Genomic DNA, 57,671 nt, shown 5'->3' on the forward strand with positions numbered 1-57,671 from the left:
CGGCGAGTGACCGGAACGGCGTGGCCAAGGTGCAGCTGCTGGTCAACGGCAAGGTGGTGGCCACCGACGTGAAGGCCGGCTACAGCTTCACGCTGAACCCGAAGAAGTACGGCAAGAAATTCACGATCCAGCTGCGCGCCTACGACAAGGCGGGCAACGTCAGGTACTCGGGCAAGCTGAGCTACCGCCGCTGATTCACCAACGAGCGGTGCCCGCCCGGCGTACTCCCGGGCGGGCACCGCTGTCTCAACTGACGACGTTCTCGCAGTTGTAGGCGTAATCCTGGTCGCCGGGGAGACACTCGTCGTTGTCGTCTCCGCCGTTGAGGCTGTCGTACGCCTTGTCGTCGTCGCTTGCGTTCAGGTAGTCGTTGCCGTCGTCGCCGTGGAGGCTGTCCGAGCCGCCCCGCCCGTACAGGCGGTCGTTGCCCGGTCCGCCGCTCAGATAGTCGTCAGCCGGCCGGCCGCCGATCACGTCGTCGCCGAAGCCGCCGGTGATCGACTCGATGTCGGTGGCCAGGGTGTCCCGCTCGCCCCGGGCGCCGTCGTCACCTGTGACACCGTCCGCGTCGACGGTGACCGCCTTCGTGAAGTACGAGCCGTAGGTGACCCAGTCGTGGCCGGAGCCGCCGGAGTAGTAGTCGGCGCCGACCCCCTCACCGTTCGTCGCGTAGGTGTAGATGAAGTCGCCGCCCGGTCCGCCGTACACCCGGTCGTTTCCGTCGTCGCCGTGCATCTCGTCCTGGCCGTTGCCGCCGGAGAGCACGTCGTTGCCGGCCCGGCCGTCGACGTAGTCGTCGCCGTCCTCGCCCCAGATGTAGTCGTTGCCGTCCTCGCCGAGGAGCCAGTCCCGCTCGGCGCCACCGTGGATGCGGTCGGCGCCGCCGTCACCGAAGATCTCGTCCTTGCCGCCCTCGCCGTAGATGTAGTCCACCGACGGTCCACCCCAGATGGTGTCCTTCGCGGCGCCGCCGTAGATGGTGTTGGAGCCGGTCCAGCCCCAGATGTGGTCCTCGCCGCCGCGGCCGTAGATCTTGTCGGCGCCGGTCCAGCCGTGCAGCGTGTCGTTGCCGGAGCCGCCGACCACCACGTCGTTGCCGGTGCCGCCGTCGGCGTAGACCGGCACGTTCGTGTCGTTACGGATCGAATCGACACCGTCGTACGTGTAGATCTGCACCTGGGTGGGCGCTTTGGTGGTCGTACACCGAACCTTGGTCTTATCGTTCTTGACCGGTTTGCAGCCCTTGCCCGCCTTGATGGCGACCCGGTCGTCGATGGTGAAAGTGTTCCCCGTCCGGGTCACGACGACCCGGTTCTGTTTGCCGGCCGCCGCCTTGAAACGCACCTTCGTCGAGCTCACGACCGAGGCGACCCCGGTGGTGGCGGCCTGCGCGGGCGCAGCGAGCGTCCCGGCAGTGACGACGACTGTGAGAAGAGGCACCGCGACACGAGGTAGCCAGATCGAACCAGCCAATTTGGATCCTCCAGTGGATCCGGCGGCGAGAATGCCGCACGGATCCAAGAGCGTAAGTGTGCTGGGCAACCGACGTCAGGACGGTTACCGCTTGTAGGCCCGGACCGTGGTGGACCTGACGTTGCCGGCCCGGTCGTACGCGCGGAACCGCATGGTGAACTTCTTGCCGTACTTCTTCGGGTTGATCGAGAAGGTGTAACCCGCCGTGGTGTCGGCCTTCACCACCTTGCCGTTGATCAGCAGCTCGACCTTGGCGATCCCGTACGTGTCGCTCGCGGTGGCGGTGACCGTGAACGTCTTCTTGACCTTCGCCGCGTTCTTCGGCGCCTTCGCGATCCATACCGAAGGCGCCCGGTTGTCGATGATGAGGGACCGCTTCAGGACCGCCTCGTTGCCGGCCGCGTCGAAGGCACGCCAGCCGAACGTGTACCGCCCGTCCGGCACGTCACGGCTGTCGATGGTCACCGTGCGGGAGTTCTCCTGGGCGTACGACCGCTGGATCTTCACGGTGTCCAGGATCGCTTCGAAGCCGGAGTACGGGCTCGCGTCCCGGTAGCCGGTGAGGGAGACCTTGAAGTCGCCCCGGACCACGCTGCCGGCCGTGGTGCTGCCGGTGATCACGGGCCGGTCGTTGTCGACGACGACCGGCCTGGTCACCGTCGTCACGTTGCCCACCCGGTCGCGTACCCGAACGGTCATGGTGGTCTTGCCGTTGGGGATCCCGGCGGTCCAGCCCAGGTCGAGGCGCCCGCCGCCGGAGGTGAGGTCCTGCGACGAGATCACCCGGCCGCCGACGATCAGTTCGGAAGTGAAGACGAAGTCGTTGTCCTCCGCGTCGACGGCGAGCACCCCGCCCTGACCGATGTAACCGTCCCGACGCGGGAAGCCGATGGTCACCCCGGTCGGCGCGGTGTTGTCGACCACGACCTGGAAACCGTCGGTCGTCAGTGATCCGTTCGCAGTGGTGGCCCGGGTGCTCAGACGCACCAGCCCGTCGAAGCCGCTGGTGTCCCAGTCGACGCTCCAGGGTGCGGCGGTGTCGGTGCCGACCTCCTTACCGTCGGCGAAGACGGTCAGGCTGGTGACGGCGGACAGATCCTCGGTGGGCTGGGTCTCGAAGGTCACCGGCACGACGCCGCCGACCCAGTGACCGGCGGTGCGTGCGTAGACCTTGGGCGCCGTCGCGGCGGCGAAGGCGGGTGTGGCGATCAGCGAGGCGGTCATGGCGGTCACCATGACGATTCCGGTGTTCTTCACGACGTCCCCCATGATTCAGCGCCGGTAGGTGCGCTTAGTGCTGTACACGACGTTTCCGGCGCGGTCGTATGCCCGTACCTGCATGGTGAATTTCTTGCCGAATTTCGCCGGGTCGAGGGTGAGCCGGTAGGCGGCCTTCTTGTCGGTGGCCACGATTTTGCCGTTGACCAGCAGCTCGACCCGGGTGATGACGTTCTTGTCGGTGGCGGTCACCGCGATGGTGGTCTTCTTGCGCAGCTTGCTGTTGTTCGCCGGCGCGCTGGTGATCCGCAGCGTCGGTTTGCGGCTGTCGACGATCACCTTGCGGGAGATCTGGGTGAGGTTGTTCAGCGAGTCGTAGACCCGGACGGTCATCGTCGCCGTGCCGTCCTTGGCGGCGGTGTCCCAGCGCAGCGAGGACTGCCGCTTGCCGTTGATCCACAGCTCGGTGCCGGTGACCCGGCTGGGGTCGGCGGCGTCGACGCGGAGGCTCGCGCCGGCCCGGATGTAGCCGTCGGTGACCGGGAACCGCACCTTCGCGGCCGGGCCGGAGAAGTCGGCGGCGGTGCGGTCCTTCTCGTAGACGGTCACCGAGCCGGCGCCGGAGCGCTTGATCGTGATCATCTGCGCCGGGGTCGGCACGCCGTTCGTGTCCACGCCGGACAGCAGGTACGAGCCGGGCGGCAACAGGTTCGCGTTGGCCGGCATGGTGGCGGTGACCGTCGCGCCGCTCTGCCGGAACGTCAGCGGCACCCGGCGCTGGTCGGTGTTGTACGAGTGGGTGACGCTGGTGGCCCGGGTCAGCGACAGCGACGCCAGCGTGCGGGTGTCGGAGAGCCCGAGCGACACCGTGCCGCCGTAGCTCAGCGAGCCGCTGATGCCGGTGATCTGCGGCCGGTTCGCCCAGCGCACCCGCCCGTCGGAGCCCTTGGCGAACAGGTACGGCGGGTAGTAGATCTCGGCGTTGAAGTTGTCCTCCGGACCGGGCACCCCGCCGGCCGCGGTCAGCACCGAGCCGCTCGGCATCAGCACCGCGGTGGAGTGGTAACTGCGGATCCGCTGCGCCTTGGCCGCGTCCCGCCACTTGCCGGTGGCCGGGTTCCAGATCTCCGAGTCGTACGCCGAGTTGGCCGCGCCCGCCTGGGTGCCGACCCGGGTGCCGCCGTTGGCCAGCACCTCGCCGTTGGGCAGGACGGTCAGGTTGAGCCAGTTCCGGGCCAGCCGCATCGCGCTGGTCTCGGCGGTCCTCGGGGTGGCGCCGTTGATGTCGACGGCGGTGGCCCGGTTGGTGGCGACCTGGCTGCTGCCGTTGTTGTACTGGCCGCCGCCGGCGAACAGCAGCTTGCCCGGCGCGTACATCACCGACGAGCCGGAGACCCCGATCGGCACCGGCAGGGTGCCCAGCGAGGTGACCTTGCCGGCGCCGGCCGGGTCGAGCTTCCACATCTGGTCGTAGGAGACACCGAAGACCTTGCCGTCGGGTGCGACATACGCCCGCGGGTACCACCAGCGGTTGTCCTTGGCGCCGAACGCCACCGTGCTGTCCGCGCCGGTCAGCCTGGTCCACGCCCCGGTGCCGGTGCTGATCTCCGGGGTGGTGGCGACTCCCGAGTTGTCGTTCGGCTTCTGCCACGCGTCGACGTTGTACGAGTTGCCGCCGCCGAGGGCCAGCATCCGGTCGTCGGGGAGGCGGAGCACGGAGGCGTACCAGCGCTGGCGGTTGAGTTGCGCGCCCATGGTCTGCCGGCCGGTCGCCGGGTCGTAGATCATGGTCGCCGTGGTGGAGTTGCCGCCGACCATCAGCAGCCGGCCGTCGGGCAGCCGTTCGAGCGTGTTGCAGAACGCGTCGTACGAGTGCATGGACGCGGTCTGCCGGTGCGCGCCGGTGCCGACGCCCGCGGCCGGATCCCAGTCGTCGTAGGAGAAGCCGCCCTGTTTCGCCTCACCGGGCGGGGTGCCGTAGCTGACCACGTGCCCGTTGGGCAGCAGCGCCATGTGGATGCCGACCAGCGGCCATGCCACCTGCGCCGAGTACATGCCGGTGAGGTGCGCGTTCGAGGCCGGGACGACCTTGCCGAGGAAGGGGTCGGCGGGCTGGTTGAGGGCGACCCGGGCGGATCCGACGGTCACCTGGGTGGCGCCGGCGGCCGCGGCGGCGAGCGCCTGGTGTGCCGCGTGGTCCTGCTCGGCGGACTGGGCGGTGCCCGCTGACAGCGCCATTCCGCCCGCGACGGCGGCGGTGACCGTGGCTCCCGCCATCAACCGGCGCCCCGCACGCGACATTCGACCCATTCCTGCTCCCATCCCCCACAGCATCGGCGATCGCCGATCCTACGGCAGGCCGATGCCGATTCGTCGTTACGGTCCAGTCACGTCGGCGGATATGATCAGCGCCGGCCCCGAACGATCGCGGCCGATATCTCCTCAGAGAAGCGCGGAAACCACATGAACATGCGGTTCGCGGGGGCTGCGACCACCGCGTTCTCAGTCCTGCTCGGCGCCGTCGCCATGGCACCCGCCGCGGCGCTGGCCGACTCGGGCAAGAACCTCTCCATCAAGTCGGTCGGCGACGTGGTCGTCGACGGCGTCCACCAGCGGGTCTTCGTCAGTGACCCGGAGACCGGCAAGGTCGTCGCGACCACCTACGACGGCACGATCCTCGCCACCGCCACCGGCCTGAAGCAGGTCAACGGCCTGGCGCTGTCCGCCGACGGCAACCGGCTCTACGGCGCCCTGGACTCGGAGGGCGAGATCGTCTCGCTCTCGGCCGCCGACCTCACCGACCCGGTCCACTACCCGCTGGGCGCGGGCGTCTTCCCCCGGTCCCTGGAGCAGGTGGGCGGCAAGCTCTGGTTCGGTTACGACGACGACGGCCGTGACCCGTTCTTCGGCGGCGAAGGCAACATCGGCTCCCTCGACCTGAGCGGCGAACCGGTGGTGACCGCGCCACTCGACACCACGGGCGCCTACCGGCTCTGGAGCTTCGCGCCTGAGCTGTCCGCCGCATCTGGTGACAGCGGGCAGCTCGCCGCCTTCGACTCGCGTCTGTCCGGTGGAACGATCGGCATCTACAACGTGTCCGGCGGTACCTTCACCCGGACCGCGGTCGGGACCGTCGGCCGTGGTTACACCCGGTCCGTCGCCTTCACCCCGGATGCCACCCAGATCCTCGTCGCAGACGGCGCCGGGCTCACCGTCGCGGGCACCGCTGACCTGACGACCGTCGGTTCCTACCTGAGCGATGACTGGTGCCTGGCGGTCGCTGTCGCGTCGGACGGCACCGTGGCGGCCTTCACGTCGAACCTCCGGACCTACACGCCCGGAGGCACGACGCCGGTCCGCGAATACACGCTCCCGGACACCGACCCGAACATCACCGGCAACGACTGGGTGGTCGACCGCGGGCTCGCCTGGGAACCCGGCGGCAACCGGCTGTTCGCCGTCACCGAGAGCTCCGCCGACGTCCACTACCTGCGGACCTACACCGAGCCGAAGAAGTCGCAGCCGGCTCTGAGCCTGTCCGGCCCGTCGTCGGCGACCCGGGCGAAGCCGATCACCATCACCGGCTCGCTCACCGCCTCGATCCCGCTGCCGGCCGGCACGCCGGTGACGGTCACCCGCACCGACCTGGAGTACCCGGCCGGGAAGTCGCTGGGCACCCGGACGACCGCCGCGAACGGCTCGTTCTCCTTCACCGACACCACGTCGGCCGGCGGCACGGTCACCTACCGGGTCTCCTACGCCGGCGACGCGACCCATTCGGCGGTCTCGGCGGCCAAGGCGGTCGCGGTCTCCCGCACGGCGACGTCGCTGACGATCAACAACAACGGCAAGGTGTACGGCTACGGCGCCACGACCACATTCACGGCGCACCTCGGTACCACGTACAAGAACCGCACCGTGGAGATCTGGGCCGACCCGTACGGCGGTGACCTGGGCCGTCGCCTGCTCAAACGCACGGTGGTGAACAGCAAGGGCAACGTCTCGGCGAGCCTGAAGCTGTACCGCAACACCGCGGTGACGGCGACCTTCACCGGTGACGCCCGGACCGCCGCGAAGACGGTCGGCGCGACCGTCTACGTCAAGGTTCCGGTGTCGCTGAAGCTGTCGAAGCACTACAAGACCTCGGGCGGCTACAAGCTCTACCGCCAGCGGACCGGCGCCCAGTTCACCGCGAAGATGCCCGCCTACACCGGGCGCAAGGCGTTCTTCCAGGTGCAGGTCTACTACCAGGGGCGCTGGCAGACCCTGGCCTACAAGTACTTCCCGATGAAGGGGAACACCGCGGTGGCCGACCGGTTCGGTGGTAGCGGCCTGGTCGGCTACAAGCTGCGGGTGCGGGCGGCCTACCGCAAGGGCGGCTCGGGGGACAGCGTGAACTACACGACCTACGGGCCGTACTCGTACTTCCGTTTCACCAAGTAACCCGAACCACTACAGAGGGTCGGCATCCAGAATGGATGCCGACCCTCTCCATAATTGCGACATTCATTAATTTTCTCACTTCCATGCACCGATCCGGCCACTCAGACGTCTCGCATTCGGACGTGTCCGGTCATGGAGGGGAGAGACGCATGGCGCGGATCGGGGCGGCACTACGGAAGGTGCGGGATCGGGCGAAGGCCCTGCCCCGTTGGTTCCGCCGGACGGTGGCCGCGCTCCTCGTGGTCCAGACCGTGCTGGTGGTGGCCGCCACCGGCTACGTGCTGAGCGTGGATCTGCCACCTGACGCGGCGCCACCGCAGGCCTCGGTCCTCTACTACCGCGACGGCCGGACGGTGCTGGCCCGGATCGGGCTGACCGACCGCACCGACGTCACCCTGGACCGGGTTCCGCTCGGCGTCCGGCAGGCGTTCCTCGCCGCCGAGGACCGGGGGTTCTACGACCACTACGGCGTCTCGGTCCGCGGCCTGGCCCGGGCGCTCTGGTCGAACGTGGTGGACGACAGCGGCGAGGGCGCGTCGACGATCACCCAGCAGTACGTCCGCAACGCGTACCTGACCCAGGAGCGGACGGTCAGCCGTAAGGCCCGGGAGGCGGCGCTCGCGCTGAAGGTCGAGGACCGGTACGGCAAGGACGAGATCCTCCAGCGCTACCTCAACACCATCTACTTCGGGCGCGGCGCCTACGGCATCGAGGCCGCCGCGCATGCGTTCTTCGGGGTGTCCGTCGACCGGCTGAGCACGGCACAGGGCGCGGTGCTGGCCGCGATGGTCAAGGACCCGACCCGGGGCGACCCGGTACGCGACCCGGAGTGGACCCTGGACCGCTGGAAGTGGATCCTCCAGGCGATGAGCGACGCCGGCTGGCTGCCGGCGGACGCGGCCGCCCGGACCCCGTATCCGCAGGTCGCCGAGGAGTCGGTGACCGCGGCCGCGATCGACGGGCCGATCGGGCTGATCACCGACCGGGTCGAGGACGAGCTGGTCGCCGCCGGCATCACCCGTCAGCAGGTCCGGGCCGGGGGTCTGAGCATCGTCACCACGCTCGACGCGACCGCGCAGCACGCCGCCACCACGAGCATCGGCAGGGCGCTCGCCGGCCAGCCCGAGGTGCTGCGGACCGCGCTGGTGGCGATCGATCCGGAGGACGGTGGGGTGCGCGCCTACTACGGCGGTGACCGCGGCCGTGGCTTCTACGACGACGCGCTCGCCGCCCGGCCGCCCGCCTCGACGTTCAAACCGCTGGTCCTGGCAGCCGCCGAGGAGCGTGGCATCGGCTTCCGGTCCTACTACAACGGCGCCTCGCCACGGTTCTTCGCCGACCGGGGCGGCGCGCCGCTCTACAACCAGGACAACCTCCAGTGCCCGGTGTGCCCGCTCGATCTGGCGATGGTGCACTCGCTGAACACGCCGTTCTACGCCCTGGCCGAGAAGATCGGCCCGAACCGGATCCGTGACCTGGCGCGGCGGCTGGGCGTGCCGGAGAAGTACGGCGACCAGGTCACCATGGTCGACCTCAAGGGCGAGCCGGCGCCCGGCCGGACCCGGGCCGACATCGCCATCGGCCGGTACGCGGTCGCCCCGGCCGACATGGCGAGCGTCTACGCCACCCTGGCCGGTGGTGGCGCCCGCGCCGACCGGCACTTCGTCGAGTCGGTGACCGTCGCCGGGGGCGCTGTGCTGCACCGGCACGAGGCGAAGCGGGAGCGGGTGCTCGACGAGGGCGTGGCGGCTGATGTCGGCGCCGTGTTGTCGCAGGTGGTCGAGGAGGACGGCCGGGTTCCGGGTGTCGACGCGGCCGCGAAGACCGGCTCCCAGCAGTACGGCGACTCGGTCGACTCGTCCGACGCCTGGACGGCCGGGTGGGCCTCGGGTCTGGCCGCGGTGGTCTGGGTGGGCCGGGACAAGCCGGGTCCGATCCGTACCAGCAGTGGTGCGGCCATCAACGGCGACGGGATGCCGTACGAGATCTTCCGGAATTTCCTGTCCGGATCCCTCGCGGGTCGTCAGGTGGCCGATCTGCCCCGGGCCGCGCATGTGGGCCGGGAGGACACCGGCGATCTGGAGACGATCGAGGGTGACGCCAAGATGGTGCCCGGCCTGATCTACCAGGGTCCGCGCAAGGGCGACCAGGTCGACCTGTCCCTGGCAGCCGGCACCTGGCGGGAGCGCACGGCCCGGCTCGACGAGGCCCTGGACAAGCACGCGGCCGGCGGCCTGGACTTCTCGGTCTCCTTGGTCGACCGCCGGACCGGGCAGCGGTACGACTACCGGGGCAACCGTGATTTCGAGACCGCCAGTGTGGTGAAGGTCCAGCTGCTCGCCGCCCTGTTGCTGCGGGCCCAGGACGCGAACCGGGACCTGACCGCCGCCGAGCAGCGCCGGGCCCGCAAGATGATCGTGGCCAGCGACAACGACGCGGCCGTGCAGGTCTACGCCGCGATCGGTGGCGCCGACGGCCTGCGGACGGCCCTGCACCGGCTCGGCCTCGACGACACCGACCCGGATCCGAAGTTCGGCCTGACCACCACCACGGCGAAGGACCAGACCCGGATGGTGTCCGCGCTGACCGGCGCCGACGGCCCGCTGACCGGCGACTCCAAGGAGCTGATCCTGGACCTCATGGGCTCGGTCAACGCCGACCAGACGTGGGGGGTCAGCGCGGCCTCGTTCGAGGGCGAGTCGACGGCGCAGAAGAACGGCTGGATGTCGCGGTCCACCGAGGACAACAGGTGGATCGTGAACAGCACCGGCCGGATCCACGGCGAGAAGACCGACGTCGCCCTGTCGGTGCTGTCGCACGGGCACCGCACCCGCGAGGAGGGCATCGAGTCGGTCGAACGGATCGCCGCCACGACCAGGAGCTATCTGGGCTGGTAACCGGGCGGATAGATGGGCTTAACAGTTAAGTTGACCAACAGTGTGTTAACGCTCACACTGCTGCCAGCCACGTCAGCGCCCGGGGTCGTCCTCCCCGGCTGCCGTGCCCTCTCCCTTCTGCCCGCTCGAAGGAACTCCCCAGATGCGCATATCTCTCGGGGGTCTGGCGTCCGCCGCCGTGACTCTCCTGTTGTTCCCCCTGGCCGCACCCTCGCCGGCTCGGGCCGAAGAGGCCGCGGCGATCACCGACGGCCTGGTCCTCTGGTACAAACTGGACGAGACGTCGGGCGCCTCGGCGGTCGACTCGTCCGGCCACGGCCGCAACGGCACGGTGGCCGGCACTGCGTCCTGGACCGGTGGCGACGGCCTGACCTTCGACGGGTCCAGCACCTACGTGAAGGCGCCGGACAACGTCCTGGCCGGGCTCGACTCGATCTCGGTCTCGTTCGACGTGCTGATGGACTCGCAGCAGGTCACGCCGTACTTCCTCTATGGATTCGGCAACACCAGCAGCTCCACCGGCTACGGCGACGGCTACCTCTTCAGCACCGGTAACAACCTCCGGACCGCGATCGCCACCGGCAACTGGTCGACCGAGCAGAGCACCGGGCCGTCGCCGGCGAAGACGCTCGACCGCGGCACCTGGAAACACATCGCGTACACGCAGACCGGCAGCACCGGGATCCTCTACGAGGACGGGACGCCGATCGCCACGAACACCGCGATCACCATCAAACCGAGCGCGATCGGCGCCGGCAAGACGACCGCCAACTACATCGGCAAGTCCAACTACGCCGGCGACAGGCTCTTCAAGGGCAAGATCAAAGACTTCCGGCTGTACGACCGGGCGCTCGACGGATCCGAGCTGAGGACCCTGGCCGAACCGGTGGTGACGACCGAGCTCGCCGCCGACCGGGCCGCGCTCGACCTCGGCGACACCTCCGCCGTCACCTCCGACGTGATCTTGCCGGGCTCCGCCCCGTACGGCTCGAAGATCACCTGGACCACCAGCGATCCGGGCGTGATCACCTCGGCCGGTGTGGTGACCAGGCCGGAGGCCGGTCAGCCGGACGCGACCGCGACGCTGACCGCCACCCTGACCCGCGGCGCGCTGACCGCCGTGAAGACCTTCGTGATCACCGTGCGGCCGCAGCTCGCCGCCGGCGAGGCGGTCCAGGTGGCGGCGGCCGGGCTGGTCGTGCACGACGTCGACGACGTCCGCGGCAACCTGACGCTGCCCGCGACCGGCGCCTACGGCACGACCGTCACCTGGTCCTCGGACCGGCCGGAGATCATCGACGGCACCGGTGTCGTGCACCGCCCCGCGGTCGGCCAGGGCGCCGCCACGGTCGCGCTGACCGCGACCGTGCGAGCCGGCGCCGCCGCAGCCACCCGGACGATCACCGCCACCGTGCCCGAGCTGCCCCCGGCGCAGGCCAAGGCCGGCTACCTGTTCAGCTACTTCACCGGGGAGGGCACCGCCGACGGCGAGCAGATCTACCTCGCGGTCAGCAAGGCCAACGACCCGCTCTCCTACCGTGAGGTCAACAACGCCAAGCCGGTGCTGACCTCGTCGCTCGGCACGAAGGGTCTGCGCGACCCGTTCATCATCCGCTCGCCGGAGGGCGACAAGTTCTACCAGATCGCCACCGACCTGAAGATCTACGGCAACGGCGACTGGGACGCCTCACAGCGCACCGGCAGCAAGTCGATCATGGTGTGGGAGTCCACCGACCTGGTCAACTGGACCGACCAGCGCCTGGTCAAGGTCTCCCCGGACACCGCCGGCAACACCTGGGCGCCGGAGGCCTACTACGACCAGGGCCTCGGCGCCTACGTGGTGTTCTGGGCGTCGAAGCTGTATGCCGAGAACGACCCGAACCACACCGGCGGCACCTACAACAAGATGATGTACGCGACGACCCGCGACTTCCACACGTTCAGCGAGGCGAAGGTGTGGGTCGACCGGGGGTACTCGGTGATCGACTCGACGATGATCGACCACAACGGGACCTACTACCGGTTCACCAAGGACGAGCGGAACAACTCGTCCACCTCGCCGTGCAGCAAGTTCATCATCGAGGAGAAGTCGACCGAGCTGCGCAGCACCGCCTACGACTTCGTCAAGGACTGCATCGGCTCCGGCGGGGTCAGCGCCGGCGAGGGCCCGCTGGTGTTCAAGTCGAACACTGAGGATCGTTGGTACCTGTTCGTCGACGAGTACGGCGGCCAGGGCTACGTGCCGTTCACCTCGACCGACCTCGACTCGGGTGTGTGGACCAAGGCCACCTCGTACTCGCTGCCCAAGCGGCCCCGGCACGGCACCGTCCTGCCGGTGACCCAGGCCGAGTACGACCGGCTGCTCACCACCTACCAGCCGAACCTGCTGGTCAAGGGCGTCGACGAGGTGCCGCTGACCACCAGGGCCGGTGTCGCGCCGACCCTGCCGGCCCAGGTCACCGCCAGGTACGCGGACGGTTCCTCGTCGAGTGTCACGGTCACCTGGGACTCCGTTCCAGCGTCCGCGTATGCCAAGCCCGGCCGTTTCTCGGTCTCCGGCATCATCACCGAGAGCCAGAACGTCAAGGCCACCGCGGTCGTGACCGTGCCCGACGAGGGCGCGCCCACGGTGACCGCCACCGTCGCGCCCGGCTGGTTCACCGGCCCGGCCACCGTGACCGTGACCGCCTCGGACGAGGTGGACGGCCTGCTCGTCCCGAAGGTCCGGGTCACCCGCTCCGGCGAGCCGGCCGGCGAATGGACCGACCAGACCGGGCCGCTCACCATCGATCGGGACGGCATCCACCTGGTCGAATACCTGGCGGTCGACGCCGCCGGCAACAGCTCCGGGATCGGCTCGGTCACCGTGCGGATCGACCGGACCGCCCCGGTCTCGCAGGCGACCGTCGACGTCAAGGGCCGGACCGTGACCCTGCGGGCGGCCGACGACACCTCGGGCGTCAGCCGGGTGGAGTACTCGGCGAACGGCGGCGCGACGTGGTTGCCGTACACCGTGCCGCTCAACTCGACGGTCCTCTACCGGGCCGTCGACGTGGCCGGCAACGTCGAGACGACAAACCGGGCGATCCTCCCGCCGGCCGGTGTGGTCCTCGCCCCGAGCACCACGAAGGCGGCGCTGACCTCGGCAAAGGTCACCTATGGCACGGCTCCGTCGGTCCAGGTGACGGTCAGCGGCGGCCTTACGACCAAACCTTCGGGCACGGTACGGGTGCTGCTCGGCTCGACGGCGGTCGGCTCCGGCACGCTGTCCGCCGGTAAGGCCACCCTCAAGCTGGCCCGCAACATCGGTGTCGGCACCCGCAAGCTGCGGGTGGTCTACCTGGGCGACGGCCGGTACGCCGGCTCCGCCACCGACGTCACGCTGAAGGTCGTCCCGGCGCCGTCCAAGACCACGCTGTCCGTCAAGAAACGGCAGCTCACCGTGAAGGTCACCGCCACCTCCGGCACGGTCCGGATCGTCGCGACCCGAGGCGGCACCAAACTGGTCCGCACGGTCCGCCTGAACAGCAAGGGTGTGGCCGTGCTCAACCTCGGTTCGCTGCCGAAGGGCACCTACCGGATCACCGCCACCTACAGCGGCTCCACCACGGCGGCGAAGTCGGCCGGTTCGATCACGGTCAAGCTCGGTTAGCGGAACACCCGGAAACGCCGAAGCGCGGTCACCCGTCGTGGGTGGCCGCGCTTCGGTCGTCGTAGGTCAGAAGCCGGCGCTCACCTTGGTGAACGCCCAGTCGGCCTGCGCGATGCCGGAGCAGTTGCTGACCACGCCGCCGCCGGCGCAGCCACGGTCGCGGTTGACCGCCCAGAACGCGAACCGGGCCAGGTTCTTGCTCTTGGCGTAGTCACGGATCCGGGTCCAGGTGTCGACCGAGGTGACCTCCTGCTGGTCGGAGAGACCGTTCATGCCGGAGATGCCGATCCGGGAGTACGCCTGGGCGTCGGTGTACCCGAACGTCGACTTGAGCACGTTCTTCAGGCCCTCGGTGGCGCCGACGGTGGAGGCGTACATGTCGGCGCCCCCGCTGAAGTCGAACGGCATCTGGGTGAAGATGTCGATGTTCGCGCCCTTGGCCTTGGCCTGCTGGATCAGCCGGACACCGTGCGCGTTCGGGCCGGTCGTGGTGGTGCCGAAGGTGAGGATGGTCTTCACGTTCGGGTTGCGCTGCTTGATGATCTTCAGCGCGTCCACGATCCGGTCGGCCACGACGTAGTTCTCGAACTCGTCGGTGTTCTCGATGTCGATGTCGATCGCCTTGAGCTGGAAGGTGTCGATCACCTTCTGGTACGCCCCGGCCAGCGCCTCAGCGGTCGAGCAGTTCGGGCCGAGCTTGTTGCCGCTCCAGCCGCCGATCGACGGGACCACGTCGGCCCCGGCCGCCCGGATCGCCGCGATGGTGCTGGCGTGCGCGCCGCCGGTCAGCCCGGACGAGCCGTCCCAGGCCGGGTTGCAGCCGTTGCTGGCCAGCACGAACGCCATGGTGAACGCCTTGATGCCGGTGGCCTGCACGACGGTCGCCGGGGCGGGCGGGTTGCCCCATCCCGGGTAGATGTACGGAGCCGCGGCCATCTTGGTGCCGGTGGCTGGCGGCGTGGTCGGGCCGGTGGTCGGCGGGGTGGTGGGCGGAGTCGTCGGCGTGGTGCCACCGCCGCAGGCGCCGTTGTTGATCCAGACGTCCCACTGGCCGCTCTTCAGGACCGGGTCCTCGCCCTGGGTCCACCACTTGGCGGTGTAGTTGTTGCCGCCCTTGGAGGCGACGTTGTCCTTGACGTAGACGGCGGAGGCGCTCCAGGCCGGGGCGCACGCGACCGCGGCGTTCGAGGTGGCCATCGGCAGGACCGCGGCGGCCGTGGCGACCGCGCCGACCGACGCCACGAGGGCGAGTTTTCTGCTCAGCTTCATGAGGACCCCAGTCAGGGAAGAGTCGCGAGGTGCGGATCGATGGTGTTGGCCCAGGCGTTGCCGTTGGTCACATCCCAGTTGATGGACCAGGTCATCGCGCCCCGAATGCCGGGATAGGTGGCCGGCGGCTTGAACGTGCCGCAGTTGGTGCCCTTGGCCAGGCAGTCGAGGGCGGCGTTGACCACGGACGGGGCGACGTAACCACCACCGGCGGCGCGGGTGCTGGCCGGCAGGCCGAGCGCGATCTGGTCGGGGCGGAGCCCGTTCTGCAGCGGGATGCAGGAGAGCGCGGTCAGGAAGTTGATGTTGCCCTGGCCGTACGCCGCGTTGTTGTCACAGCCGAGCATCGCGCCGGAGTTGTAGTACTGCGTGAAGACGACGGTCAGGATGTCCTTGATGTCGAGCGCGAGCTTGAAGTACGAGGACTGCGGGTTCTGCATGTCGATGGTCTGCGGGGCCATCGTGATGATCAGGCTGCTGCCGACCTTGGCCCGCAGGCTGCGCAGCGCGCTCGCCATGTAGGTGGGGTTGAGCCCGTTCTCCAGGTCGATGTCGACGCCGTCGAAGCCGTAGGTCTGGATCAGCCGGTGGACCGAGTCGGCGAAGGCGGTGGCGGCGGCCGTGCTGTTGACGGCGACCGTGCCCTTCTCGCCGCCGACCGAGATGACGACCTTCTTGCCGCGTGAGTGCAGCGTCGCGATGTCGGCCTTGAACTGGGCGTCGGTGTAGCCGCCGACCGCGGTGGCCAGGCCCGGGTCGAGGTTGAAGGTGACCGCGCCGGCGGTGCTGGTGGCGTCGGCGAACGCGACCGCGATCAGGTCGTAGGTGGCCGGTACGGCGGCCAGCTTCAGCGCGGCAGCGCCGTTGTCGAAGTTCTGCCAGTACCCGGTGAGGAAGTGCTTCGGCAGCGAACCGTCCGACGGCGGCGTCGTGGTCGGCGGGGTGGTGGTCGGGGGAGTCGTGGTGGGCGGCGTCGTGGTGGGCGGGGTGGTGGTCGGCGGTGTCGTGGTCGGGGGCGTGGTGCCGCCGCCACAGACGCCGTTGTCGGCCCACACATCCCACTGGCCACTGCGGACAGCCGGCGACTCGTTCTGCGTCCACCACTTGGCGGTGTAGTTGTGGCCGTTCTGTGAGGCCGTGTTGCCGCCGACGTAGACCGCGGTGGCGCTCCAGGCGGGCGCGCAGGCCGCGGCGGCCGAGGCGTTGCCCGCGAAGTAGGTCGCCCCACCGCCCGCAGCCAGCGCCGTGACCGTGGCGAGTATTACCGATCTGGCACGCCTCATCGGAGTCCTTCCATGGATGACCTGGGGATGCATCAATGTTTAGGACTGTTAACAGTGAATGTAAAGAGGTCGAACCTTAAACTTCCTAAAATCGAGACTCATCCCTGGCGAAGGGTGTCCCGCCGCTGGCACCGGCTCATCGTCAGGGGATGGACGAAACCTATGCGTACCGCCCGGCCGCGGTCGCCGCCCGCGACCGTGGACACATCCTGTTCGCCCGGACCATGGGCTACGTCGCCGGCACCACGGGCATGTTCGCCCTCGGCGCCTACCTCGGCCGCGACCTGCCGGCCGGGTTCGCGTTCCTCGCGTACCTCGCCTCGTTCGCCGCCCTGATCGCCATGTACTTCACGGTTCGGCGGTCGCAGTCCACCACGGTCCTGCTGCTCGGGCTGTTCGGGCTGCTCACCGGGGTGGCGCTGGCTCCGACGCTGGTCTACTACGCGAGCACCGACCCGCAGGCGCTGTGGCAGGCGGGCGCGGCGACGGCCCTGTTCGTGGCCGGTTTCGGCGCCGCCGGATACGCCACCCGCCGTGATCTGTCGGCCTTGGCCCGGATCTGTTTCTGGGCGCTGGTGGCGCTGCTGCTCTTCGGCATCGTGCTGATCTTCGTGAACATCCCGAACGGCGCGCTGATCTACTCGGTGCTCGGCCTGGTGATCTTCGCGGGCTTCATCATGTTCGACTTCCAGCGGTTGCGGCGCTCCCGCGACATCGACTCGGCGCCGCTGCTGGCCGCCTCGATCTTCCTGGACATCCTCAACGTGTTCCTGTTCTTCCTCCGGATCTTCCGAAGCCGCTGATCGTGTATGCGGTCAGTGCGCCCTCGTGGGAGTGGTAGAGCACCCCGCCGGTCACCACGAGATCACCGCCCAGCGGCGGCACCCCGGGCAGCACCGTGCCGCGGACGGCGTCCAGCGCGATCCCGCCGGCGTAGACGACACCGCCGGCGACCACCGGCTGCCCGCCGTACCGGGACAGCGCACGCCGCCACACCTGCTTGCCGGTGCGGGCGTCCAGAGCGGCGACCGCCTCGCCGTCGGAACGATAGACCCGCGTCCCGTCGGCGGCGATCAACGCGGTCGGACCGGGCGCCGTCCATCGCACCGAGCCGTCCTTGACGCTGACCGCCACCAGGCGTTCCTTGTCATTGGCGGTGTAGAAGACGTCACCCGCGGGCGAGGCCGCCTCGGTGGCGACATGCCGTTTCACGGTCCACCGCATTGCGCCGGTGACGATGTCGAACGCCTTCGAGCCACCCGCCGCGAAACCCGCCACCACGCCGTTCGCGGACGAGCCGCCGACCCGCCGGCCGGGCGCCTTCCACAACTCCCGGCCGTCGCCGATCCGGTAGACGACGGTGTCCGAGTCGCCGTTGACGTCGGTGCCGGAGACCAGCACCGCGCCCTTGTCCACGATCATGCTCCCGACCAGGGGCGAGTTCGCGGACCAGCGCTTCTTGCCGTTGCGGACGTCCAGCGCGATCAGTACCGGGTTCGGGTCGCTGACCGACATGCAGTCGTTGTAGCCGACGACGAGCAGCCCGTCGGCGACCGCCATCCGTGGGATGCCGCCGTCGTTGGAGTGGACCCAGTCGTAGCTCCACTGCTTCGCGCCGGTCGCCGCGTCGTAGGCGCTGATCCCGGCCAGGTCCCCGACGAAGACCCGCCCGCCGGCCACGACCGGGCCGCTGAACGACGAGCATGTCTCCGCCGACCGCAGCGGGACCGACCATCTCCTGGTCAGCCGTCCCGCCGTGGCCACGGTGATCACGGTTTCCCGCGGGTTGAACCAGCTGTCCTCGGCGTCGTAACCGACGTGGTCCCAGAGGGGCGGCGCCGGCGCGGCGCCGGTCGGTGTGGCTGCCGCGCCGGCAGCGAGGACGAGAGCCACAACCACAGCAGGGGTACGGGCCAAAGCGTGCACAAACGCCAGTAAAGCGGCATGACCTGCCCCCAGCCGGTTATTGGCTGAAGACTGGCCGGTCAGGCGTAGGTGTAGGCGCTTCGGTGATCGAGAACTGTCGCCGGGGTGATGCCCGCCCACGGTTGCATCGTCTCGTTCAGGTCGATGACGCCCGACGTGTTCGCCGCCGGGACGTAGTGCCCGTTGTCGAAACCCCACCGGTTCTGCCAGCGCGACCACAGTCTGTCGATGTTGCAGTGGTGCAGCCAGAACACCGGGTCGTTGGGGGAGTCCTGCTGACCCATGTGCCCGCCGACCCAGACGTGGACGGTGTTGTGCAGGTTGGGTGTCTGCCAGCCCTCCAGCCGGTTGCGCATGCCGCCGCCGGCCGAGCTGTTCCACGGCGCGGCGTCGTAGGCCGCGACGTTGAGCACCGAGTCGACCTGGGCCGACGTGGGCAGCGTGGTGTTGCCCATGGCCCGGCGCAGTGATGTCGACGACGACGAGCTGACGGTGATGCGCCAGTTGGCGGCACCGGCGAACGGGCCGGTGGTGACCGGGCCGTTGCCCCCGGAGCCGTTGCCGCCCATGAAGTCCGCGGTGAACGGGACTTCGCTCGTGGTCCGGTCGGTGGTCCAGTCCCAGTACGGCACGTTCACCGCCGGGTCGATCGCCTGGAGCGCCTTCTCGAACTCGATCAGGTACTGCCGGTGCCAGGGCAGGAACGACGGGGACTGGTGGGCGTACCGGATCCCGCCGACCGCGGCGAAGTAGTTGATGTGCGTGGTGACGAACCAGTCGTAGTTGCGGCCGGTGGTCTGCGCCTTCAGCCGTTTCACGGCGGCGACGAACGCGGCCCGTTCGGCGGTGGTCAGGTCACGCGCGTTCTTACGTACGCCCATGGTCAGCTCCCGTGCTCGTGGCCGACGCCGGCCAGGGCGGTCAGTTCGGTGTCGCCGAGCACGTCAACGGCGCGTTTGGTGAGTTCGAGCAGCCCACCCCGGTTGCGGTCGGTGTCGATCAGAACCGGCTGGTAGTGGTTGATCGCGCTGATGAAGCCGACCTTCGCGCCCGGCAGGTCGACCGCCATGACGGCCAGCTTCCGGTCGTTGATCCAGACCTCGTGTGCCCGGGACCGGCCACGGGCGAGCGACCGGATCTCCCCGGCGCCGACGTGCACGCCCCGGATCTGCTTGCCGCGGTATTCGAAGTCGAAGTCGCGCGGGTCCTTGCCGGCGGCCGGCGTGGCCAGTATTTGTGCGCCTGCGACTCCACTGACGACGGCCGCGGTGGCGGCGCCATAACGAAGCATGTCGCGTCTATTGACGGACGTTGATGGCGTCATTGTATGACTCCCCGGTGAATTGTTATTAACGCCTTTTGGGCAGCTCGGAGCGGGTCCCCGCCGCTCCGGCGCAACCGAACATACATGGGTGTCGCAACGTTTCCGGGAATGGTGGCGCAGCCCACAGATCGGCGTTCTTAATGCCTTAACGATTGTTTAATCGGCGGCATATTTCGGCGCTGAAATGGTGCGATTCCGGAGAGTGAGCGCCGGGTCTGCCGGGATCGCGCAGGAAGAAGGTGTTATCGACGGTTCCGGAACCCGTCCCCATTGACTCATGACCATCGAACTCTTAACAATGTTTTCAATATCGGCACCTCTCCCCCAGGAGGATCCCCATGCGCGGGATACGCACTCTGCTGGGCGCCGCCGTCGTCGCGATAACGCTGGCCGGCAGCCTGACCCTCGCCTCCCAGGGCGACACGGCGGACGCCGCGGTCGGCCCGGTGACCTGGTCCGACGAGTTCAACGGCGCGGCCGGCGCGGCGATCGACGGTTCGAAGTGGAACTTCGACGTCGGCGGTGGCGGCTACGGCAACAGCGAATTGCAGTACTACACCAACTCCACGAACAACGTCCGCCAGGACGGCCAGGGCCACCTCGCGATCACCGCCCGCAAGGAGAACCCGTCAAACCTCCAGTGCTGGTACGGCACGTGCCAGTACACCTCCGGCCGGATCCTCACCTCCGGCAAGTTCACCCAGCGCTACGGCCGGTTCGAGGCCAGCATCAAGGTGCCGAAGGGACAGGGCATCTGGCCGGCGTTCTGGATGCTCGGCGACAACCTGGGCAGCGTCGGCTGGCCGCAGTCGGGCGAGATCGACATCATGGAGAACGTCGGCAAGGAGCCGAACAAGCTGTACGGCACCGTGCACGGCCCCGGCTACTCGGGCGGCAGTGCGATCGGCGGCAACCGGACCTTCTCCGCGCCTCTCGGGGACGCCTTCCACTCGTACGCGGTGGAATGGTCTCCGAACTTGATCGTCTGGTATGTCGACGGCAGTGAGTACTTCCGGGTCACGCCGGCCTCGCTCGGTGGCCGCCAGTGGGTCTTCGACCACCCGTTCTTCCTGATCCTGAACGTCGCCGTCGGCGGCAACTGGCCGGGCAGCCCGGACGCCTCCACCTCGTTCCCGCAGACCATGCTGGTCGACTGGGTGCGCGTCTCGGCCTGGAACGACTCGACCACCCCGCCCCCGTCCGGCGGCAACGCCCTGAAGAGCAACTTCAACGGCAAGTGCATCGACATCCCCGGTGGTACGCCCAACGACGGCGCCCGCCTCCAGATGTACGACTGCAACGGCACCGGCGCACAGCAGTGGGCCTTCAACGGTGACGGGACGCTGCGGGCGCTCGGCAAGTGCATGGACCCGGCCGGTGGCGCTCTCACCAACGGCACCCCGATCCAGCTGGTGACCTGCAACGGCAACCCGGTGCAGCGCTTCACCCTCTCCGGCGCCGGCGACCTGGTGAACATCTCCGCCAACAAGTGCGTCGACATCGGCGCCTGGAACCCCAACAACGGCGCCCAGCTCGTCCTCTGGGACTGCACCGGTGGCGCCAACCAGAAGTGGACCCGCGCCTGACCACAGGCACCGGAACGACGATGGGGCGCCGCGACATCCGCGGCGCCCCATCGCTTTGTCCGAGGTTCTAGCTGTCCATGTTCACGATGCCGGGGTTGTCGATGAGGAACTGGGCGACCCGGTCCTCCTTGACCGCCTTGAAGAAGTCGTCGGCCGTGGACGCCGGGCGGAACTCCTCACCGAGGTAACCCGAGTTGGTCGCCGGGTTCTCGAACTTGCCGCCACCGGGCAGCTTGATGGTGACCATGTCGTCGACGTTGACGTCCTTGAGCGCCAGCGCCCAGTCGATCGGGCTGTTGCCGCCACCGGCGAAGGTCAGCGACTTGCCGGCCGCGTTCAGGATCTTCGTCATCTTGCCGACGTCGGTGATGACGCCACTGGTCATCACCTCCTTGGCCATCGCCTTGATGAACTGCTGCTGGTGCCGCTGCCGGTCGTAGTCGCTCATCGGGACGCCGGCGTTCGGGTACCGCTGGCGGACGTAGTCGAGCGCCTGCCACGGCTCGAGCCGGACCGGCTTGGTGCTCTTCTTGTAGTACGCCTGCGGCCCGGTGTACGGGTGGTCGCAGCTGGAGGTGACCGGGCAGCTCGACTTACGCGGTCGCTGCTTGCCCTCCGGCGTCAGGTGCTCCGACTTCACATCCATGTCGATGACCATGGACACGCCGCCGAGTGCCTCGACCATGTCCTTGAAGCCGCCGAAGTTGATGATCGCCGCGGCGTCGAACTGCTCGATCCCGGTGTAGTTGCGGACCGTCTTGGAGAGCAGCTTGAAGCCGTTCGTGACGTCGATCTTGCCGTTCACCTGGCTGCCCAGCGCCATGGCCGAGTTGATCTTCCCGCTGTGTGCCCGGACGCCCGATTTCGAGTCGGCCGGAATGTCCACATAGAGGTCGCGGGGCATGGAGAAGAGGTACGCCGTGCTCATGTCGGCCGGAATGTGCGCGATGAGGATCGAGTCGGACAGCGGCGGCGTCTCCGCCTTGCGCGGGTCGATGCCGACGAGCAGGAGCGTCAGCGGCCCCTTGATCTCGGTCTTCTTCGTCGCGGCCTGGGCGGCGTCGCCCTCGAGCAGGCCCTCGTCGGTGATGCCGCTGGTGTATTTCGCGATCAGGGTCTGGCCGGTGACCAGTGTCCCGCCGCTCACGATGAGTAGCACGGCGCCGAAGGCAGCGCAGAGCCGAGCCCACAGCGGTGTGCGGCGTTTCGTTGACTTGCGCAACCGGTCTCCCTAGCCCCACTCCGACATCGAACACGCATGATCCCACGGTCGGGCAACACCGAGGCAACCGTCTCTGGGGCCGACGTGACCGGTGCCACCTTAGTTGCAGTACGGCTCGAAGCCCCACCGGGTTCGATCGGCGCTATTTACTTATACAGTTAACAGTCCTAATAATTAGCCATGCGTCGATCAGTGCTCCTAGCGACGGCGGCGTCCCTGGCCGCCGCATGCTCCCTCGTTTATGTCGCGTCCACCGCGAACGCCGCCGTGGCCTGTGCCCCGGCCTGGAGTTCCTCCGCCGTCTACGTCAAGGACAACGTCGCCTCCAAGGGCGGCAACAACTACACCGCCAAGTGGTGGACCCAGGGCGAGGACCCGGTCCTGAAGAGCGGCCAGTGGGACGTCTGGATCAACAACGGCGCCTGCGGCGGCACCACCAACCCGTCGCCGTCCACCTCCCCCTCGACCTCCCCGTCGACCAGCCCGTCACCGTCGACGTCGCCCAGCACCTCCCCGAGCCCGTCGACGTCGCCGAGCACCCCGATCCCGGTCGGTGGCCTGCCGAAGCACGCGCTCATCGGCTACCTGCACGCCAGCTTCGCCAACGGCGCCGGCTACCTGAAGATGGCCGACGTGCCCGCCGAGTGGGACATCATCAACCTCTCCTTCGGCGAGCCGACCAGCGTCACCTCGGGTGACATCCGGTTCACCCTCTGCCCGGCCACCGAGTGCCCGGGTGTGGAGACCGAGGCCCAGTTCATCGCCGCGATCAAGGCGAAGCGTCAGGCCGGCAAGAAGGTGCTGCTCTCGATCGGCGGCCAGAACGGCCAGGTGCAGCTCACCACCACCGCGGCCCGGGACAAGTTCGTCAGCTCGGTCAGCGCGATCATCGACAAGTACGGGCTGGACGGCGTCGACGTCGACTTCGAGGGCCACTCACTGTCGCTGAACACCGGTGACACCGACTTCAAGAACCCGACCACCCCGGTCATCGTCAACCTGATCAGCGCGCTGAAGTCGCTGAAGACCCGGTACGGCGCCGGATTCGTGCTGACCATGGCCCCGGAGACGTTCTTCGTCCAGCTCGGCTACCAGTACTACGGTTCCGGCCCGTGGGGCGGACAGGACCCGCGCGCCGGCTCGTACCTGCCGGTCATCTACGCGCTGCGCAACGACATCACCGTGCTGCACGTCCAGGACTACAACTCCGGCTCGATCATGGGCCTGGACAACCAGTACCACTCGATGGGTGGCGCGGACTTCCACATCGCGATGACCGACATGCTGCTGGCCGGCTTCCCGGTCGCGGGCAACACCGCCAACGTGTTCCCGGGGCTGCGTGAGGACCAGATCGCGTTCGGTGCGCCCAGCTCGGTCAGCGCGGGTAACGGCTACGTCGCGCCGGCGGCCATCCAGCAGGCGGTGAACTGCCTGGTCAAGGGTCAGACCTGTGGCGGTTACACGCCGCGCAGCGGGCTCAACCCGGACTTCCGTGGCCTGATGACCTGGTCGATCAACTGGGACCGGTTCTACAGCTGGGAGTTCAAGAACAGCCACGAGCCGTTCCTCAACGCGCTGCCCTGACCCGCCCGACCCGCGTGGTGACCTGCGGTCCGATCCGCACCACACGTCACCACGCGAAAACCTCCCGGAACCGATGAGTTCGTGTCGGTGGCCCGGTCTACTTGACCGAGACCACCGACACGAAGGGGCCGCCACCATGGCAAAGGTCATCTCCACCCTGTTCATCTCCGCCGACGGCGTCGCCGAGATCGACCCGGCCTGGCACTTCCCGTACTTCGACGAGAACATGGGCCGCGCGGTCACCGAGGACTACGAGACCTCCGACGTGCTGCTGATCGGCCGGAATACGTACGACAGCTTCGCCGGCGCCTGGCCCGAGCGGGAGGCCGCCGGTGGCGACGACGCGCCGTTCGCCAAGCAGCTCGGCGACACCCGCAAGGTGGTCGCGTCCCGGCAGGACCTGAAGTTCACCTGGCGCAACTCGGAGCTCATCGACGGCGAGCTGACCGACGCCGTCCGCGCGCTGAAGGCCGACGGGAGCATCAAGGGCATCCTGATCCCGGGTTCGCTCGACGTGGTGCACCAGCTGCTCGCCGCCGGGCTGATCGACGAGCTGCGCCTGCTCATCCACCCGGTCGCAGCCGGCAAGGGCGACAAACTGTTCGTCGACGGCGCCCCGGTCCAGCACCTGAAGGTGCTCGCCACCGAGGCCTTCCCGACCGGGGTGATCCGGGTGATCTACGCGCCCGTCGAGCCGCCCGCGCCGGTCGGCTACGAGGACGTCAAGGACTTCCCCGAGGGCAGGTAGACCCAGGCCGGACGGGGTCGTGCGGCGGCCCGGGGGGTTCGGGCCGCCGCACGGTTCCGGGAGTCAGCTGAGGGCGAGCTGCTGTACCCCGGTGTATTCGTTGATCCAGCTGGCGCTCAGGCCACCGTCCTTGACCAGCGCCACGCCGGCCCCGGTGAGCACGCCGATCCGGTCGCCGGCCAGTGCGATCTGCTGCACGTTGCCGTACTCGGTGACCCAGGCGGCACTCAGTCCACCCTGCTTGACCAGGGCCACGCCGGCCGCGGTCAGGACGCCGATCCGGTCGCCGGCCAGTGCGATCTGCTGCACGTTGCCGTACTCGGTGACCCAGGCGGCGCTGAGCCCGCCGTCCTTGACGAGGGCCGCGCCCGCGGTGGTGAGCACGCCGATCCGGTCGCCGGCCAGCGCGAGCTCCTGCACTCCGCTGTACTCGGTGACCCAGGCGGCACTCAGACCACCCTGCTTCACCAGGGCGACCCCGGCCGTGGTGAGCACGCCGATCCGGTTGCCGGCGAGGACCAGCTGCCTGACGTTGCTGTACTCGGTGACCCAGCCGGCGCTGAGCCCACCCTCCTTGACCAGGGCGACCCCAGCAGTGGTGAGCACGCCGATCCGGTCGCCGGCCAGCGCGAGCTGCTTGACGCCGGTGTACTGGGTGGTCCAGCCGGCGCTCAGGCCGCCCTCCTTGACCAGGGCCCGGCCGTCGGTGGTGAGCACACCGAGCCGGTCGCCGTCGACCACCACCTGCTGCACGTTGCTGTACTCGTTGACCCAGGCGGCGCTGAGACTGCCCTCCTTGACCAGCGCGGTGCCGTCGGTGATCAGGACACCGATCCGGGGCAGCGGCTCCGACGACGGCGGCTGCGACGGCGGCCACAGCTTGTCGACGATCAGCCGGGCGTCGTGGACCTCCTTGGCGTACGCGTCCGGAACCGCCGACACCTGCACCTTCTGACAGATGGCGCCGATGTCACCGCTCTTCCACGCGTCGTTCGGGTACTTGCGGATCATCGCGTTCAGGAACTGCTTGGTGGCGTAGGCCGGCTTGATCAGGTCGTCCGGGTCGCCCCAGCCCTGCGACGGCCGCTGCTGGAAGAGGCCGACACTGTCCCGGTCGCCGCCGTCCCAGTTGTTCAGGGTGGTCTCGGTGATGGCCGTCGTCACCGCGATCACCGCGGCCCGCTCGGTCAGCCCGGCCGAGTACACCGCCTTGGTGATGGCCCGGGCACAGGAGATCCGGTACGCGTTGACCGCGCCGCCCATTCGCGGCCCGTTCATGTCGGGGCGGACGGCCGAGGCGATGTCCGCGTCGGCGTCGGTCGCGCCGCCGGTGGCGCAGGGCTTGGCGGTCAGGGCGAGCGCCTCGACCTGTGCCGCGGACACCTGCCCGCCGGTCGAACCCGGTTCGTCCCAGGTGTCCGCCTGGGCGGGAGATCCGAACAGGACGGTCGCCGCGGCGCACAGCCCGGCCGCCCATCGAAGGGTGCGCTGGTGCATGGAGGAGTCCCTTTCCGGGAACGGGGCGGCGGCCCGGAGCTCGGGAGGCTCCGGGCCGCCGCCGGATCAGGGGAGGTGGTCAGCTGAGGGCGAGCTGCTTGACGCCGCTGTACTCGTTGACCCAGCCGGCGCTCAGGCCGCCCTCCTTGACCAGGGCGGTGCCGCCGGTGGTGAGGACACCGATCCGGTCGCCGGCCAGCGCGATCTGCTGCACTCCGCTGTATTCGTTGACCCAGCCGGCGCTCAGGCCGCCGTCCTTGACCAGAGCCACCCCGGTGGCCACCAGCACGCCGATCCGGTTCTCGGAGAGGGCGAGCTCACTGACGTTGCTGTATTCGTTGACCCAGCCCGCGTGCAGGCTGCCCTCCTTGACCAGGGCGGTGCCGCCGGTGGTGAGGACACCGACGCGGTCGTACTCCAGGGCGATCTGCTGGACGCCGGTGTACTGGGTGGTCCAGGCGGCGCTCAGCCCGCCCTCCTTGACCAGGGCGGTGCCGCCGGTGGTGAGCACGCCGATCCGGTCGTCGGCGAGGACCAGCTGCTTGACGCCGGTGTACTCGGTGGTCCAGGCGGCGCTCAGGCCACCGTCCTTGACCAGCGCGGTGCCGCTGGTGGTGAGGACACCGATCCGGTTGCCGGCCAGCGCGATCTGCTTGACGCCGGTGTACTCGGTGGTCCACGCGGCGCTCAGCCCGCCGTCCTTGACCAGGGCCCGGCCGTCGGTGGTGAGCACGCCGATCCGGTCGCCCTCGACCTCGACCTGCTGCACACCGCTGTACTCGTTGACCCAGGCGGCGCTGAGGCCACCCTCCTTGACCAGCGCGACGCCCGCGTTGGTCACCACGCCGATCCGGGACAGCGGCGTGGTCGGGGCGGGCGCCGCCTCCTGGATGTTGTCGTAGCGGACCGGGGTGTAAAGGGCCGCGTTGCTCTGCGACCAGGTGCGCTGGATGGTGTCCCGGCTGCCGGTCTGCTCGATCACGACCGGCTGGGTCTTGTCGTCGTCGGCCCAGCGCAGGAAGAGCGCCACGTGGTTCTGCGAGGTGTTGCCGGTGTAGCGCAGCAGGGCGTCACCAGGCTTCAGAGCGCTGCGGGCGATCACGAACGAGTCGTCGAGCAGGTTGCCGGTCCAGTGGCTGCTGCCCGAACCGCCCAGGCCCCAGGCCATCGACACGAAACCGGAGCAGTCCGTACGGTAGTCGCCGTACTGGTTCTCGTAGCAGCGGTTCTGGCTGTACTGGACGCCCACGGACAGCCACGACTTGGCCCGCTTGATCACCTCGGAGCGGGTGGGTGAGTCATCGCTGCCGTTGCCGGCGCACGGGATCGCGGTGGTGGTGACCTGGAACGCCGAGTACGACGGGTCCGGCTCCTCGGCGAGTCCCGGGTACGTCGACAGGGCCGGATCGCCGTAGACCGGGTCGTCGGCCAGCGCCGGTGCGCCACCCGCCAGCACGGACATGAACGTGAACAGCACGGCCGCCAAGCCGAGCCCACTTCTGCGCTTCATCTCGCTTCTCCCTCTTTTCGAGCCCCGTGCGGAGATCGATCGAGAGAAATTCTTGGCGGATGCGCTCTTGGTCAACTGTAGGACTGAAACCCGTACCGGTCCCGTACTACGCTGCGACGACGCCGACCGCCGGAATGACGGGGATTCACTGTGGACGGAGCTGTCAAGCTGGGCCGACTCATCCGTGACTCGCGGGTGGAGAGTGGTCTGAGTCAGAAGGAACTAGCCGAGGGCGCCGGGCTGAGCCTGGGCGCGGTACGGGATCTGGAACAGGGCCGGAGCAGTCATCCGCGGGCCCGGTCGCTGGACGCGATCGCCGAGGTGCTGCAACTGGGCCCGGACGATCGCGCGAGATTACGGCAACACGCGGCCCGGCCGGCCCGGGAACAGCCGGAGCCGGCCGGGCCGGTACGCATCGGAGTGCTGGGCCCACTCGGAGTGCGACGCGACGAGGGGCCGGCGGTCGGTTTCGGCCGGCACCGGGTGGTCCTGGCGCGCCTGGCTCTCACCCCCAACCACCCGGTCAGCCGGGACGAGCTGATCGACGTGGTGTGGGGTGGCGACGCGCCGGCGTCGGCGGCGAACGTGTTGCAGACCCACGTGAGCCGGCTGCGCCGCATCCTCGATCCGGAGATGCTGGGCCGCACGCCCGGCGGCTACCGCCTGAACGCCACCGAGGACCAGCTCGACCTGGTGGCGTACCGGGCCCGGCTCGCCGACTGGCGGCGGGTCTCCGGCACCGACCCGCAACGCGCGTTCGACCTGCTCAGCCAGGCTCTCGACATGTGGCGGGGCGCGCAGGCGGCCGAGGACGTGACCGAGTTGCACGGGCATCCGCTGGTGGCCGGGCTCGCCGACGAGCTGATCGACGCGACCATCGAGCTGGCCCGGCTCGGCCAGTCGTTGCGCCGCCTGCCGGAGGTCCTGCCCCGGCTGCGTCGCCTGACCGCACGCCACCACTGGCACGAGGCGCTGCACGCCCGGCTCGTGATCGCGCTCGCGGCGGCCGGGCAGCAGGCCGCGGCTCTGGAAGCCTACGAACAGGTCAAGAGCCGCCTCGCCGACGAACTGGGCATCGATCCGGGCGCCGAGTTGATCGCGGCACGTCAGGCCGTACTCGAAGGAAAGTGGGAAACCTCGACGGCGCCGCCGCCCCGTGCCCCGACGCCCTGGCAGGCGCCGGCGCCACCACCGGATTTCACCGGCCGCGCCGAACAGCTGGCCCGGTTGGAACGCCTGCTGCGCGGCGCGCGCCGCCGCCCGGCGGACGCGCCGCAGGTGACGTGCGTGGTCTCCGGGATGCCTGGGGTCGGCAAGACCAGCCTCGCGCTGCGGGCCGCCCAGGCGGTCCGCGACGACTTCCCGGACGGGCAGCTCTACATCGATCTGCGCGGCGCCGACCGGCGGCCGGTCGGCGAGGCCGAGGCGCTGGCCCGCCTGCTGCGCGGGCTCGGTGTGCCGGGCCGGGGCATCCCGGCCGAGGCCGGTGAGGCGTCCGCGCTGTACCGCAGCGTGCTCGCGGAACGCCGGATCCTGGTGATCCTCGACAACGCCCGCAACGCCGCCCAGGTACGGCCACTGCTGCCCGGCCCCGGCGCCGGCGCGGTGCTGGTGACCAGCCGTCACCACTGCGCCGACCTGGCCGGGGCCGCCCTCGTCGACCTGCCGGTGCTCAGCACCGGCGAGGCGGTCGCGATGCTGAGCGCACGAGGGGCGCCGGACGACCCGGACGCCGTGTCGGCGCTGGCCGAGGCGTGCGGCCGGCTGCCGGTGGCGCTGCGGGTGATCGCGAGCCGGCTCGGCGGCCGGCAGCGGCGCAGCGCCCGGGAGGTGCTGGCCCGCCTGACCGAGACCCGGGCCGGCGCCGACGGCGACGACGCGGCGGTGACCGCCACGTTCGACCTGAGCTACCGGGAACTGCCACCCGGCCCGGCCTGGGCGTTCCGGTGGGCGGCGCTGGTGCCCGGACCGACCTTCTCGGCGGACGCGGTGGCGGCGCTGCTCGCCGACGAGACCGGCACTACCGAGCGCTCCCTCGACGCGCTCGTCGACGAGAACATGCTGGAAGCGGTCGAGCCGGGCCGCTACCGGTTCCACGATCTGCTGCGCCGGTACGCGGGCGAGCGGCTGGCCACGCACACCACCGACGACCGGAGCGTGGCGCTGGGCCGCCTCGCCGACTGGTACACGGCCCGCACCGCGGCGGCGATCCGGCTCGTCTACCCGAAGTTCGTGCGCCTGCCCACCGAGCTGGACACCGCGCCGATGTGTTTCGACGATCTGACCGCGGCCTGGTCGTGGCTCGACGACGAGATCGGCGCCCTGGTCGCGCTGGTCGAGCAGTTGTCCGCGGGTGACCACCGGACCAGGTCCTGGCAGCTCGCCGACCAGTTGCGCGGCTACTTCTTCGTCCGTCGCGAGGCGGTGGCCTGGCTCACCACCGGTCACGCCGGCATGCGGGCCGCCGAGGCCGCCGGTGATCGCAACGCGCAGGCGGCCATGCACCAGACCATCGGGCAGGCGTACTGGTCGATCGGCCGGCATCAGGCCGCCCTGGAGGCGTATCGCAAGGGTGTCGCCGCGGCCCGGGACGGCGGCTGGCCGATCGGCGCCGCCTACCTGCTGCACAACCTCGGGCTGGTGCACGCCGAGTTGGGCCTGGTCGACGAGGCACGGCAGCTCTACCTGACCGCGCTCGACGCCGGGACCGGCCCGGAGTTCACCCACGTCCGGGCGGTCACCCTGAACGATCTCGGGGTGCTCTGCTCCGAGCAGGGCCGGCTCAGCGAGGCCGTACAGCATCTGCGGGCCGCGATGGAGGCCAACCGGGGCGCCGCCCGGCTGCCGTCGGCCATTGCGAACTGCTCGAATCTCGGCATGGCCCTGCGCCAGCTCGGCGACTACGACGGCGCCTACGAGTGCTACGACCGGGCGCTCACCCACTACCGGGAGGCGGGCGAGGTGAGCGGGCAGATGGCCGTGCTCGACGAGTTGAGCCAGCTCTACCAGCAGCGGGGGGAGTGGCATGTGGCGGTCGGGGCGGCCACCGAGGCGATGCGGATCGCCGAGGAGCTGGCCAACCAGCGGGCGCAGGCCGGTGTGCTGAACACCCTCGGGTCGGCGCTGCTCGGGGCACGGGCGGTGACCGCAGCGCTGGAACGGTTCCGGTCGGCGCTGGAGATCAGCCGGGCCTGCGGTTACCGGTATTTCGAGGCACAGGCCGGGATCGGGGTGGCCGAGGCGTTGCTGACCGGCGGGGCGGCCGATGAGGCACAGGCCGCCGCGAAGGACGCGCTGGTGATCGCCGAGCAGGCCGACTACCGCATCCTGGCCGGGAACGCCCAGGCCCTGATTCAGCGCACGCAGCGGGCGTACCCGGCATCGATCTCGCGGTAGTTGGTGTAGCCGTCGTCGTAGTTGAGCGCCCAACGCCGGTCCGGTTCCGGGTCCGACCTGTCGGAGGTCCAGTACCAGCCCTTCTTCACGGTGTCCGGGAAGGCCCCGGTGTCGATCGCCGGGGCCACCCGCGAATCGTCGACGGTGGTCGACAGTTCCCGCAGCGTCGGCAGCCGCCACTTCTGCCCGCCCAGCGTCAGGGCCGAGCAGTACGCCGTGGCCTGCGCCGCGGACATTTCCTTCGAGGTGGCGCGCTGCCAGGTCAGGCCGGTCTCCGGGTCGGTGACCTGGCCGGCCGCGACCTGGTAGTCCGGCCGCCCGGTGCCGCCCGCGGACCGTACGCACCGGGCGTTGAACTCCCCGGTCTGGAAGGCGCCGTTGCTGGCCAGGCCCTCGTAGAAGTTGATGATCCAGGCGCGCAGCGGGGTCTTCGTGACGGCCCACGGCGTCGACGTCCAGAAGAACCGCGCGGGCGTGCCCGGGAAGGCCTTCGTGTCGATCGCCGGCCCGGACCGCGAGACATCGACGATCGACATCAGCTCGACGCGGGTCGGCAGATGCCAGCCGCCGCCGTCCAGTTTCGCGCAGTAGGCCTTGGCCTCGGTGAACGTGTAGACGTCGGGAGCGGGCGTGCCCTGCCATTCCAGGCAGGTGATCTCGTCACGGACCGTGCCGTTCGCCAGCTTGCGGTAACTCGCCGTCTTCACGCTCGGCATCGGCCAGCTCGCCCAGCGGCTCGCCCGGCCCTTGCCGCCGCATCCGGTCGCGGTGCTGCTCGGCGTCGCCGTCACCACCGCTTTCGGCTTCGCCTTCGACGGCGAGGGCGCGACGGAGGCACTGGTCACGGCAGGCGAGGCGGTCACGCTGGGTGCGACACTCGCGGTCACTTCAAGTTCCGACCTCGAGTTGTACGCGAAAACGCCGCCGACAACCACAACGACCGCCACCGCCGAGGCCGCCAGGACCGTCACGCCGCTCCGGCCCACTGTCCCGGAACGAGGTACCGCCGTGCTGCTTGTGCCTTTTGTACCGCTCGTGCCGGTTAGTGCTCCGCCGTTCGTGCTGGACAGCGCTGTGGTCGCCATGGCGGTCGGGACCGGCACCAGCGTGCAGCCGACCAGCAGTTGCTCCACCGCGATTCCGCCGAGGGCCTTCGTCGGACATTTCTGACATTCACGAATGTGCCGGTCGATCCGTTTGCGCCACAGTGGACTCGGCCGCCCGTCCCATCCGGTGATCGTGGCGTCGAGTTGCGGGCACCGCGGCCGGGCTTCGAGCGCGGCGACCAGCACCCGGCACCTGTCGAGTTGGGCCCGCATCCGCTGGATCCGGACCGCCGCGTACGCCGTGGTGATGTCGAGAGCCGCCGCCACCTCACCGCGGTCGAGTTCGCCGGCCGCCTCCTGCCACCAGAGGGCGAGCACCACACGGTCCTCGTCGTCGAGCCAGCGGGCCGCCTCGGCGACCTGCCGCCGCTCGCCGGTGAGCCGCAGCCGCAGGATGGCCAGTTCCTCGAAGTCGGCGGCCGGCCCGGGCACCGCCGGCACCACCGACACCTGTGCGGCGGCCGCGGCCCGCTCCCGGTGGGCGTGGATCTGCCGCATCGTGATCGTCAGCAGCCAGGCCCGGATGTTCTGCGGCTGTCGCAGGCCGGGCAGGTCACGCAGCACCTGGAGCATGATCTCCTGCACGACGTCCTCGACGTCGGGGTGCCCGTTCAGTGCCCGGCCCACCACGTTGTAGACCAGCGGCCGGAAGTCCCGGGCGAGTTGCTCCCGGGCCTGCCGGTCACCGCGCTGGGCGGCCGCCACGACGCGGTTACTGAAGCTCATGACGGGGCAGCGTATTTATCCCGCAATGTCATGGTCAACGTTTCTGCAGCTCCGAGAAGTGCGGGAACTTTTCACCCGTACACATATCAGTTTTGCTTGGTCTCCCAGAAGATCTTCGAGATCTCCTCGATCTTGCCGAGCAGCTGGTCGGCGATCGCCGGGTCGATCGAACCCTTCGCGCCACCGGCCCCGGCCAGCTTGGTCGCCTCGTTGAAGAGCTGGTGCAGGTGCGGGTACTTCTCGAAGTGCGGGGCCTTGAAGTAGTCGGTCCACAGCACCCACAGGTGGTGCTTGACCAGCTCGGCTCGCTGCTCCTTGATGATCAGCGCCCGGGTGCGGAACTCAGGATCCTCGTTCGCCTGGTACTTCTCGGCGATCGCCTTGATCGACTCGGCCTCGATCCGGGCCTGGGCCGGGTCGTAGACGCCACACGGCAGGTCGCAGTGGGCGCTCACGACGGTACGCGGGGTGAACAGGCGGGGCAGTCGCATCAGATTCCGTCTCCGTGGTGGATGTGAAACTCGCGGTCGTGGTGCACGAGCCGTCCGCGGGCCGGGCCGAGCAGCACGTCGAGAACCGTGGCGATGACCACGGTCGAGTCGCCGACCGGGACCAGTCGCAGCGGCGCCGCCCGCAGGCTGGCCTGGGCGCCGGGCAGGACCGGCTCACCCGTCGGCAGCACGTCCCAACCCTGCTCCGGGGTGAATCGTGGCCCGTCCGGCCGGGCGAAGTCTCGAGCCAGGCCGGCATGCTCCGGCCCGAGCAGGTTGACGGTGAAGCTCGGCGCGGCCAAAATCGCCCGCGCCGAGCGGGTCCCCATCACCGAGAACGAGAGTGCCGGCGGATCCACCGAAACCGAGGCCACGCTGGACGCGGTGAGCCCGGCCGGCCCCCGTGGCCCGCCCGCGGCGATCACCGCGACCCCGGTCGGGTGCCGGCGGAAGGCATCCTTCAGCCGTTCACCCATCGTGGTTTCGATGCTGCTCAACACTCAGTTCCCTCGCACTGGCCGGCCAACGCCATCGACGCTAGAACCTCAACCTGAATTGAGGTCAACAGTCTCCATGCCTCGGAGGCGGCAGTGTCTTGAGCGTCACTTGCAAATCCGGCCGGCCCAGCGCGCCATCGCAGTTTCTTGCACGAATGTGCACTCTCGAGTTTCGCCATTTGGGCAGCGACATTGCAGGTCAGGGCTGCAGTCGAAGTGGACCTTGCATTCGCGCTGGTCAGCGTCATCCCTAACGGGCCTTACCCCCGGAACTTGGACGCGGGGTTTATGCGGCTTGGGTGATGGTAGCTGATCTTTCTTGGGCGCGTTCGTAGGTGATCGGGGACTGTTGTCCGAGCCGGGAGTGGCGGCGGACGGTGTTGTAGCGGTGTAGCCAGCGGAAGCTGGTGAGCCGGGCGTCGTGTTCGTCGGTGAACGCGCGGCGGCCTTGCAGGGTCTCGCGTTTGAAGGTCGCGTTGAATGATTCGGCCAGGGCGTTGTCGGCCGAGCTGCCGATCTTGCTCATCGATTGCCGGACCCCGGCGTCGGTGCAGGCGGCGGCGAAGGCCTTGGAGGTGTACTGGGCTCCGTGATCGCTGTGGAAGATCGCCCCGGTCAGGGCGCCCCGGGTCCGCCGGGCTGCGGTGAGCGCGTCGATGACCAGTTCGGTGCGCATGTGGTCGGCGATCGCCCAGCCCACGAGACGGCGTGAGTACAGGTCGATGACGGTGGCCAGGTAGAGGAACCCGCGCTCACCGACCGGCAGGTAGGTGATGTCACCGGCGTAACGCTGATTCGGGGCCGGGGCGGCGAAGTCGCGGCGGATCAGGTCGGGGGCCCTGGCCGCCGTCTGGTCCGGGATCGTGGTGCGGTGGCGGCGGCGTAGCCGCAGCCCTTGCAGGCCGATGCCACGCATCACCCGTTCGACACGCTTGTGGTTGACCGGCGTGCCGTGGTTGCGGAGCTCGGCGGTGATCCGCGGCACCCCGTAGGTGCTGTCGGCCGCGTGAACCTTACGGATACGCCGGGCCAGCACGAGGTCAGCGGCCTGCCGGGCCGCCCGCGCGGGCGCGGTGGACCTCCAGTAGTAGTAACTCGACCGGGCCACCCCGAGGACCTGGCACAACCGCTTCACGCCGTAACGTGGCTGGTGATCGGCGACGAACTGGAAGCGGTTCACCAGCGCGTCTCCCCGGCGAAATACCGGGCCGCCTTGCGGAGGATGTCGCGTTCTTCTTCCAGTTCCCGGACCCGCCGGCGCAACTCGGCGTTCTCCGCCTCGACCGAGCCCGGCTCCGGCTTGGCCGCCGCCGCGCCAGGCCGCCCGGCACCGCCACGACGCCGGTCATCGGCACGGACCCAGGTCCGCAGCGTCTCCCGGTTCACACCGAGATCATCGGCGACCTCCGTGATCGTCGTGCCCGGCCTCGACCGGTACAACGCCACCGCGTCGGCCTTGAACTGTGCGGGATGATGCTTGTTCGCCATCGTGCTTCAGGACTCCTGATCCACCCGGACCTCACGATCCAAGATTCAAGTGTCCAAGATCAAGGGGGAAGGCCCAACGAACTCCGCAAGATCATCGTGAGGTCTCGTGACCTTGGACGGCTGTCCAGAGGCAATACCGGAAACGGACCGCCAAGGGCGGGCCGCAGCGATGGTCAGCGCACACGTTCGCCGATCGTGTGCTTCTGCTTCGCTCTGACGGGGACGGGCGCACACGTTGTGCCGTCCGTGTGCGCCTGTCATCGTTCCGGCGAGGGTGAAATCGCACATTGCCGCATTGTGTGCGCTGGTCGTCGCGACCCGGCCCCGATGAGAAGACGCTCGCAAGATCTTCCTCGCGAAGTCGTTCTTGCAAGCCGCGGCATGTCCAGGAGTCTTCTATGCAGTCACCTCACCTTTGAGAAGAGCAGCCCGCAGACGGTTGACGCCTCCTCGCCCGCCAGAGCCCGCCAGGCGTGGAGAATCCTGCAAGATTCGTGGGAGCGCAGGAGAATGTCTCGCCGGTGTCAGCTGCCCGATGAGCTGCTGCCGGCGGTCGTGCCCACCACGCCGGTCTTGATCGTCCCGTTGGTGATCAGCCCGGTGGCCGGCAGCTTGAACGCCTTCCGGGTCGCCTTGTCGTTCGCGTCGAAGTAGTCGCCGTCGTCCAAGTAGTCGCCGGGCGTCAAGTCCGGCGCATACGACCTGGAGTGCCAGAGGAAGTAGGTGCCGCTCGGGTAGGTGTCGGCGCAGAACTCCTCCTCGACGACCATGCCCTCCTCGTCGGCGCAGTAGAACACCTCGTCGGTGTCTTCTTCCTCGTCATATGTGTCGATCGGCTCGGTGTGGTCACCGGAGCTGTAGACAGGTGTCTCCCACTCGGTGACCTCGGGTTCCGGGCTGTCGCACGCGGCCAGCCCACCGGCTGCCAAGGCCAGGAAGCTCGCCGTCAATCCGATCCGACGCGAGCTCATCCGGCGAACGGTCATGCAGGTCAGGCTAGGTCACCCACGCCAGCGGGCGGGTTACGGATCATGTTGGTAACGGCCCGGAGAGCCAGCCGAGCGAACCGGGCCGGACCTCGGTATCTTCCTGCGGGTGTTCATCGGACGCCAGGACGAACTGCGCGAACTGCGCACCGCGCTCGCCGAGAGCGGGATGTGCGTGCTCACCGGGCCGCCGGGCATCGGCAAGTCCGCGCTCGCGGCGACGTCGGCGCCACGCCCGGTGACCGGAGCGGCCGCCGCCGTGCCACCTGGCGCCTGGACCGTCAGCCTGGCCGGGAGCAGCGCCGACCCGGACGAGCTGGCCGCCACCCTCGCCGCCGGGCTGCGCGCCCGGATGGGGAACCCGCCCGTCACCGACGTCGTGCAGGTGTTCGCCGAGCTGGTGGCGCGGGGGCCCGAGCCGACCCTGCTGATCGTCGACGACATTCCGGCGCTCACCGAGGAGATCGTCGACCGGCTCATCGTGCGGGCGGCCGGGCGGCGGCTGCGTACCGTCCTGATCACCAGCCGGGTGCCGGGGGTGCCGGCGCCGGTCCTGGAGCTCGGGCCGATGGCCGACGCCGACGCCGCCGAGCTGCTCGGCAGTGACGACCCGGATCTGCTTGCGGTTCTCGGTGGGCACCCGATGGCGCTCCGGCTGGCCGGGCTGGCGCTGCGCAAACACAGCCCGGCCGACCTGGCCGACCGGCTCGCCGACGCTCCGGCGCCGCTCACCGTGCTGCTCCGGGACAGGTTCGACGGCCTGGGCGAGGCCGCGTCCCGGGTGCTGCGGTACTCCGCGCTCAGTTCGCCGGCCGCGCTCCCGTCCGGGGTTCTGCGGTTGCTGCTCGGCCGGCCCGGCGCCGAGGAGGCGGTCGACGAGTTGCAGCGGGAACTGCTGGCCACCCCGGTCGACAGCGCCCTCCAGGTGCACGCGGTGGTCCGCGACACGGCCCGCCAGTACCTGCCGCCGGTCGACTGGACCGCGCTGGCCCGCCGGCTGGCCGACGCCGTGATCGACCACCCCTGGTCTGATCCGGCTGAGTCGTTCCTGGTCAACCGCCATGCGGACCGGCTCGCCGGCCGGCCCGACCTGCCGCTGGCCATTGTGGATCGGCTGCATCGGCGGGTGATCACCCTGCGTGAGCCGGTCCTCACCGCCCCGCATCATCGGGAGCTGGCCGAGCGGCACTTCGACGATCCGGCGGTGCTGGTCGCGGCGGCTGAACTGATGCGTGAGGTGGGTGCGCCGGACGAGGCGCGCGACTACGCCGACCGGGCGGTTCCGCTCGCCACCGATCCGGCTCTGCGGCACCGGGCCCGGCTCCTGCTCGCCGAGCTCCTCGACGAGCTCGGCGACACCGGCCGGGCCGAGCACCTGTGGACGTTGCTGCGTGCGGAACCCGGCACCGAGCTGCCGTTCCTGCGGTCCCGGCGGCTGCGCGGGCGGAACGACGAGGCCCGTCGTGGGCTGGTCGAGTTCATCGATCGCTACGAGATCCGGCACTCGATGTTCGATCGGGTGCAGGCTGCCCGGCTGGAGCTGGCCCGTACCGAGATCGAGGACGGCGCCCAGGTGGAGGCCCGCCGCCGGGCCGCCCGGGTGATCGCCGCCGCCGAATCGCCTGATCACGGGAGCGTGACCGAGGCGATCCGGATCCTGATCGACGCCCGGCTCACCCCGCCGCTCACCGATCCACGCGACGACCGGCCGGTCTGGGCCGAGATCGAAGCCGAACTGGCCGCCCTCCGCGAGCGCTGGGCCGGCACGCACGGCCCGCGGCACAGCACGACCCTGTCCCTGGTGGTCGCCCACGGCGAGTCGCTCACCGCCCTCGGTCGCCTGGGTGACACCCTTCAGCGGGTACGCGAAGACGTGCTGGACAGGTTCGTGCCGGAGCATCCCGCCCGTTTCCGGGCCGAGATGGTGCTCGGTTTCGCCGCCGCCCGCGCCCACCGCAACAGTGACGCGGCTGAACACTTCGCCGGGGCGTTCCACGGTTTCCGGGCCGCCCTCGGCGAGATTCACGCCAACACGCTGCGCGCCGAGCTCGCCCTCGGTGTCGCCCTCAAACTGACCGGCCGTCGTGGCGGGGCGCGGCACATGCTGCACGTGGTGCGGCACGCCCCCGGCAGTGTGGGAATCGGCACCGACCTGTTCCTGCAGAGCGCCTTCGGCTCCGGGCTGAGCGTGTTCCCGTCCTGGCTGTGGCGCCGGCTGACCCCGCAGGCCCGCGAGTAGAGCCCCGCCCCTCGGCTGCGGAGAATGATTGCGTGACGTCGATACGATGGCGTTCTATCATCAGCCGTCCGCGGTGATTCTCACCGCCGAGTCCACACGGGGTTGATCCACTTGCGACGTGCGCTGGCCCGAACCGGCCTCACCGTCCTCGTCATCACGGCCGGCGCCGCTTTCGCCGCGCCCGCTCAAGCCGCCGCCACCGGTGTCGCGTCGGTGGTCGGCACCAACGTGGTGCGGTTCAACGACGACACGAGTCACGCCAACCACGTGGTCGTCACCAGGTCGGGCAACACGGTCACGATCGACGACCGGTTCGCGGTCAAGGCCGGCAAGGGCTGCAAGGCGGTCAAGGGCGACAAGACCAAGGTGCGCTGCACCACCGGAAAGACGCCGGTCCGGGTGCGGGTCCTGGTCGGCTACGGCAACGACACGGTCGTCAACCGGAGCGACCTGCCGATGACCGCCGACGGCAATCTGGGCCGTGACCGGCTCTACGGCGGTCCCCGTGGCGACCGGCTCGACGGCGGCTCCGGTGGGGACTGGATCTGGGGCCTCGGCGGCGACGACGTGATCGACGGCCACACCGGCGCCGACGTGCTCAACGGTGGCGACGGCAACGACGGGCTGTACGGGATGTGGGGCAACGACCGGCTGTACGGCGGCAACGGCGACGATCGGCTGGAAGGTATCGACGGCGCCGACCGACTGTACGGCGGGCCGGGCATCGACAGCCTCTTCGGCGGGCAGGGCACGGACCGGCTCGAGGGCGGCGCCGGCGGCGACGCTCTCTACGGCGAATGGACCGGTGACGGCATCGCGTCGGACGTGCTGCTCGGCGGCACCGGCGTCGACACCGTCGGGTACGAGTCGCACACCAAGGGCGTCTCGGTCGACCTCGACGGTGTGACCGGCGACGACGGCCAGTACGGCGAGCGGGACACCGTCGGCGCCGACGTCGAGAACATCATCGGTGGCGCCGGCAGCGACCGGCTGACCGGGAACGGCGCGAAGAACTACATCACCGGGCTGGGTGGGAACGACATCGTGCGCGGTGGCGCCGGTGACGACTTCCTCATCGGCGACGCGGGCGCCGACCAGATCTACGGTGACGGCGGCGACGACGTGATCTTCTCGGGCGAGGACGGCCGGCAGTACGCCGACCAGGTGGATGGCGGGGCTCACGCGGTGCTCGGCGACGATTGCCAGCCGGGCGCCCTGGACACGGTGGTCAACTGCGAGCATTGACATCTCGCGCCGGCGGTGACGCCGGCGCCGGAACGACAGGGCCCGGGTGATGTCCCGGGCCCTTTTCGTGCGCTCACTCTCCGCGAGTATTTTCTTCTCGTTGCAGTGATTGGCACTATCCGGAACGAGATGGGCACATCCGCGGGGGCCCGTGGTCCGTAACCATTCGTGATAATCGCTGGACCGCCCGGCGGGGTGATCGTGACGGGGCTGTGGAAGGAGACCACTGGTGACGGCATTGGCAGATGCCCGGCGGCGGGCCGGGCTCACGGCGCTGTACCTAGGGATCTTCGCGACTGTCTGGCTCAGCGTGCCGGACTCCGAGCCACCATGGGGCGTCTTTCTGGTCGCGGGCAGTGTCGCTGCCCTGATCACAGCGGGTGCCGGTGGCGCGCTCGCGGTTCTGTCCCGGGCGGCCGGGCCGCTGTCGCGGGATGCCGTCACGGACCGGAAGCATCTGGTGATCTTCGCGGCTGAGCTGGCGGCCACCGGATTCGGCGCGGTGCTGCTCGCGGTGACCGGCCGGTCCGAGTACATCGCGGTGCTCGTCGCCGCGGTCGTCGGCATCCATTTCTGGCCGCTCGCCCTGGTGCTGCGGGATCCGGCCCTGCGGATCCTCGCCGGTCTGGTCTTCGTCACCGCGCTGGCCGGCCTGGTCACCGGGATGATGTCGGCGGTGTCACCGGGCGAGGTGGTCGGCACCGGCGTCGGTGTGCTGCTGCTCGGCTACGCGATCGGCGCCCTGATCCGCGGCGGAATGACCTTGCGCGCGTCGCACCCGTGAGGTGGTGGCCCGGCGGGTGCCGGGCCACCACCTGGGGATCAGCCGATGGCGTAGGCCCGCTGGATGCCGGCCTCGGTGTAACCGCCGTTGGTGTAGGTGGCCCGGGTCCGGATCGAGACCGCGCCGGTGGCCGGGTTGGTGACGACCGCGGCCCACACGCCGTTGATCTTCTTGACCGGGACGGACTTCCAGGTCTTGCCGCCGTCGAAGGAGACCTTCGTGCTCAGCGACTTCAGCGTCGGGTTGGCGCTGCGCTTGATGTCACCCCAGAGCGTGTAGCGGTTGAGCTTGAGTGCGACATTGGTGACACTGCCCGGCTTGGCCCGGTTGTAGCTGTTCAGGCCGGTCGGCATGTGCTGGATTGACATGGTCTGCGACAGCACGCTGGTGTTCGGCTTGGAGTAGAACCGGTGCGTGACCGTGGAGCCGGTGGAGAGCATCCCGCTCTGGAAGGAGACCCCCTGGTAGTACCGGCTGGCGGTGTTGGTGAGCGTGTACCAGCCGGCCTTCTTGACCCGGTACTCCAGATCAGGCATGTACTGGCCGAAGCCGGTGTCGTAGGCGGTCTTCACGACCTTGCCGCCGAACGTGAGGGTGGCCTTCGCACGGTCGCCGGCGATGTAGTTGTGGTTGCCGTTGAGCCCGTTGAAGTTGGGATCCTGGAACATGTCGTCCAGCGGGAAGATGATCCGGCCCTGGTAGGTCATCGGCAGGTGGAAGCCCGGTCCCCAGGAGGCGCCACCGAAGCGGACGAAGGAGGACCGGCCGGCCACAGCGGTACGGCGGGCGGTCTGCTCGCCGAGCGAGTGGTACTCGCCGTTCGACGCGTAGGTCGGGTAGGAACTGCGGATGTCCCACGGCCCGGGCGAGAAGTGGATCTTCGCGGTGTTCGGTTGGCTCAGGTTCCACAGACCGGCGTACAGGTAGCTGCCGCAGCCGGTGTGTGTCGGCTGGACGGCCATCGCGCTGTACTGCGTGCCGGTCGGGCCGCGTCGCGTCTCGACCGTTGTGGTGCCCAGCCTGGACTGGTAGAAGGTGCGGCTCGGGTTGCTCGGCACGCCGATCGTCCGGTGCAGGACCGCGTAGTTGTCGGCGACGCCGTCCGGGTCGGACCAGGTGGCCATCGCCGCGAAGGAGATCTTCTTGGACGCGGTCGGGATGACGTAGAGCGCGCTGCCATTGCCACCCCAGGCGTCGATCTCGACGTCGGCGCCGCCGGTGTTGCTGCAGATCTGGGCTTGTAGGTCCTGGCCGAGCCGGGTCACCGCCGGGCTCAGAGCGAGGTTGACCCGCTTTCCGTACCGGGCGTCGATGGTCAGTTTCGACGCGCCGGACACCTTCACCGTGCGGCCACCGAGTGTGTTCGTGGCGCCGGTCGTGATGAGGGCGAGAACCGCGTAGTTGCCCTTCGGCAGTGTGCGTTTCGTGTTGGTGCGGACGTTGTACGACTGGCTGCTGGCCAGGTTGACGACCTTCGTCCAGAGCGAGACCTTGGCGCCGGAGCGATTGATCGCCGTGATGGTGAGTGTGTTGGTGGCGGCGACCGCAGGTCCGGTCGTGCCGAGAAGCAGGGCCGGTACGAGCACGGCCGTGGAAAGGGTGCGTTTCAGGAAGGGAGACATCCACCAAACCCCGTCGAGTGGAATAGACGCCTGATCATGTCACAGCCGTGCCAGATGGCCACCGGATTCAGCCCGGCGGTCGCGCTTCGGCCCGGTGCCGGGGGAACGTCGCGGGGTAGCCACGGGACCCTGGTGGCCGTACCGAAAAAAAGGGTTTTGGTGGTTGGAATGGGTTTTTGTCGTCGAAGGGCGGTAGGGTGCTGGTTTCCAGCACCTAGGACCCGTAGGACCACCTGGGACGGCTCCGTGGAGAAACTGACGAGTCCCGATCCGGCGACGCCCGACGTCGACCGGCTCGCCGAGTTGTTCCCGGCCGCGGTGACCGAGGTGGCGGACGCGTCCGGCCGACCGGCCCGGGTCATCGACTTCGACCTGCTCAGGCGGCATCTCGGCGATCAGGTCGCGGAGGGCTCGCCGGAGCGTTATCAGCTGGATTGGCCGGGTAAGCGCCGGGCGCAGCGGGCGGCGCGGGAGCCGGCGGCCGGGGCGCTGCGGCCGCGGCGGGAGCAGTCGGAGGATTTCGACGGCACCCGGAACCTGCTGGTCGAGGGCGACAACCTGGATGTGCTGAAGCTGTTGCAGGAGTCGTTCCTCGGGCGGATCAAGGTGATCTACATCGATCCGCCGTACAACACCGGAAACGATTTCCTGTACGACGACGACTTCTCGCAGACCAGGGCCGGATATCTCGCCGGTTCGGGGCAGGTCGACGCGGCCGGGATGCCGATGGTGGCCAATCCGGAGTCGGGTGGCCGGTTCCATTCGAACTGGCTGAGCATGATGTATCCGCGGTTGGCGCTGGCCCGCAACCTGATGACCGACGACGGGGTCATCTTCATCTCGATCGACGACCACGAGGTCGACAACCTGCGGAAGATCTGTGCCGAGATCTTCGGTGAGCGCAATTTCGTCGCCCAGATCATCTGGCAGAAGGTGTATGCGCCGAAGAACTCGGCCCGGTGGTTCTCCGAGGACCACGACTACATTCTGGTGTTCGCCCGGAATCGGGAACGCTGGCAGCCGCGCCCGCTGGCCCGGACCGCCGAGATGGAGGCGCGCTACCGCAATCCGGACAGCGATCCGCGCGGACCGTGGAAACCGGAGAACATGTCGGCCCGCAACCGGTACGACGCCGGCGTCTACCCGATCACCACGCCGTCCGGCCGGCTCATCGACGGCCCGCCGCGCGGCAGCTACTGGCGGATCTCCCGGCAGCGGTTCGACGAGCTGAACGCGGACAACCGGATCTGGTGGGGCAGCGGCGGCGACAACTCCCCGGCGGTGAAACGGTTCCTGTCCGAGGTGGCGGCCGGGCGTACCCCGCAGACGCTGTGGTTCTACGGCGAGGTCGGGCACACCCAGGACGCCAAGCGCAGCCTGCTGCGGTACGTCCCGTTCGAGCACACCGCCAACGTGCTGAACTCGGTGAAGCCGGTCGAGTTGCTGCAACGCATCCTGCAACTGGCCGGCCGGCCCGGTGACGGCGACATCGTCCTGGACTTCTTCGGCGGCAGCGCGACCACCGCCCACGCCGTGCTCGCGCAGAACCGGGCGGACGGCGGGAACCGTCGTTTCATCAGCGTGCAGATCCCGGAGCCGTTGCCGGTCGCCGAGAACGGCCTCGGGTCGATCTTCGAGATCGGGCTGACCCGGGTGCGGAACGTGGCGGCCGAGCTGCGGGCGGCCGGGGCCACCGGCGATCTCGGGTTCCGGGTGCTGCGGCTGGACTCGCCGAACCTCGCCGACGTGCCCGACGACCTGCCGCAGAGTGAGCTGGTGTCGCTGGTGGACCGGGTCAAACCGGACCGGACCGGCGAGGATCTGCTGTTTCAGGCGCTGCTGGACTCCGGCCTCGACCCGGGTCTGCCGATCGCCTCGTCCGCCGACGGGGTGTTCGTGGCCGGGGCCGACGAGCTGATCGCCTGTTTCCGGCAGCCGGTCACCGAGGAGATGGTCCGGGCGATCGCCGCCCGCCGGCCGCGCCGGGTGGTCTTCCGTGACGCGGGGTTCGCCGACGACGCGGCCCGGATCAACGCCGAGCAGATCTTCGCCGTGCTGTCGCCGTCGACCGACGTCAAGGTCTTGTGACAGGTGCGGCTCCAGTTTCAGGTCCAGCAGTTCCAGACCGAGGCGGTGGCCGCGGTCGTGGACTGTTTCGCCGGCCAGCCGTATGCCGCGCCGGGGCCGAGGAACGCGCCGCTGGTCACCGAACGGCTGCTGCCGGACGTGCGGGCCGTGCAACGCCGGGCCGGGCTGCCGGTCTCCGGGACGCTGGCGGGCAGCGAGGCCGCGCCGGACGCGCCGAACCTCGACGTCGAGATGGAGACCGGCACCGGCAAGACCTACGTCTACATCAAGACGATCATGGAGCTGAACCGGCGTTACGGCTGGTCACGGTTCATCGTCGTGGTGCCCGGGGTGGCGATCCGGGAGGGCGTGCGCAAGGCGTTCGAGATGACCGCGGAGCATTTCCAGCAGACGTACGGGACCCGCCCGCGCCCGTTCACCTACGACTCCTCCGCCCTGCACGAACTGGAACGGTTCCGCTCCGGGACCGGGGTGCAGGTCATGATCATCAACTTGCAGGCGTTCAACTCGGTGTCCCGGGAGAACCGGCGCATCTACGAGGAGCAGGACGGATTCGGGTCACGCCGGCCGATCGACGTGATCCGGGCGGCCCGGCCGATCGTCGTCATCGACGAGCCCCAGCGCATCGGGTCGGCCCGCTCGCTGGAGTCGCTGAGCCGGTTCGACCCGCTCATGGTCCTGCGGTACTCGGCCACCCACCGGGTTCGCCACGATCTCGTGCACCGGCTGGACGCGCTCACGGCGTACCGGGAGAAGCTGGTCAAACGAATCACCGTGGTCGGGGTCGAGGGGGAGCCGGGGCCTGGTAAGCGGCGGATCCAGATCCGTGAGGTGATCCGGGCCCATCTGGACAAGGAACGTGCGCTGTATCCACAGGGCGTGAAGGTGCTCTCGCTGCTCTTCATCGACCAGGTGGTCAAGTACCGCGACTACGCACGCTCCGACCAGCTCGGTGACTACGCGCGGATCTTCGTCGAGGAGTACCTGGAGCTCACCGCCGGCGAACCGGACGGGGACTATCGGCGCTATCTCGACGGCATCCCGGCCGGGCGCACTCACCAGGGCTACTTCGCGATCGACAGGCGGACCGGGCACATGATCGACGGGAGCGCCTCCGATGTGGACGCCTACGACCTGATCCTGCGCGACCGGGAACGCCTGCTCTCCCTCGACGAGCCGGTCCGGTTCGTGTTCTCGCACTCGGCTCTGCGTGAGGGCTGGGACAACCCGAACGTCTTCGTCATGGGCATGCTCAAGTGCAGCACCAACACCGTGTCGCGGCGGCAGGAGGTGGGGCGTGGGCTCCGGCTCGCGGTCGACCGGCACGGTGAGCGGATGGCCGGGGTCAACGAGCTGACCGTGGTGGCCGACGAGTCGTATGCCTCGTTCGTCGCCGGGTTGCAGGCGGAGGGCGACTTCCGGGAGATCACCGACGGGCGGCGAGCGCGCTCCCCGGCCCCCGTTCCCGTCCGCCGGGCTCAATCTCCGAGGGTGAGTTTTGACTCCTCGGAGCTTGTTTCGCGCTGTGTGTCGGCGCTTGATACCGATCTTCCCGCAGCGTGTTACGTAGTCCAGGAGTCGACGGCGGTACGAACATATCCGATAAATGCAGACAAGGTGCGCGATCCGGTGGGCCAGCTCGCCGAGCGCACCCGGCTCACCCGGCGGACGATCGCCGCCATACTCACCGCCATCCGCCCCGGCACGTTCGCCCTCTGCGGCAGCGAAACCGCCGTGGAGATCATCAACCGGGAGAAGGCCGCCCTGATCAGCGCCGCGGCACCACCATCGGCGTCCCGGTCCGTGGATGATCGAACACCTCGACCTCGTGCTGGTAGACGTCGCTCAGCAGCGCCCCGGTGAACACCTCGCGCGGCGGCCCCTCGGCCCTGACCCGGCCGCCGGCCAGCACGTACGCGCGATCCGCGTACGCCGCCGCCAGCCCCAGATCGTGCAGCACCACGACGACACGGGTCTGGTTCGCGGCACGCTGCCGTACCGCCCGCAGCACCAACTCCTGATGCCGTAGATCGAGCGCGGCCGTCGGCTCGTCGAGCAGCAGCACCGGTGTGCGCTGCGCCAGCACCCGGGCCAGCGCCACCCGGGCCTGCTCGCCACCGGACAGCGCCGGGAACGGCCGCCCCGCGAATCCGGTCGTCTCGGTCAGCCGCATCGCCTCGGCCACCGCGTCCTCGTCGTCGGCGCTCTCCGGCCGGCCGGCCCACGGCGCCCGCCCCATCGCGACCACCTCACCCACCGTGAACGGGAACGACAGCGTCGCCTTCTGCGGCAGCACGGCCCGCTGCTGGGCCAGCTCGACGGTCTTCCAGGCGTGCACGTCCCGGTTGCCGATCTCGATCCGTCCACTCATGGTGATGTCGCCGGCGAGCGCGGCGAGCAGCGTGGACTTGCCGGCGCCGTTCGGCCCCACCAGGGCGATCACCTCACCGGCGGCCACATGCAGGTCGACCCGGTCGACGACCCGGTTGCCGCCGAGATCGACGGCCACCCCGACGGCTCTCATCCCCAGCCTCCCGCCCGCGCCCGGGTCCGCCGCAGCAGCCAGAAGAACGCCGGCCCGCCGACCACCGCGGTCAGCACCCCGAGCGGCAACTCCTGGTAGTCGATCGCGGTCCGGGCGATCAGATCGCCGGTGACCACGACCAGGGCGCCGCCGAGCGCGCTGGCCGGGATCAACACCCGATGACCGGGCCCGGCGACCATCCGGATCAGGTGTGGCACGACCAGGCCGACGAAGCTGATGATCCCGGTGAACGCCACCGCCGACGCGGTGAGCAGCGCGGTCGTCAGGATCGCGACGATCCGCAGCCGTTCGGTGTCGACACCGAGGTGCCGGGCCGGGCGTTCGCCGAGCGCCAGCAGATCGAGGCGGCGGGACAGGACGACGGCGACGGTCAGGCCGGCCGCCGCGCACGGGCCGGCCACCGCGACCGCGCTCCAGGTGGCCTGGGCGAGGCTGCCGAGCTGCCAGAACGCGATCGCCCGGACACCGTCGTCATCGGTCACGAACATCAGTAGGCCGAGCAGGGCGCCGGCCGTCGCGTTCACCGCGACACCGGTCAGGACCAGCGTGACCACCTCGGTCCGGCCCTGAGCACGCGACATCGCGTAAACCATCAAAGTGGTCAGAACGCCCCCGAGGAACGCGGCTGCCGCGGTGGTCCAGATCCCCGCGACGGTGATGCCGCTCACGATCGCCGCGGCTGCGCCGACCGCTGCCCCGGACGAGACGCCCACCACGCCGGGCTCGGCGAGCGGGTTGCCGAACACGCCCTGCATCAACGCGCCGGCACTACCGAGGGCCGCGCCGACGATCACCGCGAGCACCACGCGCGGGAACCTGACCAGCCACAACGCGTTCTCGCCCTGCACCGCCGACGGCAGCGGGCCCAGATCGATCCCGAGCCTGTGCAACACCGAACCGGCCACTTCGGCGGGCGAGATCGGCACCTGCCCGCGCCCGGCGGCAAGGAGGCTCACCACCGCGAGCCCCACCGCCAAACCCGAGATCAACCCCATTTTGCGGTACGGCCACGGGGCTCTCCGGTCCGAGCGGAGGCGTCCTCGCCCGGCCGGATCATCGCCGGGCTCCGCCCCGCCCCGATCATTTTCGGTCAGCACTGTCCGTAGACCGCTTTCGCCAGCGCCTCGACCGCCTTGCCGGTGCGCGCCCCGAAGTTGAGCAGCACCCCGTCCTCCATGTCGACGACCCGCCGGTTGATCCCGGCCGGTGTCTGCGCCACCCCGGGCAGCTTGAGCAGCCCGTCCACCCCGCCGACCGAGTTGAGCCCCTCGGTCATCACCAGGATCACGTCGGGCGCCGCGTTGATCAGCCCTTCACTGGTCAACGGCCGGAACTTCGTCAGTCCCGCCGCGGTCCCGGCATCGACCGCCCCGATCGCCTCGATCATCGCGTCCGACCCGGCGCCGTCCCCGCCGATCAGGTAGACACCGGCGGTGCCCCGCACGTAGAGGAACGCGATCCGCGGCGGCGTGCCGTCCTTCGGCGCCGACGCCCGGGCCGTGTCGATCTCCGACTGCACCCGGGTGACCAGCCGTTCCCCGGCCTCGGCGACTCCGAGCGCCCCGGCGACGGCCCGGATGTGCGCCGGAATCGCCTCGAGGGTCTGCTCGTCGTCGACGATCACGACCGGAATCCCGGAGTCCCGGATCTGCTGGAGCACCGTGGCCGGCCCGATGCTGTCGTCGGCGATCAGCACGGTCGGGTTCAATTTGAGGATCGCCTCCGCCGACAGGTCGTGCCCCTGTGGCGTGACCAGCGGCAATGCCGCCGCCGCCGGGAACGCGGTGGAGGTGTCCCGCCCGATCACCCGATCACCGAGTCCGAGGCTGAAGACGATCTCGGCCAACGATCCGTACAGGTTGACGGCCAGGATCCGGTCCGCAGACTCGACGGTCACGTCCCGTCCGTCGGCCGACTTCACGGTGACCGGCAGTTGCGGCGACGGCCTGGGATCGAGCGGCGTGACATCCTCGTCGGCCAGTTTCGCGGTGGCGACCGAGCAGCCGGCGGCGGCCTGTTCCGGCCCGACCTCGCTGACCGTCGTGCACCCCGCGCCGCCCACCGCCGCAACCATCACCGCTATCGCGATCTTGGAGAGTTTGGCGATCACGGTGTGTCGAAAGTCGACAAGATCGTCGGCGGAGGGGCGTGGCATCGTGAGCTCCCGTCAAGCGGAGGGATTGCGGCGGCGATTGCGGAGGCGGCCGGTCAGGCCGGTGACCAGGACACCGACCAGGAATGCGCCACCGATCGCCCACCAGTGCCCGAGTGGCGTGGCGCTGCTGGTCCGGCTCAGCGCCGGTTCGGCCGCCTCCAGGGCGAGCACCGCGGCGGTGGTCGGCGGCCCGGCGGTGGCGAGCTTGCCGGTGGGTGGCCCGACCGGGGCACTCTGCTTCCCGGTGGGCTGGGCCACGGTCCCGTTCCCGGTCACTGGAGCCGCTGTCGGTGTGGGATCGGCCACACCGGAGGCCGGCGCTGCGAACCGCACCGGGATACGCACGTCCTGGGAACGGTCGCTGGTCCGGGTGTGGTCGTTTCGGGTGACCACGGCACACCCGCGGACCGCGCAGTCGATGTCCCCGATCATCTGGCTGACCCGGATGGAGACCCGGAAACTGCCACCTCTGCCGTACGGCGTGGTCAGTCCCTCGGCATAGGACGGTGGGTTCGACGAGATCCACACCGACGCTCCGGAAGCACCCGACATGTCGGCGCCACCCCCGCACGGCGACGGCATCACGCCGGGCCCGTTGTCCAGGCAGAACGCGACGTAGATGCCCTTGGTCACGTCGTACCCGCGGCCGGTCACGGTGACCGTCTCCCCGGATCGGGAGATGCCCTTGCTCTTGGAGACGGTGAGACGCTTGGCGGCGACGGCGGGTGTGCCCGTGACGGCGACGATCAGCAGTGCCGTGGCAGCGACCGTCACCCGCGACCCGATCCACATCGCGGCCTCCTCCAGCGAAATTCGATCTCACATGACCTTGATTGATCAAGAGAGTTAGGTGAGGCTACCCTAACCGAGCCGCAATCGCGGGTCACGTTTCGAAGCTCATGGTTCGAAGCTCATGGAAAGGAAAGAGCGTGGGCACACTCAAGGGCTCGCATCGGGCCGCCCTGTTCGCGAGCGCCATCGCCCTCGGCGCCGCCACGGCGCTCACCGGCGTCAGCCCGGCGTCCGCCGCACCGGTCAACGTGGCCGGTGGCAGCCTGGACTGGGGTTTCAAGGCCTCGTTCCGGGCCTACGTCGGGGCCGGCAACGGCAACCCGCCGATCGCCACCAGCAACGGGGCCAGTCGCAACACGGACGGCACCTTCGACTTCCCGGCCACCGGGGGCACCTACGACGCCGCAGCTGGCACCGCAACTGTCAGCTACGGCGGGACGGTCGTCTTCTCGTACCCCCTGCACATGTTCGAGATCACCGTCTCCAACCCGACCGTCGTCGTTGACGGTGACGGCACCGGATCGCTGCTCGCCGATGTGGACCTCGTCGCCAACGGCGGCACCACCGAGAGCCACCTCGACCAGGCGGAGGTCGCCACCCTGGTGACCACCGCGCCGACGGTGACGGACGGCAACGTCTCGTTCAACGCGCTCGCCGCCACGCTCACCGCGTCCGGGGCGTCCGCGTTCGCCGGCTTCTACCAGGCGGGCACCGCGCTCGACCCGGTGACCGCGACCGCGTCGGCCTCCAGCGGACCGACCGATCCGACCGACCCGACTGATCCCACGGATCCGACCGATCCCACGGACCCGACGGACCCGGGCACCGGCAACGGCTCGGCGGCGCAGACGATCAAGGCGGCCGTCAGCGGCGGCGCCCTGACCCTGACGTCGGCCGGCTCGGCCGTCACGCTGTCGGCGGCGACCCCGGGCCAGACCGCGACCGGCGCCCTCAACGCCGTCACCGTCAGCGACCTGCGCGGCACCAACGCCGGCTGGGACCTGGTCGGCCAGGTCACCGAGTTCAAGTCGACGGGTGGCGGGGTCATCCCGGCCGCCAACCTCGGCTGGACCCCAACCGCCCAGGTCGCGGCCACCAGCCTGGTCGCCGCGAACGGCGTGGCCAACAAGGTCGCCGCGGGCGGCCCGATCGCCGCCGGCACCGGCCTCGGCACCAGCCGCACCCTGTGCAGCGCCGAGACCGGCAGCAGCCTGGGCAGCGCCACCTGCGGCGCGGCCCTGAACCTCGGTATTCCGGAATCGAGCGCCGCCGGTGAGTACAGCGCCGTCCTCACCCTGACGCTCGCCTGATTCCACGGCCCTGACCCGGGCTTCCGGCCCCCCGGAGCTCGGGTCACCGGTCCGGTCCGGCTTGGTCTCTGGTCCGGTCCGGGCGTGGTAACCGGGAGTCGGTCCGGCCTGGTCTTCGGGCTGGTCCGGCGTGGTGACCGGAGTCGGTCCGGCTCGGCTTGGTCTCTGGGCCGGACCGGCTCCGGGCGTCGGCTCCAGGCTTCGGCCGGAGCCTTCACATCCGGGCGAGGGAACCGGCCGGGAATTCCGCAACAATTCCCGGCCGGCTCGCCCCATCGTAAGGAGCAACATGACCGTCCGAGGCGCGCTGGCCGCGGTTCTTCTTCTGATCCTGGTCCCCGCCCCGGCCCAGGCCGCCCCCGGCGCGTCGGATGTGCGCTGGTCAGTGCAGCCGTCGAGCGCCAAAGGACCGGACGGCCGGGATTTCATCATCAGGCGCGCGGCTCCGGGCGAGACACTCACCGACTACGTCGGCATCACCAACCTGACCACCAGGCCGCTGACCTTCAGCGTGTACGGCACCGACGCGTACAACACCGACGACGGCTCGTTCGCGCTGCTCCCGGCCGCACAGAAGGCCACCGACATCGGCGCGTGGATCGGTCTCGGCGCCAAGGAGTACACGGTCCCGGCGAACACACGCCTGGACGTGCCGTTCTCGATCACGGTTCCGGTCGACGCCACTCCCGGTGACCACGCGGGCGGCGTGATCACCTCGATCGCCGAGGAGGCGCTCGACGCGCAGGGGCAGAAAGTCCTGGTGGACCGCCGGGTTGCGGCCCGCGTCTATCTCACCGTCGCCGGTGCGATCGCGCCGACTCTCAAGATCGATACGGTACGGCTGGAGTACACACAGTCCGCCAATCCGGCCGATGGTGGCGAGATGACCGTCAGTTACCTGGTTCGCAACACCGGCAACCTACGACTCAGCGGCGCCGGCGCGGTGCGGGTGACCGGCCCGTTCGGGTGGGAGTTGGCCCGCACCGAAGCCATGGAGATTCCGGAACTGCTTCCCGGCGGCTCGGTGACCGTCACCGAGAAGATCGTCGGAGTCCAGCCGACGGTCCGCCTCAACGCCGAGGTCACCGTCGAGCCCGCGAACTTCGATCAGAAGCTCCCGGCCGTGACCCGCGGAACCACCGTCTGGGCCTGGCCGTGGGCCCTGGCGATACTGCTCTCGCTGGCTGTTCTGTACCTTATCTTCCGGTTCATCCGCCGCAGGTTGTCCCGCCGCCGGTCGAAGAACCTGTCGACAACACTGGACCAGGTCCCCGCGCAATGAGGATGATCAGTACGACATCGACGTCGTGTCGCCACCCGGTGACAAGCAGTGCCCGCCGCTTCACCGACACAACCTCGATGATCAGGAAGGACGAGCCGACATGACCGACTTCTCCACCCGCCTGCGCCGCGCCACCATGGTCGAGCACCGCGAGGCCGAGACCCGCAGCTTCATCTCGAGGCTGATGGGCGGCACCGTCCCGATGGCCGGTTTCGCCGCCCTGACCGCGCAGTACCTGGCCGTGTACCGGGAACTCGAGGCCGCCGCCGACCGGATGCGCGCCGAGGCCGGCCCAGCCGCCGGGTTCGCCGATCCGGCTCTGACCAGGGTCCCGTCGCTGGAGGCGGACCTGGCCCACCTCTACGGCCCGGGCTGGGAGTCGGCAGCCACGGTCCTGGACTCCACCCGTGCCTACGCCGCCCGGCTCCGCGAACTGGCGGCGGTCTCACCCGATCACTTCATCGCCCACCACTACGTCCGCTACCTGGGCGACCTCAGCGGCGGCCAGATGATCGGGCGAACCCTCAGCAACCTCTACGGCCTGGGCGACGCCGGCACGTCGTTCTACCGCTTCGAGCAGATCACCGACGCCCGCGCCTACAAGATCGCCTACCGCGAGCGCCTCGACGCCTTGGCCCTCCCCGAAGACCGGGCCACCATCCTGATCGACGAGGCCCAGCTGGCCTTCCGCTACAACGCGGCGGTCTTCGTCGAGCTGGGCGCCCACTACCCGGAAAACCCCGAAGACCTGGCCCCCGCCGCCTGACCCCCCTCCCCCCGGTCGGAACGCGCCTACGCGCCGGTCAGGTCGGTCAGCTCGCGGAGCAGTTCGGAGATGGTGACACGGTCCAGGTTGTCGAGGGTCACGTGGCCGCGCTCGTCCCGCCGCCAGCCGCGCTCGTTGGTGCCGTCGTGCAGGAACACCTCGGTCAGCTCCTGCTCGGCCGCCATGTCGATGTACCCGATGGAGAACCCGGGCTCGAACTCGATGACCAGTTCGCGGCCGGGCTCGATCACGAGCGCGATGCTGGACTGGTAACCGGCGTCCTTCGGGGTCTCCCGCCGCCAGCCCCGGCGCTCCAGCCCGAGCAATCGGCCGGTCTGCACCTTGTGCCCCTCGAACCGGACCAGCCGGCTGATCGTCGCCTCCTCCTCGGTCAGCGCGAGAACCGGCCGCCCCAACTGCTCGAACGGCTGAAGGATCTCGTAGTCGGCGAACACCGCCGCCCAGGCCGCGAGGTCGTCACCCAGATGAAGCGGGTGGGCCACACCGATCACGGCGTCATCCGGCAGCGTGGTCTGCTCATCGTCCACCGTGGAGAAGGTCCGGTCCTCAGCGATCCGGAACGAACCGGCAGCCATGATCCCGGATGCTGCGCCAGACGCCGTTCGAGGCTCCGCTCCGCGCGCTGGTCCGGTCTCCGCTCCGGGGGCCGTCTCGGTCTCCGCCTCGGCTGGGGCTTCGTCGAATCGGGCCCAGACCAGGCGGCGGACCAGGTGCCACAGCAGGGGGTGCTCGATGAACAGACGACGGAACTCGGCGCCCGACCAGCGACGGTTGGTGATCATCGCGTGTTCCAGGCGGCGCACCTGATCGGCCGCCACCGTGCGGACGTCCTTCTTCAAGGTGCTGAACCGCTGGTAGGCGGCCGGGGCCAGGGCCGCATCGTCCCGGACGCCCGGTTTGGGCAGCGCCTTCAACCGCTTGCCGCCGGACTCCGCCACGACCGGCTGGAGTTGCTCGTCGAAGCCGACCACGAACTGCCGGGGACCGTAGTCGAGCCGCAGGCTGCCGTCCGGTTCCAGCCCGAAGTCGGGCACCAGCCGGTCGGCCAGTTGCTCGGCGGACAGGCCGAGAGACGCCCCGACCTCCTCCATCTTCTGCACGGCGGCGTTCTTGAGCCCGGCGAACTTCGACCGCTGCGCGACGGTGTGCAGGTGCATGAGCGCCACATCGGTGCCGATCGACGCCAGCACCTGCAACCCGATCACCGACTTGTTGTGGCCGCCGTCGCCCGGCCAGGCCAGGATCAGCGGCGTCAACCGGCGGACCGTTTCGTCGTCGCCCAGGTGCCCGAGCGCCTCGAACGCCCACCTCTCCTTCCAGACCGATCCGGACGTCTGCCACAACTCGAACAGGCTCCACGCGAACGCCGCGAGGCTCGACGGCTCGCACGCGTCCCGGACAGCCGCCAGCCAGGGCGCCGGCGCACCCAGCGCAAGCAGGACGAACAGGTTCTCCGTCGCCTCACCCGGCAGCGAACCGGACCCGTCCCGCAGCAGGATCGGCCGCAGCACCCCGGGTGTCGCCCACACCGGCACCGCCGGGATCCTGGCCGGGTCCAGGGCGTTCGGGTCGGCGCTGATCAGCGTCTCGACGGCGGCCGCGACCGCATCGCCGTAACCCCGGGCGGCGGCCCGGACCGCCTCGGAGTGGCCGTTGACGTGCAGTGCGACCAGGGCGGCCTCGGCCTGTCGCCGGGCCGGGCCGAGTTTGCCGACCGCCGGTGGGACGAGGGCGCGAGCCGCTTCGGCCGGATGCCGCAGCAGCCACGCCAGCGCGTCGTCGCGCACCCCCTTGAGGCGGGCCAGCCAATCGGCCATCAGCACCGCGATCGCCGGTGTGGAGAACGGCTGCAACGCCGGGGCGACGTCGACGGGTGACTGCGGCGCCAGGCTCATCAGGGCCGGCAGCGTGTCACTCCCGAACCGGGCGGTGATCAGGCGCATGTAGGTGCCGGCCATCCACGGGTCGTAGGGCCGCCACTCCAGAAGCGTCGGGTGGGCGATCTCCTCGGCCGTGTCGATGAAGAACAGGAACGCGTCCCGCAGCGGCAGCTGATTGGCGAGCACCGCCTGCCGCCGCACCTCCGGATCCCACTTGCCGTCGTGGTCGTACCGCTGGAACGGCAGCGCCGCCCACTGCTCCCGCTCGCCCGGCAGCCACTCGAAAGTCATCGGATCGTCGCAGGTCGGGCCGGTGATGACGGTCGGCTTGGCCGGTTCCGGAAGGTGCCGCCACGGCGGATCGGCGAGAACCGGCGGCACTGCGGAGAGCGGGACGGTCGCCACCGCGGCGGCCTCGGCGAGGACCTGCTCGACCCGCTCGGCTGCTTCCGTGCTCAGCTCCGGGCCGACGTGGGCGGCCAGCTCACGGTGTTTCAGCAGGTGCCCGCGGAACAGGTCGGCCACGGCCGGGACGTCGGCGCGCTCCGCCAGCAGACGCAGGGCCCGGGCCGGGTAACGCTCGGTGTTCTCCAGCAGGGCGGGCTTCACATATTTGACGCCGATCCGCTCGATCAGCCCCCGCGTCACGTGGTCACCGGGCAGCTCGGCGAGGACCGAGAGCAGTCGTTTCTGATCGTCGGCGCCGTACGCGTCGTCGAGCCAGCTGAACAGCATCGGAGCTGCCGCCGCCCCGACCCCGTCGATCATGGTGACGAGCAGATTCATCGAGTAGACGAACGCGTCGCGGTCGGCCACCAGCGCCAGTGTGACCGCGTCCTCTGCGGTGCTCGCCGCCGTGAGAAGCAGCGTCCCGAGGTTGTCGTCACCGGCGGCGATCGCTTCATCCCGGTCCTCCTCGAACCAGGCTCGTTCCTCCGGAACGAGGACGGCCACAGCCGTCCGGGCATGAAGACCCCTGTCACGGTACGGCCGAAGCGCGTCCACCACCTGTGCATACGTATCGTCCGGCGCACTCGCGAGCGCCTGGCGAACCCGCAGCAGGACCCGGGTGGCCGCGCTGGGATGCGCGATCGGCCGCGGCTCGTCGTCGTGCCGGTGGCGCACCCCCGGCCGCTGCCGCGACGAGCTCAGCGAGTCGTCATCCGTCACGATCAACGAGGCCATCGTGACCGCGGCCTCGGCGGCGAAGACCAGCCCTCGCTCCCGGATCCACAGGTCGGCGAAACAGTTGGCCCAGTCACTCGCGTCCCAATGCCCGTGGTCGGCGGTGGCCATGACCGCCGCCGCGCCCAGCGGAGTCGCGTCCGGCGCCCCGTCCAGCCAGGCGAGACCCTCCTGACGTGTCCGCTCCTCGGTGGTGGGCGCATCGAGGACGGCTCGCGCCCGTTTCGGGTCACGCCCGAGCTCCCGGTCGACGGCAGCCCGCGCTTTGGCATTGGGCGTGAACTTCCCAACCCCGATGCTCCCGCGCCGAGGCGTGCGCGATCGAGCCCAGGCCGCCGGAAGAACGAAGACATCCTCATTGCCAGTCATTTCAGATTGCCAGTCATTTCAGCCACGAACCTTCACTCAGCTGGTCAGGTCGGTCAGGTCGCGGAGGACCTCGGAGACGGTCACCGGGTTCAGGTGGTTCAGGGTGACGTGTCCCTTCTCGCTTCGGCTCCAGCGGTGGGTGACACCGTTGTACAGCCAGATGTCCGTCAGCTCCTGTTCCGGGAAGTAGCCGACGGCGCCGATCGCGATGCCCGGCGAGAAGTCGATGACGATCTGCATGCCGTCCTCCACCGGGAACTCCAGACGGCTCTGCACACCGGCGTCCTGTGGGGCTTCCCGGCGCCAGCCACGGCGTTCCATGCCCAGCAATTTCGTCGCCGGCACCTTCGCCCCCTGGAAACGGACCAACCGGCTGCCCTGTAGATCCGCCTCGGCCAGGACGAACGCGGGACGGCCCAGCTGCGGGAACGGCTGAAGGATCTCGTAGTCGGCGAAGAGCCCGGCCCACACGGCCACCTCGTCGCCCAGGTGCAAGGGGTGGGCCACCCCGACCGTGGCGTCGGCGGCCAGCTCGGTCGCCTCGTCGTCCACGGTGGACAGCGTGCGGTCCTCGGCGATCCGGAACGAGCCCGCGGGAGTGCCGTCCGGCGCGAAGGTGACCCAGACCAGGCGGCGGACGATGTGCCACAGCAGCGGATGGCCGGCGAAGAGCTTGTGAAACTCGGCGCCGGTCCACCTGCGGTTGGTGACCATGGCCCGCTCCAGACGGCGGACCTGGTCGGCCGCGATGGTTCGGACGTCCTTCTTCAAGCCGGAGAAACGCTGGTAGGCGGCCGGAGCCAGGAGCGCGTCGTCTCGGACACCGGGTTTCGGCAGCGCCTTCAGTGGTTTGCCGGTGGTGTCGGCCACGAACGGGCGCAGTTGCTCGTCGAAACCGACCACGAACTGCCGGGGACCGTAGTCGAGGCGCAGGCTGCCGTCCGAGTCCAGCCCGAAGTCGGGGACCAGCCGGTCGGCCAGCTGCTCGGCGGTCAGCCCCAGATTGTCCGCGACCGCCTTCATCATCTGCTGCGCCGCGTGTTTCAGCGCGCTGAACTTGGCTCGT

At 69.6% G+C, this 57,671-nt stretch carries 40 protein-coding genes (2 of these 40 cut by a window edge); 17 read left to right on the plus strand and 23 right to left on the minus strand.

Annotated elements, in window-relative coordinates; all coding sequences use genetic code 11:
* Positions 1-194 carry the 3' portion of an Ig-like domain-containing protein gene (locus tag AB0E94_RS05395; RefSeq protein WP_360322868.1) on the plus strand. The gene continues 2,044 nt to the left of window position 1, outside the view, so the window shows 194 of its 2,238 coding nt (coding positions 2,045-2,238); its start codon lies off the left edge, out of view; it ends in the stop codon at positions 192-194.
* A gap of 52 nt (positions 195-246) precedes the next feature.
* Here the strand turns inward: AB0E94_RS05395 and AB0E94_RS05400 are convergent, their stop codons facing one another.
* The 3 genes from AB0E94_RS05400 to AB0E94_RS05410 form a co-directional block, all read right to left on the minus strand.
* Positions 247-1,440: a calcium-binding protein gene (locus tag AB0E94_RS05400; RefSeq protein WP_360322870.1), complete on the minus strand. Its 1,194-nt coding sequence runs from the start codon at positions 1,438-1,440 to the stop codon at positions 247-249.
* A gap of 117 nt (positions 1,441-1,557) precedes the next feature.
* Positions 1,558-2,730 carry an Ig-like domain-containing protein gene (locus tag AB0E94_RS05405; RefSeq protein ID WP_360322872.1) on the minus strand — a complete coding sequence of 391 codons (1,173 nt, stop codon included), beginning with the start codon at positions 2,728-2,730 and terminating at the stop codon, positions 1,558-1,560.
* Positions 2,731-2,745: 15 nt separating this feature from the next.
* The gene (locus AB0E94_RS05410) at positions 2,746-4,992 is read right to left on the minus strand and encodes a galactose oxidase-like domain-containing protein (RefSeq protein ID WP_360322874.1); all 2,247 of its coding nucleotides are present in this window, start codon (positions 4,990-4,992) and stop codon (positions 2,746-2,748) included.
* 162 nt (positions 4,993-5,154) lie between these two features.
* Here AB0E94_RS05410 and AB0E94_RS05415 point away from each other — a divergent pair, with 162 nt between their 5' ends.
* The 3 genes from AB0E94_RS05415 to AB0E94_RS05425 all read left to right on the plus strand — a co-directional run bounded on the left by AB0E94_RS05415 (position 5,155) and on the right by AB0E94_RS05425 (position 13,683).
* Positions 5,155-7,134 (plus strand): hypothetical protein, encoded by a 1,980-nt coding sequence (locus tag AB0E94_RS05415; protein ID WP_360322876.1) that lies wholly within the window; start codon positions 5,155-5,157, stop codon positions 7,132-7,134.
* Positions 7,135-7,283: 149 nt separating this feature from the next.
* Positions 7,284-10,031, plus strand: a complete 2,748-nt coding sequence (locus AB0E94_RS05420) for a transglycosylase domain-containing protein (protein WP_360322878.1) — start codon at positions 7,284-7,286, stop codon at positions 10,029-10,031.
* Between the two features lie 142 nt (positions 10,032-10,173).
* The gene (locus AB0E94_RS05425) at positions 10,174-13,683 is read left to right on the plus strand and encodes an immunoglobulin-like domain-containing protein (protein WP_360322880.1); all 3,510 of its coding nucleotides are present in this window, start codon (positions 10,174-10,176) and stop codon (positions 13,681-13,683) included.
* A 66-nt stretch (positions 13,684-13,749) separates the two neighbouring features.
* Here AB0E94_RS05425 and AB0E94_RS05430 read toward each other — a convergent pair whose 3' ends face one another.
* The gene (locus AB0E94_RS05430) at positions 13,750-14,952 is read right to left on the minus strand and encodes a chitinase (protein ID WP_360322882.1); all 1,203 of its coding nucleotides are present in this window, start codon (positions 14,950-14,952) and stop codon (positions 13,750-13,752) included.
* Between the two features lie 11 nt (positions 14,953-14,963).
* A complete protein-coding gene (locus AB0E94_RS05435) occupies positions 14,964-16,235 on the minus strand; it encodes a glycosyl hydrolase family 18 protein (protein ID WP_360322884.1) in 1,272 nt (423 codons plus the stop codon).
* Between the two features lie 149 nt (positions 16,236-16,384).
* Between AB0E94_RS05435 and AB0E94_RS05440 the strand changes: the two genes are divergently transcribed.
* Positions 16,385-17,038: a Bax inhibitor-1 family protein gene (locus AB0E94_RS05440; protein ID WP_360322886.1), complete on the plus strand. Its 654-nt coding sequence runs from the start codon at positions 16,385-16,387 to the stop codon at positions 17,036-17,038.
* Here the strand turns inward: AB0E94_RS05440 and AB0E94_RS05445 are convergent.
* The 3 genes from AB0E94_RS05445 to AB0E94_RS05455 form a co-directional block, all read right to left on the minus strand.
* Positions 16,995-18,128: a PQQ-binding-like beta-propeller repeat protein gene (locus AB0E94_RS05445; protein WP_360322888.1), complete on the minus strand. Its 1,134-nt coding sequence runs from the start codon at positions 18,126-18,128 to the stop codon at positions 16,995-16,997. The two genes, AB0E94_RS05440 and AB0E94_RS05445, sit on opposite strands and share 44 nt — an antisense overlap.
* Before the next feature lie 92 nt (positions 18,129-18,220).
* The gene (locus AB0E94_RS05450; RefSeq protein WP_360322890.1) at positions 18,221-19,042 is read right to left on the minus strand and encodes a tyrosinase family protein; all 822 of its coding nucleotides are present in this window, start codon (positions 19,040-19,042) and stop codon (positions 18,221-18,223) included.
* A 2-nt stretch (positions 19,043-19,044) separates the two neighbouring features.
* Entirely contained in the window at positions 19,045-19,452 is a 408-nt protein-coding gene (locus tag AB0E94_RS05455) for a tyrosinase family oxidase copper chaperone (protein WP_360322892.1), read from the minus strand.
* A 371-nt stretch (positions 19,453-19,823) separates the two neighbouring features.
* On the opposite strand from AB0E94_RS05455, the gene AB0E94_RS05460 reads away from it, so the two are divergent.
* The gene (locus tag AB0E94_RS05460) at positions 19,824-21,071 is read left to right on the plus strand and encodes a family 16 glycosylhydrolase (RefSeq protein WP_360322894.1); all 1,248 of its coding nucleotides are present in this window, start codon (positions 19,824-19,826) and stop codon (positions 21,069-21,071) included.
* Between the two features lie 67 nt (positions 21,072-21,138).
* On the opposite strand, the gene AB0E94_RS05465 is transcribed toward AB0E94_RS05460, so the two are convergent.
* Positions 21,139-22,293 (minus strand): LCP family protein, encoded by a 1,155-nt coding sequence (locus tag AB0E94_RS05465; RefSeq protein WP_360322896.1) that lies wholly within the window; start codon positions 22,291-22,293, stop codon positions 21,139-21,141.
* 180 nt (positions 22,294-22,473) lie between these two features.
* Between AB0E94_RS05465 and AB0E94_RS05470 the strand changes: the two genes are divergently transcribed.
* Positions 22,474-23,877 carry a glycosyl hydrolase family 18 protein gene (locus AB0E94_RS05470; protein WP_360322898.1) on the plus strand — a complete coding sequence of 468 codons (1,404 nt, stop codon included), beginning with the start codon at positions 22,474-22,476 and terminating at the stop codon, positions 23,875-23,877.
* A gap of 136 nt (positions 23,878-24,013) precedes the next feature.
* Positions 24,014-24,625, plus strand: a complete 612-nt coding sequence (locus AB0E94_RS05475; RefSeq protein ID WP_360322900.1) for a dihydrofolate reductase family protein — start codon at positions 24,014-24,016, stop codon at positions 24,623-24,625.
* 63 nt (positions 24,626-24,688) lie between these two features.
* Here AB0E94_RS05475 and AB0E94_RS05480 read toward each other — a convergent pair whose 3' ends face one another.
* On the minus strand, positions 24,689-26,122 hold the full coding sequence (locus tag AB0E94_RS05480; protein WP_360322902.1) for a hypothetical protein: 1,434 nt from the start codon (positions 26,120-26,122) through the stop codon (positions 24,689-24,691).
* Between the two features lie 79 nt (positions 26,123-26,201).
* Entirely contained in the window at positions 26,202-27,632 is a 1,431-nt protein-coding gene (locus tag AB0E94_RS05485; protein WP_360322904.1) for a hypothetical protein, read from the minus strand.
* A gap of 150 nt (positions 27,633-27,782) precedes the next feature.
* Between AB0E94_RS05485 and AB0E94_RS05490 the strand changes: the two genes are divergently transcribed.
* Positions 27,783-31,028 (plus strand): tetratricopeptide repeat protein, encoded by a 3,246-nt coding sequence (locus AB0E94_RS05490; RefSeq protein WP_360322906.1) that lies wholly within the window; start codon positions 27,783-27,785, stop codon positions 31,026-31,028.
* Here the strand turns inward: AB0E94_RS05490 and AB0E94_RS05495 are convergent.
* The 5 genes from AB0E94_RS05495 to AB0E94_RS05515 all read right to left on the minus strand — a co-directional run bounded on the left by AB0E94_RS05495 (position 30,986) and on the right by AB0E94_RS05515 (position 36,307).
* The gene (locus AB0E94_RS05495; protein ID WP_360322908.1) at positions 30,986-32,860 is read right to left on the minus strand and encodes a sigma-70 family RNA polymerase sigma factor; all 1,875 of its coding nucleotides are present in this window, start codon (positions 32,858-32,860) and stop codon (positions 30,986-30,988) included. The two genes, AB0E94_RS05490 and AB0E94_RS05495, sit on opposite strands and share 43 nt — an antisense overlap.
* Positions 32,861-32,946: 86 nt before the next feature.
* Positions 32,947-33,351 (minus strand): superoxide dismutase, Ni, encoded by a 405-nt coding sequence (gene sodN / locus AB0E94_RS05500; RefSeq protein ID WP_360322910.1) that lies wholly within the window; start codon positions 33,349-33,351, stop codon positions 32,947-32,949.
* Complete coding sequence (locus tag AB0E94_RS05505) at positions 33,351-33,848, minus strand: flavin reductase family protein (protein WP_360322912.1); 498 nt, start codon at positions 33,846-33,848, stop codon at positions 33,351-33,353. Before AB0E94_RS05505 ends, sodN begins: the two co-directional genes overlap by 1 nt.
* Positions 33,849-34,134: 286 nt before the next feature.
* Positions 34,135-35,336, minus strand: a protein-coding gene (locus tag AB0E94_RS05510; protein ID WP_360322914.1) for an IS3 family transposase whose coding sequence is annotated in 2 segments (ribosomal slippage) — positions 34,135-35,039 and positions 35,039-35,336 — 1,203 coding nt in all. Because the reading frame shifts where the segments join, the coding sequence is not laid out codon by codon here.
* 524 nt (positions 35,337-35,860) lie between these two features.
* Positions 35,861-36,307, minus strand: coding sequence for a hypothetical protein (locus AB0E94_RS05515; RefSeq protein ID WP_360322916.1), 447 nt, complete (start codon positions 36,305-36,307; stop codon positions 35,861-35,863).
* A 124-nt stretch (positions 36,308-36,431) separates the two neighbouring features.
* On the opposite strand from AB0E94_RS05515, the gene AB0E94_RS05520 reads away from it, so the two are divergent.
* The 3 genes from AB0E94_RS05520 (at position 36,432) to AB0E94_RS05530 (ending at position 40,590) form a co-directional block, all read left to right on the plus strand.
* Complete coding sequence (locus AB0E94_RS05520) at positions 36,432-38,561, plus strand: AAA family ATPase (protein ID WP_360322918.1); 2,130 nt, start codon at positions 36,432-36,434, stop codon at positions 38,559-38,561.
* Positions 38,562-38,672: 111 nt separating this feature from the next.
* On the plus strand, positions 38,673-39,806 hold the full coding sequence (locus AB0E94_RS05525) for a calcium-binding protein (RefSeq protein WP_360322920.1): 1,134 nt from the start codon (positions 38,673-38,675) through the stop codon (positions 39,804-39,806).
* A gap of 229 nt (positions 39,807-40,035) precedes the next feature.
* Complete coding sequence (locus tag AB0E94_RS05530) at positions 40,036-40,590, plus strand: hypothetical protein (protein ID WP_360322922.1); 555 nt, start codon at positions 40,036-40,038, stop codon at positions 40,588-40,590.
* A 38-nt stretch (positions 40,591-40,628) separates the two neighbouring features.
* On the opposite strand, the gene AB0E94_RS05535 is transcribed toward AB0E94_RS05530, so the two are convergent.
* Positions 40,629-42,212 (minus strand): hypothetical protein, encoded by a 1,584-nt coding sequence (locus AB0E94_RS05535; protein WP_360322924.1) that lies wholly within the window; start codon positions 42,210-42,212, stop codon positions 40,629-40,631.
* A 246-nt stretch (positions 42,213-42,458) separates the two neighbouring features.
* On the opposite strand from AB0E94_RS05535, the gene AB0E94_RS05540 reads away from it, so the two are divergent.
* Entirely contained in the window at positions 42,459-44,300 is a 1,842-nt protein-coding gene (locus AB0E94_RS05540; RefSeq protein ID WP_360322926.1) for a site-specific DNA-methyltransferase, read from the plus strand.
* Positions 44,301-44,303: 3 nt separating this feature from the next.
* Positions 44,304-46,163: a DEAD/DEAH box helicase family protein gene (locus tag AB0E94_RS05545; protein ID WP_360322928.1), complete on the plus strand. Its 1,860-nt coding sequence runs from the start codon at positions 44,304-44,306 to the stop codon at positions 46,161-46,163.
* On the opposite strand, the gene AB0E94_RS05550 is transcribed toward AB0E94_RS05545, so the two are convergent.
* The 4 genes from AB0E94_RS05550 to AB0E94_RS05565 all read right to left on the minus strand — a co-directional run bounded on the left by AB0E94_RS05550 (position 46,069) and on the right by AB0E94_RS05565 (position 49,792).
* Positions 46,069-46,824: a heme ABC transporter ATP-binding protein gene (locus AB0E94_RS05550; RefSeq protein ID WP_360322930.1), complete on the minus strand. Its 756-nt coding sequence runs from the start codon at positions 46,822-46,824 to the stop codon at positions 46,069-46,071. The two genes, AB0E94_RS05545 and AB0E94_RS05550, sit on opposite strands and share 95 nt — an antisense overlap.
* Positions 46,821-47,804 carry an iron ABC transporter permease gene (locus AB0E94_RS05555; protein WP_360322932.1) on the minus strand — a complete coding sequence of 328 codons (984 nt, stop codon included), beginning with the start codon at positions 47,802-47,804 and terminating at the stop codon, positions 46,821-46,823. Before AB0E94_RS05555 ends, AB0E94_RS05550 begins: the two co-directional genes overlap by 4 nt.
* Positions 47,805-47,935: 131 nt before the next feature.
* The gene (locus AB0E94_RS05560) at positions 47,936-49,000 is read right to left on the minus strand and encodes an ABC transporter substrate-binding protein (RefSeq protein WP_360322934.1); all 1,065 of its coding nucleotides are present in this window, start codon (positions 48,998-49,000) and stop codon (positions 47,936-47,938) included.
* Positions 49,001-49,012: 12 nt separating this feature from the next.
* Positions 49,013-49,792: a hypothetical protein gene (locus AB0E94_RS05565; RefSeq protein ID WP_360322936.1), complete on the minus strand. Its 780-nt coding sequence runs from the start codon at positions 49,790-49,792 to the stop codon at positions 49,013-49,015.
* Between the two features lie 137 nt (positions 49,793-49,929).
* Here AB0E94_RS05565 and AB0E94_RS05570 point away from each other — a divergent pair, with 137 nt between their 5' ends.
* From AB0E94_RS05570 to AB0E94_RS05580, 3 genes are all read left to right on the plus strand, one after another.
* Positions 49,930-51,102, plus strand: coding sequence for an HtaA domain-containing protein (locus tag AB0E94_RS05570; RefSeq protein WP_360322938.1), 1,173 nt, complete (start codon positions 49,930-49,932; stop codon positions 51,100-51,102).
* Positions 51,103-51,391: 289 nt separating this feature from the next.
* Positions 51,392-52,384: a DUF916 domain-containing protein gene (locus AB0E94_RS05575; protein WP_360322940.1), complete on the plus strand. Its 993-nt coding sequence runs from the start codon at positions 51,392-51,394 to the stop codon at positions 52,382-52,384.
* Between the two features lie 100 nt (positions 52,385-52,484).
* The gene (locus AB0E94_RS05580; RefSeq protein ID WP_360322942.1) at positions 52,485-53,150 is read left to right on the plus strand and encodes a biliverdin-producing heme oxygenase; all 666 of its coding nucleotides are present in this window, start codon (positions 52,485-52,487) and stop codon (positions 53,148-53,150) included.
* Positions 53,151-53,176: 26 nt separating this feature from the next.
* On the opposite strand, the gene AB0E94_RS05585 is transcribed toward AB0E94_RS05580, so the two are convergent.
* Together AB0E94_RS05585 and AB0E94_RS05590 are read right to left on the minus strand one after the other, a co-directional pair.
* The gene (locus AB0E94_RS05585; protein ID WP_360322944.1) at positions 53,177-56,605 is read right to left on the minus strand and encodes a DUF4132 domain-containing protein; all 3,429 of its coding nucleotides are present in this window, start codon (positions 56,603-56,605) and stop codon (positions 53,177-53,179) included.
* Positions 56,606-56,641: 36 nt separating this feature from the next.
* Positions 56,642-57,671, minus strand: the 3' portion of a protein-coding gene (locus AB0E94_RS05590) for a DUF4132 domain-containing protein (protein WP_360322946.1). It continues 2,354 nt past the right edge of the window; only the last 1,030 of its 3,384 coding nucleotides appear in the window; its start codon lies beyond the right edge, outside the window; its stop codon occupies positions 56,642-56,644.

This window comes from Actinoplanes sp. NPDC026670, assembly GCF_040638175.1.
Lineage (GTDB): Bacteria > Actinomycetota > Actinomycetes > Mycobacteriales > Micromonosporaceae > Actinoplanes.

What these genes read in the sequence shown, in the direction of transcription:
- AB0E94_RS05410 (WP_360322874.1), bottom strand. Translation starts at nt 4,992, where the DNA reads ATGTCGCGTGCGGGGCGCCGGTTGATGGCGGGAGCCACGGTCACCGCC.
- AB0E94_RS05415 (WP_360322876.1), top strand. Translation starts at nt 5,155, where the DNA reads ATGAACATGCGGTTCGCGGGGGCTGCGACCACCGCGTTCTCAGTCCTG.
- AB0E94_RS05420 (WP_360322878.1), top strand. Translation starts at nt 7,284, where the DNA reads ATGGCGCGGATCGGGGCGGCACTACGGAAGGTGCGGGATCGGGCGAAG.
- AB0E94_RS05425 (WP_360322880.1), top strand. Translation starts at nt 10,174, where the DNA reads ATGCGCATATCTCTCGGGGGTCTGGCGTCCGCCGCCGTGACTCTCCTG.
- AB0E94_RS05430 (WP_360322882.1), bottom strand. Translation starts at nt 14,952, where the DNA reads ATGAAGCTGAGCAGAAAACTCGCCCTCGTGGCGTCGGTCGGCGCGGTC.
- AB0E94_RS05435 (WP_360322884.1), bottom strand. Translation starts at nt 16,235, where the DNA reads ATGAGGCGTGCCAGATCGGTAATACTCGCCACGGTCACGGCGCTGGCT.
- AB0E94_RS05440 (WP_360322886.1), top strand. Translation starts at nt 16,385, where the DNA reads ATGGACGAAACCTATGCGTACCGCCCGGCCGCGGTCGCCGCCCGCGAC.
- AB0E94_RS05450 (WP_360322890.1), bottom strand. Translation starts at nt 19,042, where the DNA reads ATGGGCGTACGTAAGAACGCGCGTGACCTGACCACCGCCGAACGGGCC.
- AB0E94_RS05455 (WP_360322892.1), bottom strand. Translation starts at nt 19,452, where the DNA reads ATGCTTCGTTATGGCGCCGCCACCGCGGCCGTCGTCAGTGGAGTCGCA.
- AB0E94_RS05460 (WP_360322894.1), top strand. Translation starts at nt 19,824, where the DNA reads ATGCGCGGGATACGCACTCTGCTGGGCGCCGCCGTCGTCGCGATAACG.
- AB0E94_RS05470 (WP_360322898.1), top strand. Translation starts at nt 22,474, where the DNA reads ATGCGTCGATCAGTGCTCCTAGCGACGGCGGCGTCCCTGGCCGCCGCA.
- AB0E94_RS05475 (WP_360322900.1), top strand. Translation starts at nt 24,014, where the DNA reads ATGGCAAAGGTCATCTCCACCCTGTTCATCTCCGCCGACGGCGTCGCC.
- AB0E94_RS05480 (WP_360322902.1), bottom strand. Translation starts at nt 26,122, where the DNA reads ATGCACCAGCGCACCCTTCGATGGGCGGCCGGGCTGTGCGCCGCGGCG.
- AB0E94_RS05485 (WP_360322904.1), bottom strand. Translation starts at nt 27,632, where the DNA reads ATGAAGCGCAGAAGTGGGCTCGGCTTGGCGGCCGTGCTGTTCACGTTC.
- AB0E94_RS05495 (WP_360322908.1), bottom strand. Translation starts at nt 32,860, where the DNA reads ATGAGCTTCAGTAACCGCGTCGTGGCGGCCGCCCAGCGCGGTGACCGG.
- sodN (WP_360322910.1), bottom strand. Translation starts at nt 33,351, where the DNA reads ATGCGACTGCCCCGCCTGTTCACCCCGCGTACCGTCGTGAGCGCCCAC.
- AB0E94_RS05515 (WP_360322916.1), bottom strand. Translation starts at nt 36,307, where the DNA reads ATGAGCTCGCGTCGGATCGGATTGACGGCGAGCTTCCTGGCCTTGGCA.
- AB0E94_RS05535 (WP_360322924.1), bottom strand. Translation starts at nt 42,212, where the DNA reads ATGTCTCCCTTCCTGAAACGCACCCTTTCCACGGCCGTGCTCGTACCG.
- AB0E94_RS05550 (WP_360322930.1), bottom strand. Translation starts at nt 46,824, where the DNA reads ATGAGAGCCGTCGGGGTGGCCGTCGATCTCGGCGGCAACCGGGTCGTC.
- AB0E94_RS05560 (WP_360322934.1), bottom strand. Translation starts at nt 49,000, where the DNA reads ATGCCACGCCCCTCCGCCGACGATCTTGTCGACTTTCGACACACCGTG.
- AB0E94_RS05565 (WP_360322936.1), bottom strand. Translation starts at nt 49,792, where the DNA reads ATGTGGATCGGGTCGCGGGTGACGGTCGCTGCCACGGCACTGCTGATC.
- AB0E94_RS05575 (WP_360322940.1), top strand. Translation starts at nt 51,392, where the DNA reads ATGACCGTCCGAGGCGCGCTGGCCGCGGTTCTTCTTCTGATCCTGGTC.
- AB0E94_RS05580 (WP_360322942.1), top strand. Translation starts at nt 52,485, where the DNA reads ATGACCGACTTCTCCACCCGCCTGCGCCGCGCCACCATGGTCGAGCAC.
- AB0E94_RS05585 (WP_360322944.1), bottom strand. Translation starts at nt 56,605, where the DNA reads ATGACTGGCAATGAGGATGTCTTCGTTCTTCCGGCGGCCTGGGCTCGA.